The 57,671-nt window shown below is 67.2% G+C and carries 46 protein-coding genes and 1 tRNA gene (2 of these 47 cut by a window edge); 24 read left to right on the plus strand and 23 right to left on the minus strand.

Features of this window, described 5'->3' with window-relative positions:
• Nucleotides 1–620 carry the 5' portion of a M48 family metallopeptidase gene (locus GU920_RS03300; RefSeq protein ID WP_161765534.1) on the minus strand. The gene continues 67 nt to the left of window position 1, outside the view, so 620 of the gene's 687 nt are visible here — the first part of the coding sequence; the start codon lies at nucleotides 618–620; its stop codon lies beyond the left edge, outside the window.
• A gap of 178 nt (nucleotides 621–798) precedes the next feature.
• On the opposite strand from GU920_RS03300, the gene GU920_RS03305 reads away from it, so the two are divergent.
• Nucleotides 799–1,134, plus strand: a complete 336-nt coding sequence (locus GU920_RS03305) for a TIGR02300 family protein (RefSeq protein WP_161765535.1) — start codon at nucleotides 799–801, stop codon at nucleotides 1,132–1,134.
• 115 nt (nucleotides 1,135–1,249) lie between these two features.
• Nucleotides 1,250–1,325 (plus strand) — tRNA-Ala (locus GU920_RS03310).
• A gap of 375 nt (nucleotides 1,326–1,700) precedes the next feature.
• Here GU920_RS03310 and GU920_RS03315 read toward each other — a convergent pair.
• Both GU920_RS03315 and GU920_RS03320 read right to left on the minus strand, forming a co-directional pair.
• A complete protein-coding gene (locus GU920_RS03315) occupies nucleotides 1,701–2,774 on the minus strand; it encodes an outer membrane beta-barrel protein (protein ID WP_161765536.1) in 1,074 nt (357 codons plus the stop codon).
• A 50-nt stretch (nucleotides 2,775–2,824) separates the two neighbouring features.
• Entirely contained in the window at nucleotides 2,825–3,424 is a 600-nt protein-coding gene (locus GU920_RS03320; protein WP_161766504.1) for a polysaccharide biosynthesis/export family protein, read from the minus strand.
• A 493-nt stretch (nucleotides 3,425–3,917) separates the two neighbouring features.
• Here GU920_RS03320 and GU920_RS03325 point away from each other — a divergent pair, with 493 nt between their 5' ends.
• The 5 genes from GU920_RS03325 to GU920_RS03345 are packed head-to-tail and all read left to right on the plus strand — an operon-like array spanning nucleotide 3,918 to nucleotide 18,339.
• The gene (locus tag GU920_RS03325) at nucleotides 3,918–10,238 is read left to right on the plus strand and encodes a type I polyketide synthase (RefSeq protein WP_161765537.1); all 6,321 of its coding nucleotides are present in this window, start codon (nucleotides 3,918–3,920) and stop codon (nucleotides 10,236–10,238) included.
• Nucleotides 10,239–10,253: 15 nt separating this feature from the next.
• A complete protein-coding gene (locus tag GU920_RS03330; protein WP_161765538.1) occupies nucleotides 10,254–14,852 on the plus strand; it encodes a MupA/Atu3671 family FMN-dependent luciferase-like monooxygenase in 4,599 nt (1,532 codons plus the stop codon).
• A 17-nt stretch (nucleotides 14,853–14,869) separates the two neighbouring features.
• On the plus strand, nucleotides 14,870–15,508 hold the full coding sequence (locus tag GU920_RS03335; RefSeq protein ID WP_161765539.1) for a 4'-phosphopantetheinyl transferase family protein: 639 nt from the start codon (nucleotides 14,870–14,872) through the stop codon (nucleotides 15,506–15,508).
• The gene (locus GU920_RS03340; RefSeq protein WP_161765540.1) at nucleotides 15,505–16,464 is read left to right on the plus strand and encodes a hypothetical protein; all 960 of its coding nucleotides are present in this window, start codon (nucleotides 15,505–15,507) and stop codon (nucleotides 16,462–16,464) included. Before GU920_RS03335 ends, GU920_RS03340 begins: the two co-directional genes overlap by 4 nt.
• A gap of 21 nt (nucleotides 16,465–16,485) precedes the next feature.
• Nucleotides 16,486–18,339 (plus strand): ABC transporter ATP-binding protein, encoded by a 1,854-nt coding sequence (locus GU920_RS03345; protein ID WP_161765541.1) that lies wholly within the window; start codon nucleotides 16,486–16,488, stop codon nucleotides 18,337–18,339.
• Nucleotides 18,340–18,366: 27 nt separating this feature from the next.
• Here the strand turns inward: GU920_RS03345 and GU920_RS03350 are convergent, their stop codons facing one another.
• Nucleotides 18,367–19,983 (minus strand): hypothetical protein, encoded by a 1,617-nt coding sequence (locus GU920_RS03350; RefSeq protein WP_161765542.1) that lies wholly within the window; start codon nucleotides 19,981–19,983, stop codon nucleotides 18,367–18,369.
• Nucleotides 19,984–20,256: 273 nt separating this feature from the next.
• Between GU920_RS03350 and GU920_RS03355 the strand changes: the two genes are divergently transcribed.
• Together GU920_RS03355 and GU920_RS03360 are read left to right on the plus strand one after the other, a co-directional pair.
• Nucleotides 20,257–21,240: a glycosyltransferase family 2 protein gene (locus tag GU920_RS03355; RefSeq protein WP_161765543.1), complete on the plus strand. Its 984-nt coding sequence runs from the start codon at nucleotides 20,257–20,259 to the stop codon at nucleotides 21,238–21,240.
• A gap of 8 nt (nucleotides 21,241–21,248) precedes the next feature.
• Nucleotides 21,249–22,202, plus strand: coding sequence for a glycosyltransferase family 2 protein (locus GU920_RS03360; RefSeq protein ID WP_161765544.1), 954 nt, complete (start codon nucleotides 21,249–21,251; stop codon nucleotides 22,200–22,202).
• Between the two features lie 19 nt (nucleotides 22,203–22,221).
• On the opposite strand, the gene GU920_RS03365 is transcribed toward GU920_RS03360, so the two are convergent.
• Nucleotides 22,222–23,022 (minus strand): WecB/TagA/CpsF family glycosyltransferase, encoded by an 801-nt coding sequence (locus tag GU920_RS03365; protein WP_161765545.1) that lies wholly within the window; start codon nucleotides 23,020–23,022, stop codon nucleotides 22,222–22,224.
• Nucleotides 23,023–23,151: 129 nt separating this feature from the next.
• Here GU920_RS03365 and GU920_RS03370 point away from each other — a divergent pair, with 129 nt between their 5' ends.
• Entirely contained in the window at nucleotides 23,152–24,009 is an 858-nt protein-coding gene (locus tag GU920_RS03370) for a glycosyltransferase family 2 protein (protein WP_161766505.1), read from the plus strand.
• Here the strand turns inward: GU920_RS03370 and GU920_RS03375 are convergent.
• A complete protein-coding gene (locus GU920_RS03375; RefSeq protein WP_161765546.1) occupies nucleotides 24,006–24,896 on the minus strand; it encodes a class I SAM-dependent methyltransferase in 891 nt (296 codons plus the stop codon). The genes GU920_RS03370 and GU920_RS03375 overlap by 4 nt on opposite strands.
• Nucleotides 24,897–25,068: 172 nt before the next feature.
• On the opposite strand from GU920_RS03375, the gene GU920_RS03380 reads away from it, so the two are divergent.
• The gene (locus GU920_RS03380) at nucleotides 25,069–25,998 is read left to right on the plus strand and encodes a hypothetical protein (protein ID WP_161765547.1); all 930 of its coding nucleotides are present in this window, start codon (nucleotides 25,069–25,071) and stop codon (nucleotides 25,996–25,998) included.
• A 30-nt stretch (nucleotides 25,999–26,028) separates the two neighbouring features.
• Here GU920_RS03380 and GU920_RS03385 read toward each other — a convergent pair whose 3' ends face one another.
• From GU920_RS03385 to GU920_RS03415, 7 genes are read right to left on the minus strand one after another with little or no spacing between them, the layout of a single operon-like run.
• Entirely contained in the window at nucleotides 26,029–26,946 is a 918-nt protein-coding gene (locus GU920_RS03385) for an NAD-dependent epimerase/dehydratase family protein (RefSeq protein WP_161765548.1), read from the minus strand.
• A 12-nt stretch (nucleotides 26,947–26,958) separates the two neighbouring features.
• Nucleotides 26,959–27,939, minus strand: a complete 981-nt coding sequence (locus GU920_RS03390) for a polysaccharide deacetylase family protein (RefSeq protein ID WP_161765549.1) — start codon at nucleotides 27,937–27,939, stop codon at nucleotides 26,959–26,961.
• A complete protein-coding gene (locus GU920_RS19795; protein ID WP_201743961.1) occupies nucleotides 27,936–29,189 on the minus strand; it encodes a glycosyltransferase in 1,254 nt (417 codons plus the stop codon). Before GU920_RS19795 ends, GU920_RS03390 begins: the two co-directional genes overlap by 4 nt.
• A gap of 1 nt (nucleotide 29,190) precedes the next feature.
• Nucleotides 29,191–30,513: a glycosyltransferase gene (locus GU920_RS03400; protein ID WP_161765550.1), complete on the minus strand. Its 1,323-nt coding sequence runs from the start codon at nucleotides 30,511–30,513 to the stop codon at nucleotides 29,191–29,193.
• Entirely contained in the window at nucleotides 30,500–31,330 is an 831-nt protein-coding gene (locus tag GU920_RS03405; RefSeq protein ID WP_161765551.1) for a CpsD/CapB family tyrosine-protein kinase, read from the minus strand. Before GU920_RS03405 ends, GU920_RS03400 begins: the two co-directional genes overlap by 14 nt.
• A 9-nt stretch (nucleotides 31,331–31,339) precedes the next feature.
• Nucleotides 31,340–32,884, minus strand: a complete 1,545-nt coding sequence (locus GU920_RS03410) for a GumC family protein (protein WP_161765552.1) — start codon at nucleotides 32,882–32,884, stop codon at nucleotides 31,340–31,342.
• 5 nt (nucleotides 32,885–32,889) lie between these two features.
• The gene (locus tag GU920_RS03415; protein WP_235933034.1) at nucleotides 32,890–33,996 is read right to left on the minus strand and encodes an ExeA family protein; all 1,107 of its coding nucleotides are present in this window, start codon (nucleotides 33,994–33,996) and stop codon (nucleotides 32,890–32,892) included.
• A 629-nt stretch (nucleotides 33,997–34,625) separates the two neighbouring features.
• On the opposite strand from GU920_RS03415, the gene GU920_RS03420 reads away from it, so the two are divergent.
• Nucleotides 34,626–34,847 carry a hypothetical protein gene (locus GU920_RS03420; RefSeq protein WP_161765553.1) on the plus strand — a complete coding sequence of 74 codons (222 nt, stop codon included), beginning with the start codon at nucleotides 34,626–34,628 and terminating at the stop codon, nucleotides 34,845–34,847.
• An 18-nt stretch (nucleotides 34,848–34,865) separates the two neighbouring features.
• Here the strand turns inward: GU920_RS03420 and GU920_RS03425 are convergent, their stop codons facing one another.
• Together GU920_RS03425 and GU920_RS03430 are read right to left on the minus strand one after the other, a co-directional pair.
• Nucleotides 34,866–35,558 (minus strand): sugar transferase, encoded by a 693-nt coding sequence (locus GU920_RS03425; RefSeq protein WP_161765554.1) that lies wholly within the window; start codon nucleotides 35,556–35,558, stop codon nucleotides 34,866–34,868.
• A 497-nt stretch (nucleotides 35,559–36,055) separates the two neighbouring features.
• Nucleotides 36,056–36,352, minus strand: a complete 297-nt coding sequence (locus GU920_RS03430) for a hypothetical protein (protein WP_235933036.1) — start codon at nucleotides 36,350–36,352, stop codon at nucleotides 36,056–36,058.
• A gap of 103 nt (nucleotides 36,353–36,455) precedes the next feature.
• Here GU920_RS03430 and GU920_RS03435 point away from each other — a divergent pair, with 103 nt between their 5' ends.
• Nucleotides 36,456–38,459, plus strand: a complete 2,004-nt coding sequence (locus GU920_RS03435) for a hypothetical protein (protein ID WP_161765556.1) — start codon at nucleotides 36,456–36,458, stop codon at nucleotides 38,457–38,459.
• 512 nt (nucleotides 38,460–38,971) lie between these two features.
• Here the strand turns inward: GU920_RS03435 and GU920_RS03440 are convergent.
• The 4 genes from GU920_RS03440 to GU920_RS03455 all read right to left on the minus strand — a co-directional run bounded on the left by GU920_RS03440 (nucleotide 38,972) and on the right by GU920_RS03455 (nucleotide 43,105).
• Nucleotides 38,972–40,489 (minus strand): tripartite tricarboxylate transporter permease, encoded by a 1,518-nt coding sequence (locus GU920_RS03440; RefSeq protein ID WP_161765557.1) that lies wholly within the window; start codon nucleotides 40,487–40,489, stop codon nucleotides 38,972–38,974.
• A 1-nt stretch (nucleotide 40,490) separates the two neighbouring features.
• On the minus strand, nucleotides 40,491–40,979 hold the full coding sequence (locus GU920_RS03445) for a tripartite tricarboxylate transporter TctB family protein (protein WP_161765558.1): 489 nt from the start codon (nucleotides 40,977–40,979) through the stop codon (nucleotides 40,491–40,493).
• A complete protein-coding gene (locus GU920_RS03450; protein WP_161765559.1) occupies nucleotides 40,976–41,920 on the minus strand; it encodes a Bug family tripartite tricarboxylate transporter substrate binding protein in 945 nt (314 codons plus the stop codon). The genes GU920_RS03445 and GU920_RS03450 overlap by 4 nt, the downstream gene beginning before the upstream one ends.
• 117 nt (nucleotides 41,921–42,037) lie before the next feature.
• On the minus strand, nucleotides 42,038–43,105 hold the full coding sequence (locus GU920_RS03455) for an ABC transporter substrate-binding protein (RefSeq protein WP_161765560.1): 1,068 nt from the start codon (nucleotides 43,103–43,105) through the stop codon (nucleotides 42,038–42,040).
• 87 nt (nucleotides 43,106–43,192) lie between these two features.
• Here GU920_RS03455 and GU920_RS03460 point away from each other — a divergent pair, with 87 nt between their 5' ends.
• Nucleotides 43,193–43,867: a response regulator transcription factor gene (locus tag GU920_RS03460; protein WP_161765561.1), complete on the plus strand. Its 675-nt coding sequence runs from the start codon at nucleotides 43,193–43,195 to the stop codon at nucleotides 43,865–43,867.
• Complete coding sequence (locus GU920_RS03465) at nucleotides 43,864–45,255, plus strand: sensor histidine kinase (RefSeq protein ID WP_161765562.1); 1,392 nt, start codon at nucleotides 43,864–43,866, stop codon at nucleotides 45,253–45,255. Before GU920_RS03460 ends, GU920_RS03465 begins: the two co-directional genes overlap by 4 nt.
• Here the strand turns inward: GU920_RS03465 and GU920_RS03470 are convergent, their stop codons facing one another.
• Both GU920_RS03470 and ade read right to left on the minus strand, forming a co-directional pair.
• Nucleotides 45,256–45,915 (minus strand): exopolysaccharide biosynthesis protein, encoded by a 660-nt coding sequence (locus GU920_RS03470; RefSeq protein ID WP_161765563.1) that lies wholly within the window; start codon nucleotides 45,913–45,915, stop codon nucleotides 45,256–45,258.
• A gap of 93 nt (nucleotides 45,916–46,008) precedes the next feature.
• Nucleotides 46,009–47,721 carry an adenine deaminase gene (gene ade / locus GU920_RS03475; protein WP_161765564.1) on the minus strand — a complete coding sequence of 571 codons (1,713 nt, stop codon included), beginning with the start codon at nucleotides 47,719–47,721 and terminating at the stop codon, nucleotides 46,009–46,011.
• 107 nt (nucleotides 47,722–47,828) lie between these two features.
• On the opposite strand from ade, the gene GU920_RS03480 reads away from it, so the two are divergent.
• Nucleotides 47,829–48,749, plus strand: a complete 921-nt coding sequence (locus GU920_RS03480; protein ID WP_161765565.1) for a DMT family transporter — start codon at nucleotides 47,829–47,831, stop codon at nucleotides 48,747–48,749.
• A gap of 22 nt (nucleotides 48,750–48,771) precedes the next feature.
• Here the strand turns inward: GU920_RS03480 and GU920_RS03485 are convergent, their stop codons facing one another.
• Nucleotides 48,772–50,070, minus strand: coding sequence for a nucleotide disphospho-sugar-binding domain-containing protein (locus tag GU920_RS03485; RefSeq protein WP_161765566.1), 1,299 nt, complete (start codon nucleotides 50,068–50,070; stop codon nucleotides 48,772–48,774).
• A complete protein-coding gene (locus tag GU920_RS03490) occupies nucleotides 50,067–51,008 on the minus strand; it encodes a GntR family transcriptional regulator (protein WP_161765567.1) in 942 nt (313 codons plus the stop codon). Before GU920_RS03490 ends, GU920_RS03485 begins: the two co-directional genes overlap by 4 nt.
• Before the next feature lie 198 nt (nucleotides 51,009–51,206).
• On the opposite strand from GU920_RS03490, the gene GU920_RS03495 reads away from it, so the two are divergent.
• The 8 genes from GU920_RS03495 to GU920_RS03530 form a co-directional block, all read left to right on the plus strand.
• Complete coding sequence (locus GU920_RS03495) at nucleotides 51,207–52,271, plus strand: polyamine ABC transporter substrate-binding protein (RefSeq protein WP_328799230.1); 1,065 nt, start codon at nucleotides 51,207–51,209, stop codon at nucleotides 52,269–52,271.
• A 108-nt stretch (nucleotides 52,272–52,379) separates the two neighbouring features.
• Nucleotides 52,380–53,252, plus strand: a complete 873-nt coding sequence (locus GU920_RS03500) for an ABC transporter permease (RefSeq protein WP_235933038.1) — start codon at nucleotides 52,380–52,382, stop codon at nucleotides 53,250–53,252.
• Nucleotides 53,249–54,028, plus strand: a complete 780-nt coding sequence (locus tag GU920_RS03505; RefSeq protein WP_161765568.1) for an ABC transporter permease — start codon at nucleotides 53,249–53,251, stop codon at nucleotides 54,026–54,028. Before GU920_RS03500 ends, GU920_RS03505 begins: the two co-directional genes overlap by 4 nt.
• Nucleotides 54,025–55,074 carry an ABC transporter ATP-binding protein gene (locus GU920_RS03510; RefSeq protein ID WP_161765569.1) on the plus strand — a complete coding sequence of 350 codons (1,050 nt, stop codon included), beginning with the start codon at nucleotides 54,025–54,027 and terminating at the stop codon, nucleotides 55,072–55,074. The genes GU920_RS03505 and GU920_RS03510 overlap by 4 nt, the downstream gene beginning before the upstream one ends.
• Before the next feature lie 29 nt (nucleotides 55,075–55,103).
• On the plus strand, nucleotides 55,104–56,396 hold the full coding sequence (locus GU920_RS03515) for a nucleotide disphospho-sugar-binding domain-containing protein (protein ID WP_161765570.1): 1,293 nt from the start codon (nucleotides 55,104–55,106) through the stop codon (nucleotides 56,394–56,396).
• The gene (locus GU920_RS03520; protein WP_201743962.1) at nucleotides 56,389–56,751 is read left to right on the plus strand and encodes a cupin domain-containing protein; all 363 of its coding nucleotides are present in this window, start codon (nucleotides 56,389–56,391) and stop codon (nucleotides 56,749–56,751) included. Before GU920_RS03515 ends, GU920_RS03520 begins: the two co-directional genes overlap by 8 nt.
• A 38-nt stretch (nucleotides 56,752–56,789) precedes the next feature.
• Entirely contained in the window at nucleotides 56,790–57,137 is a 348-nt protein-coding gene (locus GU920_RS03525) for a cupin domain-containing protein (RefSeq protein ID WP_161765571.1), read from the plus strand.
• A 39-nt stretch (nucleotides 57,138–57,176) separates the two neighbouring features.
• On the plus strand, nucleotides 57,177–57,671 hold the 5' portion of the coding sequence (locus tag GU920_RS03530) for an aldehyde dehydrogenase family protein (protein ID WP_161765572.1). The gene runs 1,014 nt beyond the window's last position; only the first 495 of its 1,509 coding nucleotides appear in the window; it begins with the start codon at nucleotides 57,177–57,179; the stop codon falls past the right edge of the window.

Genomic DNA, 57,671 nt, shown 5'->3' on the forward strand with positions numbered 1-57,671 from the left:
CAGCCGGGATAGAGCCGCTCCACCACCGCCCAGAACCGGTCGGAATGGTTCATCTCCACCATATGCGCCACCTCATGCGCGGCGACGTAATCCAGCACCGCCGGCGGCGCCATCACCAGCCGCCAGGAATACATCAGCGCCCCATCCTGCGCGCAGGACCCCCAGCGCGACCGCGTGTCCCGCAGGCTGACCCGCGCCACCCGACGCCCGATCTGCGCGGCGTAGCGGTCGGATGCGGCCACCAGCCGCTCGCGCGCCAGCGCCTTGAGGAAGGCCCCCGCCCGCACGCCCGGCTGCGCCGGATCGCCCGGGATCAGCAGCGAATCGCCCTCCACCCGCACCGCGCGCCCCGCGCCCGGAACAAGCCGCAACAGCCTTCCCTCCACCGGCACCAGCGACCCGATGCCCACGCCCCTGCGCTGCGGCATCTCGGCCAGCGTCTCGCGAATCCACGCCTCCTGCGCGCGGGCGAAGGCCATCGCCTCGGTCTCGCGCGCGCGGGCAGGAAGCGACAGCGTCACCCGCCCGTCAAGCCGCGACACACGCAGCGAAAAACGCCGCGCCCGCGCCGACCGTTTCAGCACGATCTCGACCGGGGGCGAACCGGGAAGCAGGGGCATCGACCGTCCTCTTGATTTCCAGCGGCAGGATAGCCACTTGCGCAGTAGGGGCAACCGGGCCGACCCGTCCTCGGCAGCCCTCCGCGAAAGGCTTTGACACCCGCCCTGCCTTATGGCAAGCGACCACGACTCGGGATCATCCCGTCCACGGACATCCAGCCTGCATAAGGGGACCGCCATGCCCAAACCTGAATGGGGCACCAAACGCATTTGCCCGACCACCGGCAAACGCTTCTACGATCTGAACCGCACGCCCATCGTTTCGCCCTACACGGGCGAGGTGGTCGATATCGAATCCGCCCGCCGTAAGATGGCCGCCGCCGTGATCAGCCGCGCCGTCCCGGAAAAGGATGACGACGTTCTCGTCGATGATCTGGAAGCGGATGACGAACTGCTGGAAACCGGCGTCGCCGACGATACCGAACTGGACGATGATCTGCTCGAAGACGATGCGGATGACAACGTCTCGCTCGACGATCTGGCCGATGTGGCCGGCGACGAAGAGGAAGTCTGACACCCCTGCGTCAGGCATCTGACAGGCGCGGAGGCGGTTGCGTTTTTCCCCTTGCACCCCCCCGCGCCCTCCACTAGACACCACGCATCGAAGCGGAAACGCTTCGTTCTCCGGTGGGGCCATAGCTCAGATGGGAGAGCGCTTGAATGGCATTCAAGAGGTCGGGGGTTCGATTCCCCCTGGCTCCACCAAATCTCCAGACAGACTGAAAACCGCCCCGCCAAACGCGGGGCGTTTTCATTATGCGCTACGGATCGCAGCGCCTCGATCTAGGTGCCAGCGTTACGTGACAGGGCGGGGCGCCCTTCCCGCAACCACTTCCCCGCTTCTGGGCATGCGCTGCGCCGGGCGGCGGCGCCCCACCCGGATGCGCCTGCCCCACGTCCAGCCCCCCTTTGCAGCGATGCGCCACGGGTCATCCCGCAGCCGCCCTGACGCAGGACAGGCGGTGTCCGGGTCCCAACGGCCCCACGCCCCGCAGCACAAAGAGAAACGCCCCGCAGCCTGCAGGGCGGCGGGGCGTTATGGCCATTTCCGGGGTGATAGGCATCACCGCGCAGCGCGGATCAGAAGCTGCGCCCCAGCGCAAAAAAGACCTGCGGCGATGTCGCGCGTCCACCGCCATCCTCGCGCAGGCGATAGCTCGCGCCCACGTCCAGCGTCGTCCGCTCTGTCAGCGTATAGCTGTAGGTTGCCGCCAGTTCCGTCTCTTCGATCAGCTCCGTCGGCGCATCGCTTTGCGCCCAGGACAGTTCCACCCCGACCGATGACTGCGCATTCACCGTCTGCGCCCAGCCGATATCAATGTTGGTATCCACCGTGCTGCCCGCCACACCGGCCGTGTCGGTTTCGGTATAAGCAAAGCCAAGGTTCAGCGCCCCATCCGCCACCTCGCGGGTCCAATCGGCCTCAAGACCGATCGAATCCTCGATGTCGCCATCCTCGCGGATCAGGAACACGGCGGCAAAGCCGTCGATCATGTCGTATTCCAGACCGGCCCGGAACACCAAGGTGTTTTCCACCGTCCCATCCGCATCGTCCTCGCGCGTGGCGCCAAGGCTGATCACACCGTCCAGAACCTCGTTCAGGCGCAACCGCGTGCCGGCTGCCACCCCGATCGTATCGCTTTCGACCAGCGTGGGATCGGTCGTGTCCTCATATTCCGTCACATCGAAGCGACCTTCGACGAAAACGCTGACGGGCGCGGTGCGCATCCCTTCGTACCGCACCACCACGCCGTAATCGATCTGCGTCCCGTCCGCGTCGGCATCGGCCAGGTCATCGGCCAAGGCGCTCACATCATCCTGCACATAGCGCAGCGCGACCGAAAACAGCGCGTCCGGGATTTCGCGCACATACAGGAAACCAACCTCGGGGCGGGCGAAATCCACCTCCGTGCCTGCGGTATCGGGCGAATTCTCGATCACCAGCGCGCCAGAGGCCGTAAAGGCCAGCCGATCCAGCGCCGTCTCACTGAACAGCCCATAGCTCAGCACTGTCGCCGCCACGCTCGTCGATCCCTCGGCCGGGGTGGCAAGGTCCAGATTGCGCCCGTATTCAAAGCGCTGCTGGATATCGAAGGTCTGGCGAATACCGTTCGACTCCTGCGCAGAGGCAGCGGTCGCCGCGGCGGTTGCCACCGCGGCCAGACATGCACCCCGCCTCAACCCCATCCCGCGCATCCCAGCGATCACTCGAACAGTTTGCGCTGCGGAATAACGATCACGTCGCCGTCATAAACGCGGGTCGTCCCCACATTCGACAGCCCCCGCTCGATCGCGTCATAATCGACACGGTAGATGTTCTCGGTGCCCGACTTGTCCACGCGGCGCAGTTGAACCCGCTTTTCGGCGGCAAAGGGCGACAGCCCGCCAGCCGCGCTCAGGGCCTGCAGCAGCGTCGATCCCGGGGGGATCTGCACCCGGCCCGGCGCGTTGGCCGCACCGATCACGAAGACGTCGATGGTGGGTTCGGGCAGATCAAGGATCGGCGCCAGCGATGCCAGCGACACGAAAACCGTGGGCGGGCTGGCAAAGCCGGGGGCCAGACGCGCCGCCACATCCGTCTGCAACTGCGAAAGCGTGCGCCCTGCCGCCGGGATCGAACCCACCTGCGGGATCGAGATCTGGCCATCCGGCAGCACCAGCGTCGTGCGGTTCAGGGTGCCGTCCTCAAGCACTTCGATCTGCACGCTGTCACCGCGCTTCAACCGATAATCCTGCGCTGCGACATCCGCCGCAAGGAAAGGCAGCGCCATAAGGGCGGCCAGCAGCATTTGAACAAGTTTCATCATTCTTCCCTTCCTTCCGCCGGGCACGATCGAACCGTCGCTTGGCCCAGAGGATACGGATTCTGCCGTGATCATAAAGACGCAATAGCGGCTGGACCGGCACCGCAACAGCATTTTTTTAACTTAATCTAACAGTGCGGCAGTCCTGCAAAGGTCCATCCATCCCGTATGACCATGGCCCGCACCGGCACCGACCTTGGTCGTGCGCCTGCACATCTGTGGCAATGCGCCCGGGGAGCGCGCCCCCGCAAAGGCTTGCCGCCGGGGGGACAGACCGCCTAAACTGTGCCACGGAGGGAAAGATGTGGCGGTGCAACAGTGTGGCTGCGTCTCTTTTTCCTGTCGGAAGGCGGTCATTTTTCCGCCATAGAAGCCCTGCATCCCCCAACCCGGCGTAACGCCTGTCTTGTACCAGTAATCCTTCAGTAACCAGTTCCATCAGGCGATGCCCCGGCAACGGACGGCATTTGTTTTGAGCGATCAGAAGGTTAACATGGATACGGGTGACACCCACATCGCCATCGTCGGAATGGCGGCACATCTGCCCGGGGCGCCCGACCTTGGCAGCTATTGGGAAAACCTGCGTGACGGCCGGTCCGCCGTGCGCCGCCTGACCGAGGAAGAGCTGATCGCCGCAGGGGAAAGCCCGGCGCAGCTCAAGAACCCCGCCTATGTTCCCTTTGCCGCGCCGCTGGACGGGTTCGATCGCTTTGATGCCGAATTCTTCGGCTTCTCGCCCAAAGAGGCGGCGATCCTTGATCCGCAACACCGCCACTTCCTCGAAGTGGCTTGGGAAGCGCTCGAAGATGCCGGCCACCCGCCTGAATCGTTCAGGGGCCGCATCGGCGTGTTTGCAGGCTGCGGGATGGGCAGCTATTTCTACTTCAACCTCTGCTCCAACCGGTCGCTGGTGGACAGCACGGGGATGTTCCTGCTGCGCCATACCGGCAATGACAAGGATTTCCTTTCCACCCGCGTCAGCCACATCTTCGATCTGAAGGGGCCGTCCCTTTCGATCCAGACCGCCTGCTCCACCTCGCTTGTCGCCGTGCACTATGCCGTGCAGGCGCTGCTCAATGGCGAATGTGACATGGCGCTGGCGGGCGGGGTGACGATCGAACTGCCGCAGAATCGCGGGTACATCTACAAAGAGGGTGAGGTGCTCTCGCCCGATGGGGTTTGCCATGCCTTCGATCATCGCGGCCAAGGCACCGTTTTCGGCTCTGGCGCGGGCACGGTCGTGCTGCGGCGTCTGGAAGATGCCATCGCCGACGGCGATCACATCTGGGCGGTGATCCGTGGCAGCGCGGTCAACAATGACGGTGCGGCGAAGGCGGGCTATCTCGCGCCGTCCGTCGAGGGCCAAGCCGCCTGCATCGCCGAGGCGCTTCAGGTGGCAGGCACCCCCGCCGACACGGTCGATTACATCGAATGTCACGGCACCGGCACCTATCTGGGCGATCCCATCGAAGTGGCCGCCCTGACAGAGGCCTTCCGCCGCACCACCGCCGAAACAGGCTTCGCCCGCATCGGCAGCGTGAAAACCAATATCGGCCATCTGGATACCGCCGCAGGCGTGGCCAGCCTCATCAAGGCCACGCTGTCGCTGCACAACCGCCAGATGCCGCCCAGCCTGAACTTCGAAAAGCCGAACCCCGCCATCGACTTTGAGGGCAGCCCCTTCCGCGTCAACGACCGCCTCACCGATTGGCCCCGCCGCAAGGGGCCGCGCCGCGCGGGCATCAACTCGCTTGGCGTGGGCGGCACCAACGCCCATGTGATCCTTGAAGAAGCACCCGAGGTTGCAGCGGCCGAGGCCAGCGATTGGCCCTTCCAACTGCTCTCGCTGTCCGCCCGCAGCCCAGCGGCGCTGAACGAGGCGTCACAGCGCCTTGCCGCCCATCTGCGCGCCCATCCCGAACAGCCGCTGGCCGATGTGGCCTTCACGCTGAAGGAAGGCCGCCGCGCCTTTGAACACCGCCGCGTGCTGGTCGCCGCAAGCCACGAAGAGGCGGCAAAGATGCTCGAGGCCGCCGATCCCCGCCGCGTCTTCACCCAGCGGCGCGTGGGCGATACCCCCGATGTCGTCTTCATGTTCCCCGGCGGCGGCGCGCAATACCCCAACATGGCGCGCGACCTCTATGAAACGGAACCCGTCTTTGCCGAATGGATGGACAAGGGCCTTGCCATCCTCGACCGGCTGACGACCGAGGATATCCGCGCCCTCTGGCTCCCCGAACCGGGGGCCGAGGCGCAGGCGGCGGAAACCCTGCGCCGCCCCTCGCTGCAACTGCCGCTGATCCTGATCGTGGAAATCGCGCTGGCCCGGTTGTGGGAAAGCTGGGGCGTGCGCCCCGCCGCGCTGATTGGCCATTCCATGGGCGAAAACGCCGCCGCCTGCATCGCGGGCGTGATGACGCTGGAAGGCGTGATCGGACTTGTCCACCTGCGTGGGCGTCTGTTCGACACCGTCTCTGCAGGCGGCATGCTGTCCGTGCCCCTGTCCGAGGCCGCGCTTGCCCCCTATCTGGGCGATCTCGACATCGCCTCTGTCAACGCGCCGGAACTGACCGTCGTCTCCGGCTCTGACGCAGGCCTGCAAGCGCTGGCCGAACGCCTGCGCGCCGATGGGGTGGAAACCACCCGCATCGCCATCAACATCGCCGCCCACAGCCGGATGCTGGAACCGATCCTCGCCGATTTCCGTGCCCATCTGGCGGGGATGACCCTGTCACCGCCGCGGATCCCCATCATCTCCAACCGCACCGGCCAGCCGCTAACCGCCGAACAGGCGACCAGCCCGGATTACTGGGTCGCCCATCTGCGCGGCACCGTCCGCTTTGCCGACGGTATCGCCAAGCTGCGCGAAAAGGCCGAACGCGTCTATCTGGAAGTCGGCCCCGGCCGCGCGCTGTCCACCCTCGCCCAGGCCAATGGCGTGATGGGCGGCCAGCCCGTCCCCTCCAGCCTGCGCCACCCCGATGACACCGTCTCAGACGACCGCCATTTCATCGCCACGCTGGGGCGTCTGTGGGCCTGCGGCGCGGCAACCGACTGGTCGCAACTCTGGGGCGATGCCCGCCGCCGCCGCGTGCCGCTGCCCACCTATCCCTTCCAGCGGTCGCGTTATTTCGTCGAACCCTCGCTGCCCAGTGCCGCGCCCGAGGCCGATCTCCTGCCCGCCCGCCACCGCGATCTGGCCGATTTCGGCTATCGCCTTGCCTGGCGCGCGGCGCCTGCCGATTGCCTTGTCGATGTGGAAAGCGAACTGGGCGCGCCCCTGACATGGCTGGTCTTTGCCGATGAAGCCGGCCTCGCCCGCGCCGCCGTCCAGCGCCTGCGCGCAGGCGGCCACCGTGTGATCACCGTCCATGCGGGCGATGCCTTCGCCCGCACGGGCGATGACACCTACACCCTTGCCCCCGAACACGGGCGCGAAGGCTATGACGCGCTCTTCGCCGATCTCGCCCTGCGCGACCTGACCCCTGCCCGCATCGGCCATTTCTGGCTGGTGACCGATGGCGAAACCTTCCGCCCCGGGTCCAGCTTCTTTCACCGCAATCTCGAACAGGGATTCTGGAGCCTGTTCTTCCTCGGCCAAGCCATGGGCGAGGCGGGGATGAAACCCCTGCCGCATCTCACCGTCTTCACCTCCGGCGCGGCGCAGGTGCGGCAAGAGGCGCTGCCCTACCCCGAGAAATCCGCTGTCACCGGCCCCGTCCGCGTGATGCCGCGCGAACTGCCCGGCCTGACCGCCGCGCTTGTGGATGTGGCCCTGACCGACACCCGCCGCGGCATTCCGGCGGATACCGTCAACCTCGTGCTGGAAGAGATGCTCGCCACACCGGCCAACACCGTCGCCGCCCTGCGCGGCGCGCGCCGGTTCGAAACGCGCCTCGCCCCCGCGCCACTGCCCGCGTCCCTCGACATCCCCAAGGGATCGGTCTGGGTCGTCACAGGTGGCCTCGGCGGCATCGGCGTGACCGTGGCCGAACGCCTGATGCGCGACGCAGGCGCCAAGGTCGCGCTCATCGGGCGCAGCCTGCCAGCCCCCGGCAGCGCCCGCGCGGGCGTCCTGAAGCGGCTGGAACGGCTCGGCCCCGTGCTGGCGCTGGCCGCCGATGTCTGCAACCCCGAAGACATGCGCGCCGCGCTCGACCGGGCGCGCGCCGAACTTGGCCCCATCCATGGCCTTGTCCATGCCGCAGGCACCGTGGATGACGCGCCCCTTCTGGGCAAGGATCCCGGCTCTGCCGAAAACGTGCTGTCGCCCAAGGTGCATGGCACCAAACTGCTCGACAGCCTGCTTCCCGATGGCAGCCTTGCGCATATCGTGCTGTTCTCCTCCACCTCCACGGTGATCGCCCCAGCGGGTCAGTCCGATTACGTCGCCGCCAACGAATACCTCAATGCCTTCGCCCGCCACCGCGCGGGCGGCAGGACCAAGGTCACCGCCATCGACTGGGGCATCTGGTCGGGCATCGGCATGGCCGCAGATGCCGCCGCTCGCCGTCAGGGCGACGCCGCCGCCGATGCGCCGCTGCCGGGTCTGCCCATCCTCGACCGCATGGCGCGAACGGATGATGGCGCCCGCTTCTCCACCACGCTTTCCACCGCGCAATGGGTGATGGATGACCACCGCCTGAAGGATGGCACCGCCATCCTGCCCGGCGCCGCCTGGCCCGAAATCGTGGCCGAGGCGCTGTCGGCCTTGGGTCAGCCCGCCACCTTCACCCTCACCGGCCTTACGGTCCTGCGCCCTATCCGGCTGGAAGCCGACGCCCCACGCGATCTGCGCGTGACGCTGATCCGCGAAAAGGGCGGCACCCAGCGGATCGAGGCGCGCATCCGCGAAACCGCAGGCTGGGCGCTGTCCGTCGTGGCCGAGGTGGCGCCCTTCTCCGACAGCCCCGGCACGCTGGACCTGGCCCCCATCGCCGCCCGCTGCCCTGATCGGCAGGCCGCGCGCGATGGCGTGGCGCTGCCCAGCGCGCAGGAGGATCGCGTGGCCTTTGGCCCGCGCTGGCAGGTGCTGCGCCACACCGCGCTCGGCACCGGCGAAGGCTTGGCGACCCTCGCCCTGCCCGCCCATGCGATGCGCGACACCGACACCACCGCCTTGCATCCCGCGCTTTACGACATCGGCACCGGCTGGGGCCTCGCCTTGCTGCCAACCGCGCCCGAAGGGGAAATCTGGGTCCCAGTCACATCCGGCACCGTGCGCGTCCACGCGCCGCTTCCGGCAGAAATCCGGTCATGGGTCCGCATCAAAGGCACGCCCAGCCCCGAGAACGCGGCCTTCGACGTAACCCTGACAGACCCCACCGGCCGCATCCTTGTCGAAGTCGCGGGCATCGCCTTCCGCTCGGTCAGCGCGGCCCTTGTGCTGGCCCGGCCCGCCCCGCCCACCCCGGCAGAGGTGCAGGCCGATGACGCCAACCGCAGCACCTCGCCCGCCGAGGCGCGGATGATGCAAGCCTTGGAAGACGGCATCCGCCCGGCCGAAGGGGCCGAGGCCTTCCTCCGCGCTCTGGCCTCAGACCATCCGCAGGTGCTGGTCTCCTCGCTCGACCTGCCCGCGCTCGTGCGGCAGGCCGATGCCGCCGACCGCCCGGCCGAGGCGGAAGGCCCCGGCTTCGCGCGCCCGGAACTCGAAAGCGCCTATGTCGCCCCGCGCACCGAGGTGGAGCGTATCCTTGCGGGCTTCTGGTCCGAACTCCTCGGCGTGGCCGAGGTGGGGGTGGAGGATGACTTCTTCGCCTTGGGCGGCCATTCGCTGATCGCGGTCCGCCTGTTTGCCATGATCCGCCGCCAGTGGAAGCTCGACTTCCCGATCTCGGTCCTGTTCGAGGCGCCGACCATCGCCCGCTGCGCTGCCCTGATCGCCGAACAGATCGGCCCCGAGGACGCGAAAGCCGCCGACCCGGCGGCCAAGGCCAACCCGGCCGGGCCGAAATACACCCATCTTGTCCCGATGCACGGCGGCGAAGGCGGGGCGCGCACGCCCTTCTTCCTTGTCGCGGGCATGTTCGGCAACGTGCTGAACCTGCGCCATCTGGCCCATCTCGTGGGCAATGACCGGCCCTTCTACGGGCTGCAGGCGCGCGGCCTGTTCGGCGATGCCGCGCCGCATGACCGCATCGAAGACGCCGCCACCAGCTGCATCGAAGAACTGCGCCAGATCCAGCCGCACGGCCCCTATCTTCTGGGCGGCTTCTCGGGCGGCGGCCTGACGGCATGGGACATGGCCCGCCAGTTGCGCGCGGCGGGCGAAGAGGTGGCGCTCGTCGTCCTGCTCGACACGCCGATGCCCGTGCCAACACCGCTGTCGCGCGCCGACCGCGCCATGATCAAGGCGGCCGAATTGCGCAAGGGCGGCGTCCGCTTCCTTGCCGAATGGGCGCGGCGACGGATGGAATGGGAACGCGCCCGCAAGGCCATCGCGGCGGGCGAGCCCGATACTTCGGTCCCCTCCTTCCACAATGCCGCGATCGAGGCCGCCTTCCGCCGGGCCATCGGTGTCTACACGCTGGAAGCCTGGCCCGAAGGCCGCGTGGTCCTCTACCGCCCCCCGCTCGACAAGCGGTGGAAGGTGACGGGCGGCAACTGGGTGAACAGCGAACGCGAATACGTCTACCCCGACAACCAGTGGACGCCCTTCGCCCCGAATATCGACGTGGTCGAAGTGCCGGGGGATCACGATTCGATGGTGCTGGAACCCAACGTCCGGGTGCTTGCCGCCCGGCTCCGCGCCGCATTGGCCGAGGCCGAGGCTGCCCAGCCCGCCGCCCCGCGCAAGCTCGCCGCTGAATGAGACAGGACTAACCCGATGACCATGACCGCCCTCCTGATCGGCAATGAAAGCCTGACCGCCGAATGTGGCAACCTCTGGCTGGACCGCGGCCATCGCATCGCCGCCGTCGTCACGCGCGAGGCCCGCGTCGCGGACTGGGCCGCCGCGCGGGGCCTGCCTGTGCACGCGCCGGGCGCAGGGCTGGCCGATCGCGTGGCCGATCTGTCGGTCGATTGGGTGCTCTCCATCGCCTATCTGTCGCTGGTCCCCGATGCCGTGCTGGCGCGCGCGCGCCATGGCGGGGTGAACTTCCACGATGGCCCGCTGCCCGCCTATGCGGGCCTGAACGCACCCGTCTGGGCGCTGCTCGCGGGCGAGACGCGCCACGCCATCACATGGCACTTGATGACCGCAGGCATCGACGAGGGCGAAGTGCTGGCCACCCGCAGCCTCGACATCGCCGCCGATGACACCGCCTTCACCCTGAACGCCCGCTGCTTTGACGCCGCCATCGACAGCTTCCCCGAGGTGATCACCGCCCTCGCCGCAGGCGGCCATCCGCGCCAGCCGCAACCGGCAGGCCCGCGCCACGTCTATCGCCGTGCCGACCGCCCCGCTGCGGGCGCGCTGCTGGATTTCGCCCAACCCGCCGAAGACGTCGCACGCATGGTGCGCGCGCTGGATCATGGCGGCTATCGCAACCCGCTGTCCGTGCCCAAGATCGACGCCGCCGGTCGCATCCTCGCCGTCGGCATGGCGCAGGCCGAACCCGGCCACGCCGCCCCCGGCACGGTGCTGGAGGCTACGCCCGCCGGTCTTGTGATCGCCTGCGCCACGGGCGCCGTGCGGCTGGCAGGCCTGCGCGCCATGGACGGCACCGCGATCTGCCCTTCCACGCTGGGCGTTGCGCACCTGCCCCTGCTGGCGTCTGACCGGGCCGCGGCCCTGACACAGGCCCTTGCGCCCGTGGCCGAAGGTGAACCCGCGATCCGCGCCCGCCTTCTCGCCCTTGATCCTGTCACGCTGGGCGCCCCCGCAACCGCCACCGCCAACTGGCAATCCCTGCCCCTGCCCGCCGCCCCCCTGCCCCGGCTGGCGCTCGCGCTCCTGCGCGCCACCGGGCGGATGGGCGGCGATGTCGCACTCGCCACCGGCCCCGCTGCCGCGCCCGGTCTCATCCTGCCTTGGGTGCCGCTGCACCTGTCGGCCACGGGCCGCGCGGCAGAGGCCGAAGCCGCCCTCGCCCGCGCGGCGGATACCGCCCGCGCCACCACCGGCATCGCCGCCGATCTGGCCCTGCGCGAACCCGCACTTGGCACCCTCGCCGTTCCCGCCGTCGCCCTGTCGGCGACCGACGCCCCGCTCTATGGCAGCGCGGTCACCCTGTCCTGCGGCCCGGACGGCGCGCGCCTCTGGCACGATGCGGGCCGCCTCCCGCAGGCCGAGGCGCAGGCGCTGGCCGACCGCATCGCCCGTCTGGCCGACGCCCTGACCGCAGCCCCCGATGCCGACCTGTCCACGCTCGACGCCCTGACCGCAGCCGAAAAGGCGCAGCTCGCTGGCGCGCTGGCCGCCACCGCGCGGGATTACGAACGCACGCTCACAATCCCCGGCGCCATGCTGCGCACCGCGCAGTCGCGCCCCGATCACACCGCCGTCATCGCCGGGGGCGCGCGCCTTTCCTATGCCGATCTGGCGAAACGCGCCGCCCGCATCGCCCATGTCCTGCGCAGCATGGGCGTGGCCCGCGGCACGCTGGTGGGCCTGTCCTGCCACCGCGGCGCCGACATGATCGCAGGCGCACTGGGCATCCAGTTGGCAGGCGCCGCCTATGTCCCGATGGACCCGGCCTACCCAGCCGACCGGCTGGCGCTCTATGCCGAAGATTCGGGCGCCCCCGTCATCGTCACCGAATCCGCCGTCGCGCCGTCCCTTCCCGAAGGCCCGGCGCGCCTGATCCTCGATACCGATCCGCGCCTGTCGGTCGCGCCCGATACGCCGCCTGCCGATGGCCCGCAGGCCGAAGACATCGCCTATATGATCTACACCTCCGGCTCCACCGGGCGGCCCAAGGGCGTGATGATCACCCATCGCAACGTGATCAACTTCTTCACCGGCATGGATGATGCCATCGGGGCCGATCCCGGCACATGGCTGGCCGTCACCTCCATGTCCTTCGACATCTCGGTGCTGGAACTGTTTTGGACGCTCGCGCGCGGCTTCACCGTCGTCGTGGCCGACGATTCCGCACGGCTCAGCCCGTCCGGCGGTGCGGTGACTTTCGTCTCCACCCGCCCCATCGAATTCTCGCTCTTCTACTGGGGCAATGACGATGGCGCGGGGCCGAAGAAATACGAACTGCTCCTCGAAGGCGCGAAGTTTGCCGATGCGCATGGCTTTTCCGCCGTCTGGACGCCCGAGCGGCACTTCCACGCCTTTGGCGGCCCCTACCCGAACCCGTCGGTCACCGGCGCGGCGGTGGCCGCCGTCACCCGCAACATCGGCGTGCGCGCGGGCAGCTGCGTGGCCCCCCTGCACCACCCCGCCCGCATCGCGGAAGAATGGGCAATCATCGACAACCTGACGAACGGCCGCGCGGGCCTTGCCATCGCCTCGGGCTGGCAGCCCGACGATTTCGTGCTGCGCCCCGAAAACACGCCGCCCGCCAACCGGCAGGCCATGCTCGACAGCATCGCCACCCTGCGCCGCCTCTGGCGCGGCGAGGCGGTGGAGTTTCCCCGCAAGGACGGCACCCCCTTCGCCGTGACCACCCAACCCCGCCCCGTGTCCAAGGACCTGCCCGTCTGGGTCACCACGGCGGGCAACCCGGAAACCTGGCGCGATGCCGGGCGGCTGGGCGCCAATGTGCTGACGCATCTTCTGGGCCAGTCGCTGGCCGAGGTGGCCGACAAGGTGAAGATCTACCGCGCCGCGCTGGCCGAGGCCGGGCATGACCCCGCCGCCTTCAAGGTGACGCTGATGCTGCACACCTATCTGGCCGCCGATCGCGAAACCGCCCGCGAAACCGCCCGCGGCCCGATGAAGGATTACCTCCGCAGCGCCGCCGCCCTGATCAAGCAATATGCCTGGGCCTTCCCGGCCTTCAAGAAACCCCAAGGCATGGCCAACCCGATGGAGATCGACCTCGGCTCGCTCGATGCCGAGGAGTTGGAAGCCATCCTCGACTTCGCCTTCCAGCGGTATTTCGAAGAGTCGGGCCTCTTCGGCACGATCGAAGATGCCGTGACCCGCGTGGAAGAGGTCAAGGCCATCGACGTGGACGAAATCGCCTGCCTGATCGACTATGGCATCCCCGCCGCCAAGGTGCTGGCGGGCCTCACGCCCCTGGCCGAGGTGCTGCGCCTCGCCAATGGCGGGGTCGAGGCGGACGGCTCGCTCGCCGGGCTGATCCGCGCCCACAAGGTGACCCACCTGCAATGCACCCCGTCCATGGCCCGGATGCTGGCCGAAGATGACGGCGCGCGCGGGGCCTTGCGCGGCCTCAAGCGCCTGATGGTGGGGGGCGAGGCGCTGCCCGGCAAGCTTGCCACCGATCTGTCGGCCCTGATCGGCGGCCCGGTCATGAACATGTACGGCCCCACCGAAACCACCATCTGGTCCTCGGTCGAAGCGACGACCGGCAGCGACGGCACGGTGAATATCGGCCTGCCCATCGCCAATACCGCGCTCTATGTGCTGGACGAAAACCGCTTCCCCGTGCCGGACGGCACCGAAGGCGAATTGTGGATCGGCGGCGAAGGCGTGGCCGTGGGCTATTTCCGGCGCGAGGATCTGACCGCCGACCGCTTCCTCCCCGATCCTTTCGCAGGCAAAGGCCGCATGTACCGCACCGGCGATCTGGTGCGCCGCCGCCCCGATGGCCGGCTCGATTTCCTCGGCCGCGCCGACCATCAGGTAAAGATCCGCGGCCACCGTATCGAACTGGGCGAAATCGAAGCCGCCCTCGATGCCGCCCCCGGGATCCGTCAGGCCGTGGTCATCCCGCGCGAGGATGTGCCGGGCGACGTGCGCCTTGTGGCCTATGTCACCCATGACGGCCCGGTGGATGAGGCGCGCCTGCGCGCCCGCCTTGGCGAAACCCTGCCCGAGGTGATGGTCCCTGCCCATATCGTGGCGCTCGACGCCTTCCCCCTGACGCCCAACCGCAAGGTGGACCGCAAGGCCCTGCCCGCCCCGCAGGCGCAGCGGGCCAGCGTGGCCGCCGCTCCATCCGCCCCCGTCCTCGCCCCGACCGATACGGTCGAGGCCGCGATTGCCGAGGTCTGGGCCAAGGTGCTGGGCATCCCCTCGGTGGGCCGGTCCGACAACTTCTTCAATCTGGGCGGCCATTCGCTGCTGGCCGTGCAGGCGCATCGGGAACTGAAGGCACGCCTGAACACCCCCCGCCTTGCCATCACCGACATCTTCCGCTTCCCCGTGCTGTCGGCACTGGCCGCGCATCTAGGGCAGACGCCGCCCACATCGCCCCAGCCCGTGCAACCGATCGCCGCCAGCCCCTACCCCGCCAGCCCCAACCCCGCCAGCGGGGCAGAGGGCAGCCCGGACACGAGCCGCAACGATGCCATGGCCCGCCGCCGCGCCATGCGCGAAGCCCGCGAAAAGGCGCAGACCTGACCATGCTCGCCCCATCGGTGACCAGCGCAACGGAGGAAGCCCTTGCCGGGCTTTTCCCGCCCGGCACGGCCGTGGCGGCGCTGGTCATTGCCGATAACCGCGCGCCCCCCCACCCGGCCGAGGCCGCCGCCGTCGCCAGCGCCATCCCCCGCCGTCAGGCCGAATTCGCCGCCGGCCGCGCCGCCGCGCGGGCCGCGCTTTCCGCGCTGGGCCATGCCCCGGCGGCCATCCCCGCGGGCCCGCAGCGCCAGCCGCTCTGGCCCCCCGGCATCAGTGGCTCCATCGCCCATGGCGCCGGTGTCGCTGTGGCCGCCGTCCGCCGCGGCTCCCCCCTCGGGATCGACATCGAACCCGATGCCGCGCTTGAACCCGATCTCTGGCCGCTCATCTGCTCGCCTGCCGAAACCGCAGCCCTTCCCGTCGCGCATCGCGGTGCCTATGTGCGGCAGGTGTTTTCCGCGAAAGAGGCCGTGTTCAAGGCCCAGTATCCAGTGACCGGCGCGATGCTGGGCTTTGATGCCGTAACCGTGCGGCTGACCGAGGCGGGCTTCGTGGCCCGCTTCGCCCGCAACACGGGCAGCTTCGCCGCCGGGCATGAGGTTTTGGGCCGTCTGCTGCGGCGGCAGGGTTTGATCCTTACAGGGGTGGCATTATGACAAGAAAAGGACTGATCGCACTGGGCGCCGCCATCGTGGCGCTGGCCGCCGGGGCCGTGGCGTGGCGCATGATGCCCACGCCCGTGCCCACGCTGCCGGGCCTTGACGACGCGCAGATGTCGGCGCTCTTCGCCACCCCCCTGCCCGCGCCCGAAGAACCGATCCGCGTCTTCCACATCGGCCACAGCCTCGTGAACCGCGACATGCCCGCCATGCTGGCCCAGCTTGCCGGCGAAGGCCACGGCTATGAAAGCCAGCTCGGCTGGGGCGCCACGCTGAAATCCCATTGGGGCGACGAACCTGTGAACGGCTTCGAAGCGGAAAACGCCCATCCGCGCTACCGTGATGCCCGCGAAGCCGTGGCCAGCGGCGACTATGACGCCGTCGTCCTGACCGAGATGGTCGAAATCCGCGACGCCCTGCGCTATTTCGACAGCGCCCGCTACCTGCGCCAGTTCACCGAAGCCGCCCTCGCCGCCCGCCCCGATACCCGCGTCTACCTGTACGAGACGTGGCATCCGCTCGACGATCCCGATGGCTGGCTTGATCGGATCGACGCCGATCTCCCCCGCTACTGGGAAGGCGGCATCCTCCGCCCGGCGCTTTACGGCCTGCCCGAAGGCACGCGCATCCATCTCATCCCCGCCGGCCAGGCCCTCGCCGCCTTCGTGCGCGAGGTCGAGGCGCGCGGCGGTGTCGGCAACATCCGCAGCCGCACCGATCTGTTCTCCGACCAGATCCATCTCAACGACATGGGCAACTACTTCGTGGCCCTCGTCCATTACGCCGTGCTCTACGGCTCCAGCCCCGAAGGGCTGCCGCATGACCTGCTGCTGGCAGACGGCAGCCCCGCCACCGCCCCCGATCCCGAAGCCGCCCGACTGATGCAGGATGTCGTCTGGCGCGTGGTCCGCAGCCTGCCCGCCACCGGTGTGGCCCCCGCGGCACCGTCGTGATCCCTTGCCGGGCCACCTTGCGTGGCCCGGCCTCTACCGAATGACCACAGCCCGCTGGGCCCCGAAGGATTGGAGTTTCCCGTGATCGACGTGTTCCGCAAGGTGTTCCTGCTTCTCGATGATCGGGAACGGCGCCGCTTCTGGCTGCTCACCTGCGTGATGATCGTCGTCGCCCTCGTCGAAGTGGTGGGTGTCTCGTCGGTTCTTGTTCTGCTCAACGTGCTGGCCGATCCGGCCAGCGTGGATAACAACCGCGCCCTGTCGATGCTGCGGGATTTCCTCGGTCTTGAGGACCGCTTCTCCTTCACCGTGGCCCTTTCTGCGATCGTGATGCTGGTCGTTGTCGGCGGTATGCTGGTCAAGGCCGCCGGCACCTACGCGATGCTGCGCTTTTCCACCATGCGGGGCTTTGCCATCTCCACCCGGCTCTTGGGCGCCTATCTGCGGCAGCCCTACGGCTGGTTTCTCGATCGCAACAGTTCCGAAATCGGCAAGAATGTCCTGAGCGAGGTCGATGCCACCATCTCCCGTGTGGTCACGCCCATCCTGCGCATCACCGCTAACGTGTTTCTCGTGCTGGCCATCATCGCCTTCCTCATGGTGGTGGATCCGCTGGTCACGCTGCTCGCCGCGACGATGCTTGGCGGCAGCTATGCCACCATCTACTTGCGCCTGCGCAACCGCCTGCGCCGGGCGGGCGAAGACATGATGCAGGCCCTCGCCGGCCGTTACCGCGTCGCACAGGAAGCGACCGGCGGCATAAAGGATGTGAAACTTCTGGGCCTTGAAGACAGCTACACCGATGCCTACCGCACGGTCGCCTACAGTTCGGCGCGCCAGATGGTCAACGTGGCGATCATGTCCGAACTGCCGCGCTTCCTGCTGGAGGCGATCACCTTCGGCGCGCTTCTAAGCCTCGTCCTTGTGCTTCTTGTGCGCAGCGACGGCGACATTGCCAGCATCGTGCCGATGCTGGGCGTCTTCGCCTTTTCCGTGATGCGCCTTCTGCCCTCGCTGCAGCAGATCTATCACGGTCTGGCCTCGATCCGGGGCGGCGCCGCCGTGCTTGACGCCATCGTCGCCGACTATCAGGCCGCCCCGATCACCGCCCCCGCCCGCATGAGCGATGTCAATGCAATGCCGCTCGATAAGGCGCTCGATCTGTCGGACGTGGTCTTCCGCTACGCGCAGGCGGACCGCCCGTCGCTCAACGGGGTGAACCTCACCATCCCGGCCCGCACCACGATCGGCCTTGTCGGCGGAACCGGCGCTGGCAAGACGACGCTCGTTGATGTGATCCTCGGCCTTCTCGCGCCCGCATCGGGCGAGATGCGCGCCGATGGCACGCCCATCACGCCCGAAAACCTGCGGTCATGGCAAAAATCGCTGGGCTATGTTCCCCAGCAGATCTTCCTGACCGATGACACGGTCGCCGCCAATATCGCCTTCGGCGTCCCGAAAGAGGCGATCGACCACGCCGCCCTCGAACGCGCGGCCCGCGCCGCCGCCTTGCATGATTTCGTCACCAACGAACTGCCGCAGGGATACGACACCGTTGTTGGCGAACGCGGGATCCGCCTCTCGGGCGGCCAGCGTCAGCGCATCGGCATCGCCCGCGCGCTTTACCGCGCGCCCTCGCTTCTGATCATGGATGAGGCGACAAGCGCGCTCGACAACATCACCGAACGGGTGGTGATGGAGGCGGTCCAGAACATCCGTGCGGATACGACGATCATCCTGATCGCGCACCGCCTGACCACGGTCAAGGATTGCGACCGCATCTTCCTGATGGAGAAAGGCCGCATCGCGGCATCCGGCACCTATGATGAACTGGTTTCCGGCAACGCCACCTTCCGTGCGATGGCCGTCGGCTAGCGCGGCACGGCAGCGGCAGGGGGCCGCTCAGCCCTTCTTCTGCACCGCTGGCTGGGGCGCCCGGGGTCCCGCAGGGGAGCGGTGCCAAGCCGGGCCACCGCTGCCCCCCGCTTGCACTGGCGCGGCAGCCGACACCGCCGCCTGCGGCGCGGTCGCCGGTCGCGCAGGGGGCCGGTCGGTCAGGATGCCCCAACTGCGGCGCGGCCGTACCAGCGCCGGATCCGCGCCCGCTGTCCCTTCGGGCTGCTCCTGCGGCGCGCGGTACAGATAGTAGCCCGCAATCGCACCACCCAGCAGCCAGGTCACGGGTGTCAGCGTCGCGTTGGGCAAAAGGTCCATCAGGTTCGCCGCCAGCACCAGCGCAAGACCCGCCGTCGCCGGTGTCGCGCTGGCCGCCTTGCGGCCAAAGGCCAAAAGAAGCGTGGGCATCGTCAACAAGCCAAACTGGGCGATGTAGCCCAGCCACCCGAAGGCACCGATCACGATGATCCATGCGCCATCGGTCACGCTCAAGGTCCGTCCCGTCTCGGGGTCAAAGATCTCGTTGCGGCCCCACAAGCCCCACCCCGCGATCGGCTTCAACGCCGCCCGCGCGCTCAGCGCATCTTCGTTGTCCAGCCGGAACTGCAACGACGCCGCGCGCTCCGCGCTCACCCGCTCGGCCATCGCGACGACCTGCTCCGTCGGAACAAGCCCGCTGCTGCGCAAGACCGGGTAGATCAGCACGACCGCCGCGATCACCCCCGCGATCAGAAGCTGCGGCCGCACCCCCAGAAGCAGCGCCGCCGGTGCCAGCAGAAGCGCGATCACGAACGCGCCCAGGCTGTTCGACAGCAAAAGGACGATCAGCAGATAGACACCGGCAAAGAACCACTGCCCTGACCGCGCCCCCTCTGACATGCGCTGCCGCCAGAGGGCCGCCGCCGCGATCACCGCCATGCACAGAATCAGGGCAAGCCACAGCCCATGCTGCAGGAACACCACCGGGCGAAAACCTCCGGGCCGGATGTGCTGCAGGAAATCATGCGGGAAAAAGCCGTAGAACATCACGTTCAACTGCGGGCTCATCCGCACCTCAAACAGCACGGGCAGCGAATAGATCAGCAGCGCAGCCACGATGACCTTCAGCAGCAGGGCATGGCTCTCGGGCGAGGCGAGATAGCGCATGGCCAGAAGAAAGGGCAGCGCAGTCAACACCATGCGCATGATCACCGAAAACGCATCATGCAGCGAAAGACCCGGAAGCATGACCGGCCCATAGAACAGCGGTTCGGAATTGGTCAGCACCGTCACCACCGGCGACAGGATCAGAAGCACGATCAACGGCGCGAAGGGTCCAAACATGGGCGCGCCGTGCCCAGTGTCCCCCCGTCCGCCAAAGCGCCGCGCATCCCGCTTGGCGGCCTTTTCCGCCTCCGTCATCCCCACCCCGCAGGCCAAAAGCAGCGCCGCGGTCAGGGCCGGCACAACATCCTTGTCCACCGCAGGGACCAAAGGCAGGTCAAAGCCTGTCCGCGATGGCAGCAGCAGATAGCCGCCCAGGATCGACCAGCACAGCGCCTCGACCCGCGGCAGATAGCGAAACAGCAGGTAAACGGCCACCGGCCAGCTGAAGAGCACGAGGAAGGCAAGAGCATTCGGCATCGGCGCGCGGCGACCTGTCGGGAGGGGCGTTTACATCAATGAACATTCTGTCATCAAACCCCTGTCCCCGTCCACCCTGTGACGCAGCACCCGCGCGCCCGGCCTGCCGCGTGAAACAGACACGCGGTCCCATAGGGGATTGTCCCTGCCGATGCAGTCGGCATGGGGCAGACCCATCTTAACATTTGCAAACAACCGCCCGGTAAAGGCATGGTCCGGCGGCGATTCCCGCCATTGCGACACGCCCAACGCTCGGGCGAAAGGATACTGCCGATGCCCAGCGACATTGCCGTCGTCATCGTGAACTATGGCACCGCCGACATGGCCATCGCTGCGGTGGACAGCGTTCTGAACCGCACGCCCGACGGATTGGCGGTGGAGGTGCACCTCGTTGACAACGCCTCGCCCAACGGGGATGCCGCGATCCTGCGCCAGACCGCCGCGCGCTGGGGCGATGCCGTCACCCTGCATCTGGAAAGCACCAACCACGGCTTCGGGCGCGGCAACAATGTGGTTCTGCAAAAGCTCGCCCAGCGCGCGGATCGCCCGTCCAAGGTCTATCTCCTCAACCCCGATGCCCGCCTCGCCTCCAATGCGGTGGCCGAACTCGCGGCCTTTCTCGACAGCCATCCCAAGGCGGCTGTTGTCGGCAGCGCCATCCTGCACGAAGGCTCGCTCGCCCCGGCGGCCTGCGCCTTCCGCTTTCCCGGCGCGATCTCGGAATTCGTCACCGCCGTGAACTTCGGCCCGCTCACCCGGATGTTCGCGCGTCACCTCGTGGCCTATCCGGCCGAACTGCCGCTGCAAGAGGTGGATTGGGTCTCTGGCGCGTCGATGATGGCGCGGCTCGATGCGCTGATCGAGGCGAACTTCTTCGATCCCGATTTCTTCCTCTATTATGAAGAGGTCGATCTGATGCACCGCCTGAAGCGGCGCGGCTGGCAGGTCTGGCACCTGCCGCAGGCCAAGGTGGTGCATGTCGCCGGTGCGGCCACCGGCGTGACCCGGCTCACCGACGAACGCCCGCCGCTGCCCGCCTATTGGTACGAAAGCTGGCGGATGTATTTCGAAAAGCAGCACGGTCGCAGCGGCGCCCGCCGCGCCGCGCAGGCACGCCTTGCCGGCACGGCCCTTGGTGACCTCCTCGCCCGGCTGCGGGGCCGCCCGACCCATACACCGCAGAACTTCGCCGCGGATTTCCGCCGTCTGGTCCTTGGCCCGCTCCGGCAGCCGCCGGTCCGGGACGCGCGCGCCTGACCCCGCCGATGCCCGCCCCGCGCGTCGCCGCCATCCTGATCGGCCGCAACGAAGGCCCGCGCCTCGTGGCCGCGCTGGCCGCCCTGCCGCCCGATGTGGCCCCCGTGATCTATGTCGATTCCGGCTCGACCGACGGCTCCGTCGCCGCCGCCCGCGCCGCGGGCGCGCGTGTCGTGGCGCTGGACATGACACGCCCCTTCACCGCCGCCCGCGCCCGCAACGAAGGCTTTGCCGCGCTGGCCCCGGACCGCCCCGACTATGTCCAGTTCATCGACGGCGACTGCACGCTGGTCCCCGGCTGGATCGAAACCGCCACCGCCTTCCTCGACGCCCATCCCGCCGCCGCCGTCGCCTGCGGTCGCCGGCGCGAACGCTTTCCCGAAGCCTCGGTCTGGAACCGCCTCTGCGATGCCGAATGGGATACCCCCGTGGGCCGCGCCACCGCCTGCGGCGGCGATGCCCTGATGCGCACCGCAGCCTTCGCCGCCGCAGGCGGCTACAATCCCGGCCTGATCGCCGGCGAAGAGCCCGAGCTTTGCGTCCGCCTCCGCGCCGCCGGGTGGGAAATCTGGCGGCTGGACGCCGAGATGACGCTGCATGACGCCGCGATGACGCGCTTCCGCCAGTGGTGGAAGCGCACCCGCCGCGCAGGCCATGCCTTCGCCGAAGGCGCCGCGATCCATGGCAGGCCGCCCGAGCGCCACTTCGTGACCGAAACCCGCCGCGCCGTGATCTGGGGCGCAGCCCTGCCGCTGGCGGCACTCGCCGGGGCGGTGATGTCGCCTTGGGCGCTGCTTCTCTTGCTGCTCTACCCCGTGCAGATCCTTCGCCTTGCCCCCCGCATGGGGCTCACCCGCGCCACCTTCCTCACGCTCGGCAAACTGCCCGAGGCGGTGGGCGTGGCCGAATACTGGTTCGGCCGCCTGTCGGGCCGCCGCGCCGGGTTGATCGAGTACAAGTGAGCGGCAGGCCCCGCCGCCCCTAGCCCCGCCCGATCCGCCGCGCCGCAAGGGCAAGGCCCGGCAGCACCAGCGCGCAATCGAAATAACGCTTGGCCAGCCGCCGCGGATTGCTCAGCATCCGCCACAGCCATTCCATCGCGATCCGCCGCACCCAAAGCGGCGCCCGCGTCTGGTGCCCCACGATGAAATCAAGCCCCGCCCCGATCGACAGAAACCCCAGACCGGGATGGCGCGAGATACCGCGCGCGGCCAGCATCTCCTGCTTTGGCGCGCCCAGCGCCAGCAGGCAGAGGCGCGCCCCCGATGCCGCCACCTCATCCAGCAGGGCATCCGCCGCCGCGCTTTCGGGATCAAACCCCATCGGCGGGGCGATGCAGGCCGCCACCCGCAGCCCCTGATGATCCGCCTCCAGCCGCGCCGCGGCGGCGCGCAGCACCGGCTCCGTCGATCCGAACAGCGCGACCGCCACCCCCTTGCGGGCCGCCATCGCCACGACGGGCGTGATCAGTTCCGATCCCGGCACCAGTTCCACATCCCGCCGCCCCGCCAGATGCGACAGCCAGACCACAGGATTGCCATCCGCCACCACATGGGTCTGCGCCGCATAGGCGCGCCGAAACGCCGGGGCGCGCCGCAGCTTCACGATATGGTCAAGGTTCAGCGTCGCCACCGCAAAACCCTGCCCCGCGTCAAGCGCCGCCTCCATCCCCGCCAGCAGCGCCGCCCGCGTCGGCACATCGACCAGCGCCAGAACCCCCGGCCCTGCCAATTCCTCGGGTTTGGGCCGTTCTTGACCGATGCGCGCCACAAAAATCTCCATTTACACCTATTAACAACGCTTGGCGCAGTCCGCCGCGCTTGTCCAGTCGGTGCCGCTTGTGGCCCGCTTCGCCCGATGCCTATGCTGCCGGAACAACCCGGCCCGAACCGTGATGATCCCTGCCCGATGATGAAACAGCCCGACCCAGAGCCTGCCGCCCCCGCGCTCAGCGTGATCATCGCCGCCCGGAACGAGGCCGCCTATATCGACCGCTGCCTTCAGGCCCTGGCCGCGCAAGAGGATGTGGCAGGCGGGGTGCAGGTGGTGGTAGCGGCCAATGCCTGCACCGATGCGACCGTGGCGCTGGCCCGCGCCCATGCCCCGGCCTTTGCTGCGCGCGGCTGGACCCTTGCCGTCCTCGACCTGCCGCAAGGGGGCAAGCTCGGCGCACTCGCGGCGGGCGAAGTGGCCGCCACGGGGCGGGCGCTGGCCTATCTCGATGCCGATGTGATCTGCGACCCGCCCCTTCTGGGGCAACTGGCCCGGGCGCTGGATACGCCCGCCCCGCGCTATGCCACCGGCACCCTTGCGGTGACCCGCGCCCGCTCTGCCATCACCCGCGCCTATGCCCGCATCTGGACGCGCCTGCCCTTCGTGCAGGGCGGGGCCGTCGGCGCGGGCCTCTTTGCCATGAACCGCGCCGGCCGCGCCCGCTGGGGCGACTGGCCCGCCATCATCTCGGACGACACCTTCGCCCGGCTCCACTTCACCCCCGCCGAACGGATCGAGGTGCCCGCCCGCTATCACTGGCCGATGGTCGAGGGGATGGCGAACCTGATCCGCGTGCGGCGGCGGCAGGATGCCGGCGTGCATCAGATCGCCCGCCTCTATCCCGATCTGCCCCGCAACGAATCCAAGGCGCCGCTCACCCGCGCACATCTGCTGCGGCTGGCGCTGACCGATCCGCTCGGGCTTGCCACCTATCTGACGGTCCATGTCGCCGTGCGCCTGCGTCCCGCCTCCGCCGACTGGACGCGCGGCCGCTAGCCCTGCCGCAGCAGCGGCTTGCGCGCGCGGAACAACGCCTCGGGGCCGACAGCGGCAGGGGGCCCCATGACCTCCAGCCCGGCTTGGGCCAGCATCCTTTGCATCACCCCGCGCGACGGATAGACCGGAAACGCGGTCGACCATTTGCTCGCCCGCACGATGATCCTGCGCCCAAGGAACATGTATCCCAGCGTGTTCACGACCGTGACGGTGTAGTTGCGGGCCGCCCCCGGACCCGACCAGAGCTGTCCGATGTGATCCGACACAAAGGCCCGCAGGAAGCCGCCGATCAACACCACCTCGCCCCCCGGTTTCAGCACGCGCGCGATCTCGCGGAACGCGGGGGTGATGTCGAAATACTGATGGGCCGAAACGCATAGCACGGTGTCGAACTGGCCCGTCTCGAACGGCAGCGCCTCCGCCTTGCCGGGCAGCGCCGTGACATTAGCCAAACCCTCGGCCTCGGCGAAGATCGCGCCGATCTGCCGATAGATCCCCACCGGCTCCAACCCGACCACGCGGCGCGCGCGCGACCCGATCGACATCAGGTTCATCCCGCTTCCGCTGCCGATCTCCAGCACATCTTTCCCGAACAGACATTCGGAAACAACCTGCGGCGCCTGCCCGGCAAAGGGAAGGGCGCGGTCCCTTTCGCGCCAGAACACATATTCCCGGCAGGAATCGGCGGCGAACCACCCTGTCTCGGTCAGCCCGCCCGCGCCCGCACCCACCCAACCCAGCCGCTCCAGCCCGTGCCGGATCGCGGGATCCACCGGGGCCTGCGTCTCACCCCGCTGCAAGGCCGCCATGTAGCGGGCCGCGGCGAGCGCATCCTGCGACAGAAAGAACCCGCGCGCCCGGTCCAACTCTGCTTCAGACAGTTCCATCCCACTCCCATCCGCTTTTGTTGCAGGTGCCCGGCCCTGCGACCGCAGTCATACAAAGGTCCGATCTCGATTTTTCATGCAACGGCAGGCTTGACGTGCGCAAGGCGGCTGCAAATGTTTGTTAATATGTGTTGCCGCATCCGTGCCGCATCCTCCACGTGAAAGGAAAGCCATGAAGGCCTCGTTCCGGCTGATAGCGGGTGCATTTCTTGCCGCCGCGCTGATCCTGCCGACCCCCCCGCTCTTTGCCCAGGAACGCATGCCGCCGCGCAAGGCCAGCCCGATGACCGTCATGCAGGTCCACAGCGGCCACAGCCTGACCGATGCCTACAACACGAATCCGTGGCCCGGGCGATTGATCCTTGCCACCGAAAAGATCCGTGGCACGCGTCCCCATGACACGATCTTCAATTCCACGATCCCAGGCTCGCCCCTGCATTGGCGCTGGAACAACAGGAACGAGTATGGCGTTGACGCCCGACACGACATCGGTCGTTTTGAATTGCTCGTCACGACCGAAGGGGTCCCCTTCACGACAGATGACGAAACCTTCCGCAACGATACGCTCGCCTATCTTGATCGCTGGGTCGCCCATGCGTGGAAGGAAGGAAATCAGGGGCGCGGGGCGGAGTTGATGCTCTATTCCACTTGGAACACGTGGAAATACGCCGGCCCCATCCCCGACTATGACCCCGAAGGTGACGTTCCGTTCCGTGAACGTCTCAACCGCGACGGCGCGCGGTGGGAAGAGATGCAGGACAGCGCCAACGCCAACCGCCCCGAAGGCATGCCGCCGATCTACATGATCCCCGGTCACCGCCTGATGATGCGGATCTACGATGATATCGAGGCGGGCAAAGCCCCGCATGGCCTCACCTCCATCGGCGATATCTTCGCCGATGAAATCCATCTGAACGACAAGGGCCAGTATGCCATCACGATGCTGGTCTATGCGGTGATCTATCAGCGCAACCCGCGCGAATTGCCCGACCGTCTGGCCGTGCCCGAAGACACGCTCAGCGCCGCGCAGGCCCGCTACTTCAAGACCATCGCCTGGGAAGTCGCCACCACCTACGATCGCACCGGCGTTCCCCCCGGCTGACCAAGGCGCGGGGGCCGGCCCGCTGGCCCCTCACATCCCGCGCAGGAGCGCGGCCAAACCGTCCTCCAGCGTGACGCCCGCCGTCACCCCTAAAAGGTCGCGCGCACGCGCCGGATCGCCCAGCGACTCGCGGATATCCCCCACCCGGGGCGCGGCATGCTGCACCACCGCCTGCCGCCCATGCAGCGCGGCCAAGGTGTCGATCAGCGCCAGAAGCGTCGTCGTCCGTCCCGTGCAGATGTTGAACACCTGCCCCGCCACCTCCGGCGCCCGCGCCATCGCCGCCAGCAGGAACCGCACCACATCCGCCACAAAGACAAAGTCCCGCGTCTGCAACCCGTCGCCGAACACCGTCACCGGCAACCCCTGCGCCAGGCGGCTGTTGAAGATCGAGATCACGCCCGAATAGGCCGAAGACGGATCCTGCCGCGGGCCATAGATGTTGAAGGGCCGCAACCCCACCGTCGGCAGGCCATGCACGCCCATGGCGATGCGCCCGTGCAATTCCGATCCCAGCTTGTCCACGCCATAGGGCGTCTGCGGGCGCGGCACCCGCGCCTCATCCACCGCACCCGTCCCCGCGTCGCCATAGACCGCGGCGGAAGAGGTATAGACCACCGGCACCCGCCCCGCCCGCGCCGCCGCCTCGAACACCGTGACTGTGCCGGTCTGGTTGGTCAGATGCCCCTCGCGCCAATGTTCGTTGCAATAGGCAACCGACGCGATCCCTGCCAGATGGAACACCCCCGCGCAGCCCGCCATCGCCCGCGCCACGGCATCGGGGTCGGCCACATCGCCCTCGATCACCCGCACCTCGGGCGCAAGGTTGGCCCGCTTGCCGGTGGACAGGTTGTCCAGCACCACCACCGCGTCGCCGCGCGCCAACAGCGCATCGGCCAAATGCGATCCCACGAACCCGCAGCCCCCGGTGATCAGATACGTCGCCATGCCATCCCGCCCTCAGATCCCGATCATTCGCAGCCGCAGCCGCGCCGCATCGTCATGCCGCCCCACGCCCACACGCGGCAGCGCGAACAGATCCGCCCCCCGCCGCCACAGCCCGCCATCCAGCGCCGCCGCCGTCGCAAATCCCAGTCCCGCCGCCGCCGCGCGCAACCCCGTCGAATGGTTCCCGTTCGGCCAGGCGAAATGCGCCACCGCCTGCCCCGTCCACGCCCGCAAAAGATCGCGCGACCGCGCCATGCTGTCCTGCGCCACATCCAGCGCCAGCTGGTCCAGCAGGTTGTGGCAATGGCTATGCGCCCCGATCGTCACCCAAGGGCTCTCGGCCAGCGCGGCCAGTTCCGCGCCCGTCATCGGCCCCAGCGGGGGCCGCCCCGGCGGCAGCGGATGGGCGGCAAGGATCGCATCCGTCAGCACCTCGCGCCGCGCCGGGCTTTCGGCCTTCAGCGCTTCCAGCAATCCACCAAGGCCCGCCCAGCGCGCGGGGCCGGGGGCGGCCGGAATGTCAAAGACACCGAACCCCGCCACCTCCACCCGATGCGCGCCCACACCCAGCGCACCCATCAGCCGGTCAAACCAATAGGGCCGCCCGCTTTCGATCTGCGCCGTCGCCACATAGACCAGAACCGGCACCCGCAGATCATCCAAAAGCGGCAAGAGATGCCGGTGCAGCCCCGCCTCGCCATCATCAAAGGTCAGCACCGCCCGGGGCCGCCCGCCCTGCGCGCGCCCCGGCCCTTCGGCCAGCGCGGCATCCAGCGTGACGATCTCATAGCTTTCCGCCAGCATCGCCACCTGCACCCGGAAATCGGCCACCCGCAGCGCGGTCCAGGCATCGGGGCCGCCCGCATCGGGGCCAAGCGTGTGATAGCACAGCACCGTCACCGGATCGTCGGCCAGCGCCCGCGCCTGCAACGCCGCCCGCACCGGGGCCGCGCCAAGCACACCCCGCGCCGCCCGCTTCAGCAGGGCACTCACGCGCCCGCCTCGCCCCCGAACAGCGCCGCCAGCCGCGCCGCCTCGGTGTCGATGTGATGCCGGGCGCGGGCGCGCGCGATGGCCGCACGCCCCATCTCGTCCAGCCGGGCGTGCGGCGTGTCCAGCGCCTGCCCGAGCGTCCGCGTCAGGCTGTCCACATCGCCCGCAGGCACCAGCCACCCGGTGCGACCCGCCTCCACCAGTTCCGGTATCCCGGCCACAAATGTGGAAATCACCGCCCGCCCCTGCGCCATCGCCTCCATCAACACGACGGGCAGCCCTTCCATCAGGCTTGGCTGCACGATCAGCGTGGCCTCCCCGATCAGGCGGCGCACCTCGTCGCTGCCGATCCAGCCGGTGATCCGCACCCGCCCCTCCAGCCCCAGATCACGGATGCGCCCCTCGATCAGGCCACGCAACTCGCCATCCCCCGCCAGCACCAGCCGCACGTCAGGCCGCTCCAGCCGGGCAAAAGCCTCAAGCAGCGTCACATGCCCCTTTTCCGCGCACAGCCGCCCGATGCACAGCAGCACCGGCGCCTCGGGCAGTTCGGGCGGCTTGTCTGCAAAAAACGCCTCATCCAGCCCGCAATGCACCACCTTCAGCTTGGGCCAATCCACCGCCGGCAGCACCCGCATCAGCTGCGCTCGCGTATAGCTGCTGACCGTCACCACGAATTTCGCCGCCGCCGTCTTGCGCGGAAAGGAAAGGATGCGGGCATTGTCGCTCTCATCCGCGCCATGCACGGTAAAGCTGTAGCTGGGGCCACCCAGCAGCCGCAACAGATGCGCCACATCCGCCGAATTCGTCCCGAAATGGGCATGCAGATGGCTGACCCCTTCGCCTTCCAGCCACAGCCGCAACCGGCAGGCATGGGCGAACCAGATCAGATGATAAGGCCATGGCCGCACCGACCGGCGCGACATCGCAAGCGCCGCCTTCAGCGCCGTCCACGCCGCCTTGGGCCGCTGCGCGACATTCCGCACCACCGCCGCCGCCAAAGGCAGCAGCCCGTCCTTCAGCACATAGCGCGTCCGCGCCTGCTCGGCATGGTCCAGCGGATCCACCACCTCGGCATCCCAGCCGCGGATGGAATAGCGCAGCACCGTCACGCCCTGCCGCTCCAGCGCAAGGATCTCACGCCGGATGAAGGTATGGCTCACCTTGGGATACTGGTTCACCAGATAGGCGACCTTCAGCCCCGCCACCGCCTGCGCGGTCGTCTGGATATCGCGGTCTACGGCTTTCACATCAAACTCCTGTCTGACGGGCGCGCGGCAGATGGGCGCGGATCAGTTCCGACCGATGGTGGAACACGGTCACATCATCGAACTGCGCCCCGTCCTCGGCCGCGCGCGCGACCAGCGCCGCCAGCGCGCCGCGATCCTGCGCCAGACCCGCCACAGCCTGCGCCAGCGCCGCCACATCGTCGCGCGGCACCAGCCGCCCGCCGCCATGGGCGGCGATCAGGTCCCGCGGAAAGGCGCTGTCATAGCCGACAATGGGCGTCCCACTGGTCAGCGCCTCGATCAGGCAGCGCGGGCTTTCCGGCGTCTTGTGGCAGAACATCATCAGATGCGCCGCGCGCACCTCGCCCGCCACCAGCGCCCGGTCCCGCACGAAGCCGGGCAGCTTCACCCGTCCCGCCAGCGGCCCCGCCGCGACGCGGGCCCGCATCGCCTCAAGCTCGGTCCCCTCGCCCAGCCATGTGGCCTCGAAATCCACACCCGCCTGCGCCAGCCGCTCCAGCACCGCGATCCAGTCATGCGGCCCCTTCATCTGATCGGCCCGCCCCATATAGCAAAGGCGCAACGCGCCGGACCGCAGGCCCGCGATCTTCGCCTCCAGCATGTCGGGCGCGATGTGATCGGCCTTGCGGATATGGATGTCGTGAACCACCTGCGGATTGCGCGACCAGGGCGCATAGGTCTCATAGGTCTCGCGCCCGTGGAACAGGCCCAGATCGGCGCGGCGGATCAGATAGCGCTCCAGCCACGCCATCGGACGATGCGTCAAGGCCGCCTGCACCCGCCGCTTCCACGGCCCCGACCGCGCCGCCACGCGGACCACTTCGGATTCCACGCGGTCCGTCCAGACATAGAAGGGCAGCCCGCGCCGATGCGCCAGATAGGCCCCCACGCTGCCCCAATCCCCGAACAGCCCCCCGATCGCAAAGCCCAGGTAATCCGCCCGTCCGATCGCATCACGCAGGCGCGGCAGCACACCCGGCAAGGCGCGCAGAAAGCGGTCCGGGCGATAGGCCTCCGGCACGGTCACGATCTCGATCCGCTCCATCGCCGCGCCCACGGCCGCGGCCATCGGCACCCAGGATGCGGGCGGCTCTCCCGGCGCGACCGGCACGATCACGATCAGCCGTTCGAAATTCTCCGCCCACAGCCGCAGGCCGTTGCAGGCCTGATCCTCCAGCAGCAGAACATCCCCCCGCCGATAGACAGGGACAGAGATATACAGAAGCAGCGTCGCCGGCCGATGATCCACCACCGCCCCTGCCCCATCGCGGGGGCCACCGGCCACCCGCCCCCCCGCCGTGGCGGCGGTCTCAATAGCCGTCATACCCATACCCGTCCTGCGCGTTCAGATAGCGGCACTTGTTCAGCACCACGCCCAGCACCGTGGTCTGATCCGCCAGTTCCTTGCCCGCACGGTCGATCTCATCCACCGTCGTCTGCTCGCTCGCCGCCACCATCAGCGCGCAGTCCACCTGATCCAGGAACGCCATCGTGTCGTCGATCACCAGCATCGGCGGCATGTCGAACAGGATCACATCCGGCTTGTAGCGCTCCTCGATCATGTCCACGGCCGCCGCCGCCTGCGTCGATGACAGAAGCTCCGCCGTATTGGCCACCGCCGAGGCGCTGGTCCCGAAGGCAAGGTTCGGCCCGAACCGCACCAGCCCGCGCTCCGGCGGCTCAGTCCCGGCCAGGACGGCCGCCATCCGCGCGCCGCCCTCCAGCCCCAGCGTCTTCATCATCGCCGGGCGGCGCAGGTCCAACTCGATCACCATCACCCGCAATTCCGACTGCCGCGCCAGGCTGAAGGCCAGGTTGACGCAGGTCGTCGTCTTGCCGCAGGCCCCGCCCGGCGACGTGATGGCCACGCGCGACCACCCCTGTTCCCGCAGATGCCGCATCAGCGTCGTGCGCATCAGGTCATAGGGGTTGGCATGGGCGCCGGGTTGATGGGCCACGATGCGCGCCGCCTCAAAGTGGCGCTCGTCGATCACCGCCACGGGCAAGGCCGACCATGCCGCGATCACGCCGGTATCCTGCGGGGCCGGCGGCTTGGACTGCGGAACCGTCAGGGCGTTCCCCTGCAGGTTTCCCTGCCGTGCGGCACGCCCTTTGGCGATGGCGGTCTGGATACGCTCCATGGCTTTCCCTCAATTCTCGGGCTGGACGGGTTGCGCCTCGCCCGGCGCAGCGGCAGAGGCGACAGGCTCCTCCCGCGATGACAGGTACACGGTGAAGGCATATAGCAGCAGCGGCAGGCAGATCAGCCCGGCCACCCCCATCCCGATGGACCGGAACCGCTGCCGCCGCACCTCTTCCTCGGTCGCGATATAGGGGATCGTGCCAAAGGGCGTGATCCCCAGCGATGACACCAGTTCCACCGGGCGCCGCACGGTGCGGTTCAGCACATCGGTCAGGAACAGCATCAGCATCGTCAACAAAAGCCCGGCCCCGAACCCAGCCGCCACGATCAGCTTGCGGTTCGGCTCCGACGGCTCGACCGGCGGGATCGCCGGATCGACAACAACGATCCGCTGCCCGCGCGCCGTCACCTCGATGCGATCCCCCATCCGCGCGTCGGCAAGGCTCTGCACCGCCTGGTCGTACTGCACCCTGAGATTGACGAAATCGCTCTCCAATTCGCCCAGGACAATCGCATTCTCCGGCGTCTGCTCGATCGACTCCGCGATCCGCGCCAGTTCCTCCTCCAGCATCCGCTTCTGATCGGCCATAAAGGCGATCTGCCCGTCGATATCGGCCACCTGCAATTCAAAGGTGCTCAGCGCCCCGTCACCCGTGCCGGTGCCCAACTGTTCCCGCACCGATTGCTCCAGCGCCTCCACCTGGGTCTGCAACGCGCGCACGCGCGGGTTCTCGGGCGCATAGATCACCAGTGCCGAGGCCAGTTCCTGGCGCAGCGCCTCAAGCCGCTGCTGTTCGGGCGTCAGGTCCGTCCCGGACGGTCCGATCCGCCCGGTCCGTTCATAAAGATCCTGCAACCGCTGACGGCGATCCCGCAGCCCGGCCAGTTCGCGGTTCACCTGCAGCAACTGCTCCTGCTGCGCCGCCTGACGACTGCGCCGGAATTCAAGGCTTTCCGGCAGCGCGTTGCGGTTGGCCTGCTCGAATTCAAGGATCCGCGCATTCTGCGCCGCAATCTCGGAGCTGAGCCGCTTCACCTCCTGCTCAAAGAATTCCAGCGTCCCGCCCGAGGCATCGGTCCGCAGCTCGACATTCTGCCGCAGGATCTGATCCACCAGCGCATTGGTCACCGACGAGGACAGGCCCGGATCCGGCGCGCTGAAAGACACCGTCAACACCCCCGTCCGCTGGTCAATGGAGGGCGTCGCCATCGTGATGCGACTGCGCATGTCCGCCACCCGCGCCCCTTCCGGCAACTCCGGCGCATCGGCATAGATGTCGAACTGCGCGGCCAGATCCAGCATGTTCGTCGTGCTCAGGATGCGCTGCTGGATGCCCAACAGCACCTCGGTCGGCGTCGTGCGCACCGTGGATGCCGCCAGTTCGTCGGGGATTTGCGGGCTTTCCACCAAAAGCCGCGCCTCGGCGCGATAGACCGGCGGCAGGGTATAGGCCATGAACACGCCCGCCATCGTCGTGACCAGAAAGATCAGCACGACAAGCGGCAATCGGCGGACCAGAAGGGTCAGATAGAACCGCGGGTCAAAGTTCATCGGGCTTACTCACTTTTCGCAGGCTCGGGCTCAACGGGGAAGAAGGCCCCGTCATCCAGCACGTCTTGGATTATCTTGGGATCCACCAGCTTGCGCCCGGCGGTAAAGGCATAGACCAGCGCCAGATCGCACAGCCGGTTGACCATGCGCGGGACGCCCCCGGTCTTTTGATGGATCAGGACGATGGCCTCTGCCGTGAACAGGCGCCGCGTGCGCCCTGCCACCGCAAGCCGGTGCTGGATGTAGTCGCGCATCGTCGGCAGGTCCATCGCGGGCAGATGGAACAGCGCCGCCACCCGCTGCGCGAACTGGCGCATGTCGCGCCGGGCCACGATGTCGCGCAACTCGGGCTGTCCCACCAGCACCAGTTGCAACAGGACATCCCGGCCTGTGTTGATGTTGGTGAACATCCGCAACTCTTCCAGCGCGGCCCGGTCAAGGTTCTGTGCCTCGTCGAAGATCAGGATGACCCGCCGCCCCTGCGCATATTCGTCCAGCACATGGGTCTGGAACCGCGAGAAGAGATCGACATAGGTATCTTCCGGCACGGCGGGCAGTTCCAGCGACATCAGCACCCAGCGCAGCAACTCCTCGCGCGTGCCGATGGGGTTGGAAATCAGCCCGACCCGCACCTCCGGCACCAGCGACCGCAGCATGTGCTGCAAAAGCGTCGTCTTGCCGGCCCCCACCTCGCCCGTAATCAGCGTGATCGGGGCATGGGTCATCACGCCATATTCCAGCATCGCATAGGCGCGCTTGTGGGCGGGCGACCAGAACAGGAAATCCGGATCCGGCGTCAGGGAAAAGGGCTGCGCGGTCAGGCCGAAGAACTCGGTATAGATATCAAGGGCCGCCAGCACCGTCCGGCTCTCGCCTGCATTCGGCAGCGCGGGCAAAGCGGGCGCATTGGGCGCAGGCAGCGCAGCCCCCGCCGCCGCGACGCGGGGCTTGCGGCGCGATCCGATCACCGGCATCGGCGGCAGGGCGTCATCCGGGATGCCGCGCGGCGACACCGGCTCGATGCGCAGCGGATCACGCTCCGGCTCCGTGCCGGCGCGCGCGCTACGCCCCCGGCCGACAAATCGGCTCAGGCCGGGAATGACACTCCACATCCGCTCTTTCCTCATGGCAGGTCCCACCCCGGGGCGCCATGCCCGTCTCTGCCCGCAGGCCATGCCAGGTCCAGTGGCAAACCGGATGTCCCGGGCCAGTCCTTCCCTTGCGTCTGGGCAGGGTGGCACGTCACTGGATCCATCCCGTTCCCCTTGCTCCGATGCCAGCCACGCCCGGTGCCGTCCCGCGCCCCTGGCGCAGGACAGGCCCGAACGAATCGACGCTGGCACCGCATTCTCAACATTGGTTAACAGTTCTTCCAGTTATCGTTCATATTTCTGAACAAGTGCGTTGCATTCATAGCGGTGATTGCGGCGCCACGTCGTCAATCCCATGGCTGGCAAAGGACAAATCGGGGCGCTGCCACGTCGGCGGGCGTGCTGCGGCACCCGCGACCCCGGTTCCGACAGGCTGCCGCCCAGTAGCCCCCCGTGGCGCCCTGTCCCGCCCAACCCCCAACGCCCGGCGCGGAGGCGGCGAAGTTTTCAAATGATTGCAACAACCTGCGCGTTTCCGGCTGAATCCCGCCTGTCACGGCCTTTGTTGCGCCCTATTTTTGCCACGAATCGACGCAAAGGTTACTCTACTGAAATAGGCAGTGATGGCGGGCCAAAGGGGGAACCAACACATGATGGCAGGTCTCTTGATCATTTCCATGATCTCGGGCGCCGTGGCCGGTGTTGTCGCCCTTGCGCTGTCGATGCCGTTCTGGGCTGCCTTCCTCGCCTACGCCTTCTGCGGGATGGTCACGCTCGCCGTGATCGCGACGATCGTCAGCCTGCGCGGCAAAGGTGGCGCATCCGCCTATCCGGCCTCGCTCGCGCCCGCTTCGGCCACCGCGCGCCGCTGACGCCGCGCCTGCACGGCCTCAGTGGCCCGTGCAGCGCAGCACCACACCAACGGTCGCGAACATCACCTTCACATCGGTGAACAGCGACAGCTTCTGCTCATATTCGGCGTCGAAATCCGCACGCTGGGCAAAGGTGCTTTCGTTGCGATCCGACACCTGCCACAGCCCCGTCAGACCCGGCCGCAGCGAAAAGTAGGCATTGCCCGGATACAGCGCGCGCTGTTCGGTCATCATCGGGCGCGGCCCCACCAGGCTCATGTCGCCCTTGAGAACGTTCCACAGCTGCGGCAGCTCGTCCAGCGACGACTTGCGCAGCACATGCCCGATCACCGTGATCCGCGGATCGCAGGTCAGCTTCTGATAGGCATCCCACTCCTGACGCGCCGTCTCATTTTCGGCCAGATAGGCCTCCAGATGCGCCTTGGCATCCGGCACCATCGTCCGCAGTTTCCACAGCTTGAACACCCGGCCATCCCGGCCGACCCGTTCCTGCTTGTAGAAGGGCGAATGTCCGTCCCGCGCCACCAACAGCGCCAACATGCCCACCAGCGGCAGCACGAAGGGCAGCACGACAATCACCAGCAGGATGTCCAACACCCGCTTGCCTGCGTTGCGGTACAGACCAAAGCCCCGACGCTTGGTCCAAGCCGCGGAATTGGCCGCCTTTGACCGGTCAAAATCGGTCAGTCCATCGTGAATTCTCGTGCTCATTGTCAGAGCCTCCAGCAGCGGGTCGTTTTGGCGAATGGCAGTGGCGGCCATCCAGCCGTCAGCACCATCTCGGTTCAGGCTCTGGACCCTTGCGCCTGCGGCACAGGTCCAGCGGGAAAGGGCCCTCAGCCAGTACTCACGATCCGTTGCCGCGCCCTGCGGCGCAGAAGATCGACCAGACCAGGCAGCTCGGTCACGCGGTCGAGAAAAATACCCTTGTGCAGCATGTCATTCCTACTTTGCAGTGTCGGACCATTTTTCCGGCCCGTTCATTGCCCCCACTGTTAACCTATCTTAATTTGGGCGTGGGTCTAAACGAAAGTTTATATCTTGCCGCCTTACGGCCATAGTTTCGCCCTGATTGCCCGCCGGTCTCCCAGATAATTCAACGATTTGCGCGTGGATCGTTGCCATTGCGGCAACAGACCCGGATTTTGCACCTGCGAAACTGGACAGAAATCGGGCAGAACTTTGACGCGACTTCCGATGGATTTCACTCATAGGTTGTTTGCATCAATGCGGCAGTAACCAACGGTTAGCGGAACCTTGCTGATTGATTCGCGCAAAAACCCCGCCCATCGCGGCGGAATTCGGCTTGCCAACAACATCTGCCCCTCCCGCAGCCAGATCGGCAACTGCCCGCCGAAGATTGAAAAACTGCAAGCCCAGACGGCAACTCTCCCTATGGTTGAAATTTGTGACGGCCATTTCTCCCTCTGGAAACCACGCTTTTCCCTTTGCCAAAAGGCCGCGGCACAGGCCGGTGCCGCAGTCATCCCCACCATTTTCGGCATGTCAGAAAAGGACAAGAACATCCGCCCATGTCAGATTCGACCTGACGGCGGGAAATCGGCTACAACGTGGTTAACCAAGATTACCATGGCACAGGGTCAATTCATGCCGCCTCGTTTCCGATCCATTCATGTCGTAACGGCGCTGCTGGCCGCCGCCGCCACCGCCTGGCCCGCCCTCGCGCAGGAAGAACCCTCCACCCCTGCCCTCGGCGTGGATGATCCGGTGGTGTCATGGGGCCTCGCAGGCCTGTCCGATTGGGATACCTCGCGGCCCCTGATCGACATCGCGCGGAACATGCGCCCCTTCTGGGGTTTCAGCGGCGATGACTGGTCCACGATCGGCAACGAAGCCCTCGCCGCTGTCGGCGCCTTGGATGAAAACGGCTACCCCACCCGCATCCCGCAGGGGATGCGCGGCCTGCGCACCATCTGGGGCTGGAGCGAAGAGTACGGCGCCGAAGGGCGCGCAGGCCTCTATGTCCTCACCTATCAGGGGCGCGGCACCCTGTCCCTGCATGGGGCGGCGCGGGTCATCACCGCCACGCCGGGCCGCATCGTATTCGAGAATGCAAGCGGCACGGGCTTCTGGCTCGACATTACCGCCATCGACAGCGGCAACCATATCCGCGACATCTCTATCGTGCGCGCCGATCGCCTCGCGCTGGCCGAAGCCGGGGCCATGTTCGATCCCGACTGGCTCGCCCTCATCTCCGATGCGCGGGAACTGCGCTTCCTCGATTGGATGCAGACCAACAACGCCCCCCAGGTCAGCTGGGCAACCCGTCCCCGCCCGTCCGAAACCAGCTGGAACGCCAAGGGCGCGCCGGTCGAGGTGATGGTCCGCCTTGCCAACGAAACCGGCACCGATCCGTGGTTCACCATGCCGCACACCGCCGATGCCGAATACACCCGCGCCTTCGCCACCTATGTGCGCGACAATCTCGATCCCCGGCTCAAGGCGCATGTCGAACTGTCCAACGAACTGTGGAACGGGGCGTTCGATCAGTTCCACTGGATGCGCGATCAGGCCATCGCCGCCTGGGGCGAAGACATCGCCGAAGATTGGGTGGCCATCTTCAGCTATCATACCAAAGTGGCGACCGAACAGGCGCTGATCTGGGAAGAGGTGTTCGGCGACGAAGCCTCCAGCCGAGTGGTGAACATCCTCGGCACGCAGATCGCCTATCTCTGGCTCAGCGAACAACAACTCATCGCCCCGGGCTGGAAGCAGCGCGAACCCGAAACCTATGTCGATCCGACCACCGTATTCGAAGAACTGGCCGTGACAGCCTATTTCGGCGGCAGCTTCATGGGTGAACCCGACGCCCGCGATCAGCTTCTGGCGCGCATCCGGGGTGGTGTCGAAGGCACCTATGCCTGGATGTTCGAACAAAGCACGACGGGCACCGTGCTCAAAGATTCGATCCCGATGCGCATGGCAACGGTGGCGGAACACCGGGCGCAGGCAGAAAGCTTTGGTCTGCGCCTCGTCGCCTACGAAGGCGGGCAGCACATGCATCACAGCTTCGCCGTCGATGGCCTGACCGAGGAAGTGGCCGATGAACTGGGCGCATATGTGCGCGAATTCATCCGCAGCCCCGAAATGGGTGCCCTCTACGGCGAACTGTTCGATGGCTGGAAAGCGGTGGGCCAAGGCCCGTTCATGCAGTTTACCGAAACCTCCGCCCCGTCGCGCTACGGATCCTGGGGCCTCCTCGCTTTCCCCGAAGATGACGTGCCCCGCGCCCGCGTGATCGCCGCGCGACAGGCCGAGGGCGGCTCATGGTGGGGCGAAGGCGGGGGGCCGCAATACCTGCAGGGCCGCACCGCAAACGGGACCGAAGCCGCGGAAACCATGACCGGCACGGCGGAAGAGGATTTCCTCGCAGGACTGGGCGGCGATGACACCTTCCCCGCCAGCATCGGGCGCGACGGCATCAATGGCGGCGAAGGCAAGGACCGCTTCACCCTGTCCGCTGCCGCAGACCGCTACACCATCACCGCCGAAGGGCCGGGCCACCGCGTCACCGGGCAGGGGGTGGATACCTATCTCGTCCATGTCGAAGAGATCGCCTTTGGCGATGGCACCACCCTGCCGCTCGACTGATCAGCACGCCGCGGGCGGGTCCTCTGGACAGCGGCGCGGGAACGCCCCGCCCCCCATCCCGGCGGGCAGGCCCAGGCGCGCGATCCCCTTGCGGTCACTGATGGCACCGTGACCTGCGGCCAGACCGCATATCCATGACGCAGGCCTCCGATAGGCCCTGCCGTCACGGCCAAGCATGACGAGCCGCTATCACTGCCCACCGTAACGATCCACCATCACGGACCGCCATCACGGACCGCCATCTCGACCGACAGTCACGCCCCGCCATCCCAACCGACCGTCCCACCCCGAGGTCGCACCCCAAAAGTCTCGAACAACCGGTCCACCGCGGCGCTCCCGCCGCTTCACACCACGTTAACCTTAACGCGGCGAATAGGCCCGGATCCGCCTGTCCGGTGCATACGCCTGTCTGCACGCGTTGCTGCACCCGATCCTGCACATGCGGCACCGGCCATCCCCCTGAAAACGCGGCGGATTAATCCGCCGCGCGCCGGGGTCGCCCGGATGCCGCCTCAGTCCTCTGCCGTCCCGATCTGCGACAGCGCATCGCCACGCCCCCGCGCCCGCAGGATCATCGGCACCACCAGCGCCGCCAGCGCCAACAGCAGCAGCACCGCCGCCACCGGCGATTGCACCAGCGTGGTCCAGTCTCCCTGCGAAATCGACAGCGCCCGCCGCAACTGCTGCTCTGCCATCGGCCCAAGGATCAGGCCCACCACAACCGGCGCGATAGGGTAATTGAACAGCCGCATCAGATAGCCCATCGTCCCGAACAGGACGAGCATCATCAACTCCACCGGCGACGGGTTCACCCCCAGCGTGCCAAGGGTCGCAAAGACCAGGATCCCGCCATAAAGCCACGGCTGCGGAATCTTCAGAAGCAGGATCCAGAACCGGATCAGCGGTAGATTCAGCACCAAAAGCATGACGTTAGCCACCAGCAGGCTGGCAATCAGCCCCCAGACAAGCTGCGGTGCGGTCGCAAACAGCAGCGGCCCCGGCTGCAAGCCGAACTGCTGGAAACCCGCCAGCATGATCGCCGCCGTCGCCGTCGTCGGCAGGCCCAGCGTCAGCAGCGGCACCAGCGTCCCGGCGGCGGCGGCGTTGTTCGCCGCCTCCGGCCCCGCGACGCCCTCAATCGCGCCTTTCCCGAATTCTTCCGGGTGCTTGGTCATGTTCCGCTCGGTCGCATAAGACAGGAACGATGCGATATCCGCCCCCCCGGCCGGCATCGACCCGATGGGAAATCCGATCGCCGTCCCGCGCAACCACGCCTTCCACGACCGCGCCCAATCCTGCGCCGTCATCCGCACCCGGCCCTTGATGGCAAGGATGCCGCTATCGTTATCCGGCCCCTGCGCCGCCACGAACAGGGCCTCGCCCAGCGCGAACATCGCAACGGCCAGCGTCGTGACCTCGATCCCGTCCAGCAGTTGCGGCACGCCAAAGGCCAGCCGCGTCTGCCCGGTCAACTGGTCGATCCCCACCATCGCCAGAGCCAAGCCTATGAAAAGCGACACCAATCCCCGCAGCGCGCTTTCCCCGAAAGCGGCGGAAACGGTGACAAAGGCCAGCACCATCAGCGCGAAATACTCGCGCGGGCCAAAGATCAGCGCCAGCTTCACGACATGCGGCGCAAGGAAAGCCAGCATCAGCGTGGCCAGCAACCCCGCCACGAAAGACCCGATGGCAGCAGTGGCCAGCGCTGGCCCGCCCCGCCCGGCGCGGGCCATCTTGTTGCCTTCCAGCGCGGTGATCACCGACGCGCTTTCTCCGGGCGTGTTCAACAGGATGGATGTCGTCGATCCGCCATACATCCCGCCATAGTAGATGCCCGCGAACATGATCAGCGACCCGGCCGCATCCAGCCCATAGGTCACGGGCAGCAGAAGCGCCACCGTCAGCGCAGGCCCGATCCCGGGCAGCACACCCACCGCCGTGCCCAGCGTCACGCCGATCAGGGCGTAAAGCAGCATCATCGGCTCGAACGCCGTGGCAAGGCCTTGCAGAAGAAAGGAAAACGTATCCATCTCAGCGCCCGAAGATCAGCATTTCAATCGGCCCCGCCGGCAGGTTCAGCTGCAGCAAGACGTCGAAAACCAGATAGATGAACATCCCCAGCCCGATGCCGGACAGGATCGCCCGCACAAACCGCCGCTCGCCAAAGGCCGCCGCCGCGCAGGTGAACAGAATCGTCGCGCCCAGCACGAAACCGATGGTGTGGATCGTGGCCACCATCACCACCATCCCGCCCAAAAGCCACAGAAGCGGCACGGGTTGCTGCTTGGGTCGCGCAGGCCCCGGCCTGCGCCATCCCTCGATGCCCGTCGCAATCCCCAAAAGGACCAGCGCCCCGCCGATCAGCCGCGGCACATCCCCCGCGCCCACGCCGGAATAGCCTGCCTTGGACGGGATGCGCGATCCGTCCCACAGCATCAGAGCACCGATGGCGATCAGGAAGGCCGCGATGGCAAACGCCGCCCCATCGGGGCGGCGTCCGGTATCACCTTGCGGTGTCATTGAACCAGACCGATGTCCTTGAGGATCGCGGTCGTGGCCTCGATCTCCTTGGCCAGCTGCGCCTCGAAATCGGCCCCGGCGAGGTAGGTGTCAGCCCAGCCCTTGTCGGCCAGCGCCTTCTGCCAACCTTCGGATTTCGCCAGCTTTTCGATATCAGCCGTAACCTGCGCCTTCTGCTCGTCGCTCAGGCCGGGCGCGGCGGCGACCATCCGCCAGTTCTGCACCACCACGTCATAGCCCGCTTCCGTCAGCGTCGGCGCATCCACGCCTTCAAGCCGCGCATCCGACGACACGGCCAGAAGGCGCATCGTGCCCGCCTCAACCTGCGGCAGGAACTCGCCAAGGCCCGAAATGCCCGCCGTCACCTGATTGCCCAGGATCGCCGCCGTCGCCTCGCCACCGCCCGAGAAGGCGACATAGTTGATCTTGGTCGGGTCCACACCCGCCGCCTTGGCCAGAAGGCCCACGGTGATGTGGTCCACACCGCCCGCCGAACCACCGGCCCAGCTCACGGCGCCGGGATCGGCGGCCATCGCATCGACCAGACCCTTGATGTCCTGAATGGGCGACGCGGCAGGCACCACGATCGCCACCGCTTCGCCCGTCAGCCGCGCGATGGGCGTGACATCGGCCAGCGACACGGGCGAGGCATTGGTCAGGATCGCGCCCACCATCACATAGCCGCCCACGATCAGCTGCGACGGATCACCCGATGAGCTGGCCACGAACTGGGCCAGCCCCACGGTGCCGCCCGCGCCGGGGACGTTCGTCACCTGAACGCTGGACGAAATGCCTTCGGCCTGCATCACCTCTTGCATCGTGCGCGCGGTGGAATCCCAACCGCCACCGGGGCTTGCCGGGGCCATGATGCTGTAGTCATTGGCGAAGGCCGGAACGGCCAGCGCAGCGGCGAACATCGCGCCGTACAGGGCGTGTTTCATCTTGATCTCCTCCCAAATCCCGGCATTCGGCCGGGGAAACTGTTCCCGGAAGTCACCTCCTCGTGCTTCCGATGGCGCACTCAAACACAGGAACCTGTCATCAACCTGACATGTCCCCTACTCTGCCCCAAGCGTTTCTTCGGCCCAGCGCTGCAAAAGCCGCCTGCGCTTGGACTGGTCCAGATAGACCAGAAGGCCGGGGCTGACCCCCACAGGCTGCAATTGCGGGCCGAGAATCGCCTGCATCATCCGGGCGCTGTTGGCATCCGCCACCTCCAGCGACACTGCCGGAAGGCGCAGCTTGCGCGCCAGCACCTCCTGCCCTTCCCGGCTCATCAGAAAGCCGAGGAAGGCCTCGCCCAGTTCGGGATTGCGCGCCGCCCGCGGCACCAGCGCGACGCGCGAGACGACCACCGTGTAATCCTTCAGCAGGACCAGGCCGATCTCGGGCCGCTGCCGCGCCTGATCGGCGGCATAGGACCCAAGGATGTTGTAGCCCAGCTTCAGGCGCCCATCGGCCACCCTGTCGATGATGTCCTGACTGGTGGGAAACACCTCCAGCCCCGCCCGCGTCATCGCCCGGATCAGCGCCCAGATATCGCCGAACAGTTCCTCATCCCGCGCCAGAAACAGGTATCCCAGCGCCGACCGCGTGATGTCATAGGTCCCCACCGCACCGCCCGATGCCGCAGGCTGGGCGCGCAGCCAATCCATCAGCGCCAGCCGCGATTGCGGCGGGCCGTCGGGAAAGCTGGGGCGGTGATAGACCAGCACCGCAGGCTCGAAGGTCAGCGCATAGGCCGTGTCCTGCCACTGCGCCCAATCCGGCCAGTCGCGCGCCGCAGGCGGGCGCGCAGCCTGTGCATAGCCGTCATTGGCAAGGCTCATCTGCAGGTCCATGCCCGACGAGAACACGAAATCCGCCGTCACGCCCGGCCCGTCCGTTTCGGCGCGCACGCGGTCGCGGATCTCGCCGGTCAGCAGATCCTCGTAACGCACGGCGACGTCGGGATAGTTTTCCTGAAAGGCCGCGATCATCGGTGCGGCAAGGCTTTCATCCAGCGTGGAGTAGACCGTCAGTTCCTGCCCGGTCCTGCCAGAAGGGGCATCGAACAGGAACACCTCGCCCAGCGCAGGCCACGCCGCGCCGATTAACCCCACAAGAAACAGAACACCCCCCCGCATCCCCGCAGCTTGCCCCAAGGCAGAGCGGTTCACAACGGCGCTGTTCGGCCCTAGTCTGCGGCCCAGTTCCGGGTGACGGGAGGCCCCATGCGCATCATGCTTGTCGAAGATGACCGCCCCCTCGCCGAGGCGCTGACCACGCTGCTGGGCCAGTCTGGCTATGCCGTGGACACGGTGCATGACGGCGCCTCGGCCGAGGTTCTGGGTGCCTCGGAACGCTTCGACCTTGTGATCCTCGACCTCAACCTTCCCGAAAAAGACGGGCTGTCCGTGCTGCGCGCCATGCGCGCCCGGTCCGACGATGCCGCCGTGATGATCCTGACCGCGCGCGGCGCGCCAGAGGAACGGGTGCGCGGCCTGAACCTTGGCGCGGATGACTATCTGACCAAGCCCTTCGACGTGACGGAATTCGAAGCCCGCGTCCGCTCGCTCCTGCGCCGCAAGGCGGGGCTGCGCGCCTCGACGCTGACCGTGGGCGATGTGACCTTCGATCTGATCTCGCGCCGCCTGACCACGCCCGCAGGCGGCATCGACCTGCCCGCGCGCGAACTCGCGCTGCTGGAACTGCTGTTTACACGGGCGGGGCGCGTGGTCAGCAAGGAAACGATCGTGCAATCGCTGACGTCACTCGACGACAGCCTGTCCGACAATGCGATCGAACAGTATGTCTCGCGGCTGCGGCGGCGGCTCAGCCCGCATGGCGTGGTGCTGCGCACGGCGCGGGGCATCGGCTATTACATCGACAAAGCCGCCAGCGCATGACATCCGCCCCCGCCCTTTCGCGCTGGTCGCTGCGCCGCAGACTGCTGGGCGGTCTGCTGCTATCCACGGTCATCCTCGGCCTGATCGCATTGGTCGATACATGGGGCGAGGCCCGCCGCACGGCGCAAAGCGTATCGGATCGGGTGCTGGCCGGTTCGGCCCTCGCCATCGCCGAGCGGGTCAGCGTCGATTTGTCGGGCGACATTCAGGTGGATCTCCCCTATTCCGCGCTGGATATGCTGGCCTCTACCGCCGAGGACCGGGTTTTCTATCGCGTGGATGGGCCGGACGGCTTTCTCTCGGGCTATGAGGATCTGGCCACGCTGCCCGGCGCGCCCGGCGATGACACAGCCTTCGCAGACGGCCGCTATGGCGATACGCGCATCCGCATCGCCACGCATTTCGGGCAGGTCTCGACGGGCGAGGAATCGCTGCGCTTTTCCGTCACCGTGGCCGAATCCACGCGCGCCCGCGATGCCTTGGCGCGGTCGATCCTGATCCGCTCGGCGCTGCGGCTGGCAGGGCTGGCCGCAGGGGCGGCGCTGATCGTCTGGCTGATGGTGACCAATGCGCTGCGCCCCATGGACCGGCTGGCCCGCCGCCTTTCGGCCCGCGCGCCGGATGACCTGAGCCCCCTGCGCGCCGACATCCCTTCGGAAATGGCTGGCCCCATCGACGCGATGAACAGCTTCATGCAGCGGCTGGATGGTGCCGTGCAGGCCCTGCGCAACTTCACCGGCAATGCGGGCCATCAATTGCGCACGCCGCTGGCCACGGTGCGGGCGCAGCTTGCCCTGATCGCCCGTACCACCCCGGATGCGGCGCAGGACAGCATCGCCAAGGCCGAGGCGGCGCTTGTGCGGGCAGAGCGGGTGCTGGCGCAGCTGATGGTGCTGGCCCGGGTGGATGCCGCCGCCGCCCGCCGCGCGCTGCCCGAAACCGATCTGGCCGCCATCGCCCGCACCACCACCGCCGAGGCGATCCCGAATGCCGATCGCTTCGGCCATGATCTTGGCTACGAGGGCGAGGATCGGCTGATCGCACGCGCCGATCCGGTGCTCTGCGCCGAACTTCTTACCAACCTTGTCGACAACGCGATCCGCTATGCCGGCCCGCAGGCGGTGATCACCGTGCGCGCCCTGTCCACCCCCGCCGGTCCCGTGCTCGAGGTGGAAGACAATGGCCCCGGCCTGCCCCCCGATGCGCTACCCCGCCTGCTTGCCCGGCAGGACCTGCGCAAGGATGCGCTGGAGGGGACGCATGGCCTTGGCCTTGCGGTGGTGGGCGAAATCGCCCGCCTCTTCGGCGCCCAGTTGCAGCAGGCACGCGCCGAGGATCCGCCCCGGCACATCATCCGCTGCCGGTTCCCCGATCCCGACGCCGCCTGATCAGAACGCGTTGAACAGGATGAAGGCCGCGGCCTTCACGAGGGCCCAGACCACGCCCGACACGATCACCATCGACAGCACGCCCACCAGCACGCCAAAGATCACCCACAGCCCGTCGCGTTCCAGAACGCCAAGCGCCATCAGGGAAATCGCCAGCGCGGGCAGCATGTTGCCCAACGGGATGGGCAGCGCCAGCACGATGGCCAGCAGAAAGAAGATGCCCCCGATGATGCGCTCGCTCGGCGGGGCGGTCATGAAGAACAGCCGGGGGCGCAAGAGCCGCTCCACCCGCGCCAAAAGCGGCGTGACTCGCCCAACAAAGGCGTTGAAATCGCTGCGCGTCATGGACCGATCCGCGATGATCGCGGGCAGCCATGGCAGCTTGCCCAGCATCATCTGCGCGGTCAGGTACAAAAGCGGCAGCCCCAGCACCGAGGATGTCCCCGGCGGGGTGGGCACGACATTGGGCAGCGCAAACAGCAGGATCAGCGCCGCCACCGCCCGCGCATCCATCGCCCGCATCAGATCGGATACCGAAACCCGCTCCCGCCGTTCATCGGCACCGATCTCGTCCAATATCTGCGAAAACCGCTTCTTCCCTTCGGGCGGCGCGCCTTCGATATTGCGAAACCGCCGCGCGATCTTCCGTCTCCGTGCCATCGGCAGGCAGTCCTTTCCTTCGCTTGCCCCCAACTTCGGTGCTGGCGGGCGCCAGCGCAACCCTGCGCCCGCGCAGATTTCCTGTGGCGCGCCTCAGGGGATGATCTCGAACCGGTCCACATCCACCATGCCGTGATCGGTGATCTTCAGATGCGGGATCACCGGCAGGGCGAGAAAGGCCAGTTGCAGGAACGGCTCTTCCAGCACCACGCCCAATCCCGCCGCCGCGCCGCGCAGGGCGACCAAGGCCTCGCGCACCGTCTCGAAGGGGGCAAGGCTCATCAACCCGGCCACGGGCAAGGGCAATTCCGCCAGCAAGCGTCCGGCCTCCACCACCACAAAGCCCCCCTCGATCTCGCCCAGCCGATTCGCGGCCAGCGCCATATCGGCATAATCCACGCCCACGACAGCGATGTTGTGATGGTCATGACAGACGGTCGAAGCAATCGCCCCGCGCTTGAGGCCGAACCCCTGCACAAAGCCAGTGGCGATGTTGCCATTCACCCCGTGGCGTTCGATCACCGCGATGCGGATCAGGTCGCGCTGCGGATCGGGCCGCTTGTCGCCGTCGGTGGGTGCGATGTCATGGGTCAGATGTTCGGTGATGATCTTTCCCGGCAGGATGCCGATCACCGGCGTCTCAACCCGGTTGCCGCCACAGCGGAAATCCTGCGCCGCCACCCGCCGCGCCTTGACCGACTGGCGCGCCACTGGCGGGATCACCGCCCGCGCCGCAAAGGCCGCCTCCGTCACCTCCACCCCGCCCGCAAAGACCCGGGCCGCGTGGCAGCCCTCCAGACTGTCGATCACCGCGATATCGGCGCGCTTTCCCGGCGCGATCAGCCCGCGATCCTTAAGCCCGAACGCCTCGGCCGCCGAAAGGCTGGCCGCGCGATAGACCGCCAAGGGCGATGCACCCAGCGCGATGGCGGTGCGGATCATATGGTCCAGATGCCCATGCTCGGCGATGTCGAGCGGGTTGCGGTCATCGGTGCACAGGCACAGATAGGGCGAATGGCGTTCCGTCAGCAGGGGCGCCAGCGCGTGCAGGTCCTTGGACACCGATCCCTCGCGGATCAGCACCCGCATCCCCTTGCGCAGCTTCTCCAGCGCCTCGTCTGCGGTGGTGGCCTCATGCTCGGTGCGGATGCCCGCCGCGATGTAGCCGTTCAGATCATTGCCCCGCAGCAGCGGCGCATGGCCGTCGATATGCCGCCCCTGCCATGCCTCGAGCTTGGCCATGCAGGCCCCATCCTGCATCAGGACGCCGGGAAAGTTCATGAATTCCGCAAGCCCGATTCCGCGCGGATGGTCCATCAGCGGGATCAGGTCCGCCGCCTCCAGCCGTGCGCCGGCGGTTTCCATATGGGTGGACGGCACGCAAGAGGAAAGCTGCACCCGGATATCCATCAGCGTGCGGCTGGAGGCTTCCAGAAAATAGGTGATCCCCTCCACCCCGCAGACATTGGCGATCTCATGCGGATCGCAGATCGCCGTGGTCACGCCACGCGGGGTAACGCAGCGGTCAAACTCGAAGGGCGTCACCAGCGAGGATTCGATGTGCAGATGCGTGTCGATGAAGCCCGGCACCAGAATGGCACCGCCCACATCCACCACGCGCCGCCCCTCATAACTGCCGAACACCCCCACGATCGTATCGCCGCAGATGGCCACATCCGTCGGCACCAGATCGCCCGTGACCAGATCGAACACCCGCCCCCCACGCAGCACCAGATCGGCAGGCACCACGCCGCGCCCCTGCGCGATTCGCTCGGACAGCGGGGCCTTGGGGGCAATCTGCGGCATGACGGGCACTCCTTTGCCACCAGAAAAGCCCAAGCATCGGCCGGGGTCCACCCCCCTTGCGGCGGGGAAGAAAGGATGATCCACCGTTGCCAGCACCAGAGGTGACCATGCGCCCGCTCCGCGGCATAGCCCTGAAACTCGGCTCCGTCCTCGTCTTCATCGTCATGGTGTCGATGATCAAGGCCACGGCAGAGCATGTGCCTGCCGGGCAGGCCGTGTTCTTCCGGTCGGCCTTCGCGATCCCGGTGATCGTGGTTTGGCTGATGCTGACACGCGAATTGTCCACCGGCCTGCGCGCCAAAAGCCCGATGGGCCATGTCTGGCGCGGCTTTGCGGGCACTTGTGCCATGGGCCTTGGCTTTGCCGGGCTCGCCTATCTGCCGCTGCCCGAGGTGACGGCCATAGGCTATGCCGCACCCCTGCTGACCGTGATCTTCGCAGCGATGTTTCTGGGGGAAGACGTGCGCCTGTTCCGCCTGTCCTGCGTGGCCCTTGGCATGGCGGGGGTGCTGATCGTGCTTTCGCCCCGCCTGACGGTGCTGGACGGCACCGCCAGCCATGCCGAGGCGTTCGGCGCCATGCTGGTGCTGGGCGGGGCCGTCTTTGCCGCGCTGGCGCAGGTCTTCGTGCGCAAACTGGTGCAGACGGAACGGACACCGGCCATCGTGTTCTACTTCTCGCTCACCGCGACGGTGCTGTCCTTGGCGACGCTGCCTTTTGGCTGGGTCTGGCCCACACCCATGGAAACGTTGCTTTTGATCGGGGCGGGCATCCTGGGCGGATTGGGGCAGATCCTGCTCACCTCCAGCTACCGCGAGGCGGATGCCTCGCTGGTGGCGCCCTTCGATTATGCCTCCATGCTGTTTGCGCTGGCCATCGGCTGGTTCATCTTCGCCGAAGTCCCCAGTCGGACCATGCTGATCGGCGCGGCCCTGATCATCTGCGCGGGCATCCTGATCATCTGGCGCGAACGGCGGCTGGGCAAGGATCGCGCCCAGCAGCGCAAGGTCACGACGCCGCAAGGATGATGCCCCGGCCTGTCGGTCCCGGTCAGCCCGCCGCACGCCGCGGGCTATCGGCCGCCTCGACCACCGACAGGATGCGCTCGGCCGCCACCCGCGCGCCCTGATGGCGCTGCATGGCCTGCGCATTGGTGGCCAGCCGCGCCCGCATCGGCGCGTCGGCCAGAAGGCCGGTGATGGCCTGCGCGAACTCGGCCTCGGTCCAGCGATAACGGTCCAGCGCCCGCCCGACGCCCGCCTCCACTGCGCGGCAGGCATTGTCGTGCCCGTCCCAGCAATAGGGCATCACCAGCGACGGCACCCCGAAATACAGCGCCTCGCAGAACGAGTTGTTGCCGCCGTGATGGATGAAAAGCTGCGCCTGCGCCACGACAGATGGCTGGGGAAACCATGGCGCGACCAGCACATTGTCGGGCACGGCGGTGTATTCATCGCTCCACGATCCGCCATTCACCACAAACCGGCAGGGCAGTTCGGCAAAGACGTCGATCATCCGCCGCATCAGCCCCACATCCATCGCGCCGAGCGACCCGAAACTTGTCAGCACCAGCGGCGCGTCGTTGTGGCTGGCAAATCCGGGCGACTGCCAGGCCGCCTCTTGCCGCATGCAGCCATCCAGAAACACGAACCGCTCCGGATCGAGCGGCCGCATCCGCGCGCGGCGGATGATCTGGGGCGCAAGCATGAGGTTGAGCCAGGGCGAAGGGTCCAGAAACCGCCCAGGCGGCGGGGGGGCGATGCCACAGTCGGCCAGAAAGGCCGACAGGCGGCGATGGGCGGGCGCCGTAACCTCCGCATAGGCCTGTGCGAAATCGTCCCACTGATCGCGCCCCGCCTCACCCAGCCCCGACAGGTAGGGTGGCACCGCCGGATCAGGCAATTCCGTCTCGGCGCAGGAGATGACGCGGATCCACGGCACGCCCGCCGTCGCGATGGCGGGAAACATCACCACATTGTCCAAGACGATCCCATCGGGCCGCAGGCTGGCCAGCAACTGGCGCAGCGGCTGTTCCACCGCCATCGCCGTATCCACGATCGCATCCCATGTCGGGCCCACATAGCTGTGGAGTTGCGCGCGGGGGGTCTGGCGAAAGGCATCGCGGTGGCGGTTGATGAAATCGGTCCAATCCGTCGCCTGCCCCTCACCCGAAATGGCCAACTGGTATTCGGCGAAGCCATATTCGGCAAAGACCCCGCTAAAGCCGGGATGGCAGATGAAGATGGGCCGCGCCCCCATCCGACGCAGTTCCTGCGCGATGCCCACGCAGTTCAGCGCCGCGCCGAAACTGGCCTCGGGGAAAAGGGCGATGGTCTTGCCTGCGGTCATGCCGATCCTGCCTGCCGGGCCACGATCTTGAAGGCGGGCGGCACGCCGCGCCCCGCCAGACGTGGCCTTTGGGATTGTGACTGCTGGATGTGCACGCGCATCAGATCGGCGGCAAGCTGCATCTGACCCCGCTCGATCTGTTCCACGATCTGCAAGTGTTCCAGATTGGACTGCATCAGCCGCCAGGTCGAAACCGGGCCGCAGGGTGCCGCGCGGCGGCGGCGGTGGTGGCCCGCCAGGACCTCGGCCAGAAAGGGGTTGCCGCAGCCCTTGGCGACCAGCATGTGGAAATCGAAATCCGTCCGCTCGAACAGGCGGCGGTTGAAGCTGTCCTCCTCCATCCGCCGCAGGGTCAGCATGGCCTGACGCAGCGACAGGATCGCCGTCGCGTCGCGGCGAAAGCCCGGCATCGTCAGCGCCAGGGGTTCGGTCGCAAGCCGGAACTCATAGCTTGCCGCCGCCGCATCAGCACTGACCGCGAATTGCTTGAGCAGCCATTGCTGCCCCGCGCCCCGTTCCGCAAGCCCCTCTTCGCCAAGCCTTGCCAGCGCATTCTGCACCGAGGCCCGCGCCGCGCCATAGCGGCGCTGCAAGCTGGCCACGGTCTGCGCCTCTTCGATCCGCCCGGCGCCCAGATCGCGCAGGATCGCCGCATGCAGGCTGTCCTCCGCCGCCTCTGGCCCCGGCGGCACCAGCCCCGGCACCAGCGCCGCGTCGATGGCAAGGGACAGGCCACCTTCGGGATCGGGGGCGGCCACCCCCTGCTCCACCAGAACCAGAAGCGCCTTGCGGATCGGCGTGCGCGATACGTTGCACAGCGCGGCCAGCGCCTGTTCCACAAGCCGCTCCCCCGCCTTCATGTCGCGCTCCGTCGCAAGCTGAAGTATTTTTTGCGCCAACTCGACATGCCGAAGATACGCGCGCCCCTTGTCCGACATCGGCAGATCCTTCCCGTTCCCGCCAAGTTTACCCAGAAATCGGCCTGATACCAGCGGATATCGCCCATCTGCAGGAATCTTGCAGGGCAACCGATTCAACAGTTGACGCATTTTTTTCGAAAATAATACAGTTTGCGCACAGACCGCACAAAGCGGCGACCCGGCCAAGAGCCGACCACCAACAGAAGGAGCATCGCCGTGACCCAGAGGATTACCCCTAGCCTGCCACCCCTTGCCCCCGCGCTGGCGGCCATCGCGCTGATCGCGACCGCCCCGGCCACGCTGGCGGCGGATCTCGTCATCTCGAACTGGGATGGCTACATGGCCCCCGACATCGCCGAAACCTTCAAGGCCGCAACCGGGCTGGAGGTGGAAATCGTCAACCACGCCACCAACGAAGAAATCATGGGCAAGCTGATGGCCAGTCAGGGCGCGGGCTATGACGTGGTCTTTGTGTCTTCGCCCTTTGCCGAGATCCTGAACAAGCAGGGCCTGCTTGCCCCCATCGACCATGCGGCGGTGCCCAACATCGCCAATCTCTACCCCGAGGCGGCGGCGTTGGCCTATGACCCCGGTGCCACCTTCGCGGTCCCTTATGCCTGGGGGACGACGGGGCTGTGCTACCGCTCCGATCTGGTGGAAGGCACGCCCGACAGCTGGTCGGCGCTGCTGCAGCCTGCGGATGCGCTGAAGGGCAAGGTCACCATGCTGGCCACCGACCGCTGGCTGATGGCGGCGGGCCTGCTGGCGCAGGGGTCTTCGGTCAATGAAGCCGATCAGGCCAAGATCGACGCCGCCCGCGACCTGCTGATCGAGGCGAAGAAATCCCTCCTCGCCTATGACGACACAACCTTCTATGCCAAGCTCGTCTCGGGCGAGGCGTCGCTGGTGCATGCCTGGGATGGCTGGTGCAATTACGGCATCGCCGAAAACGCCGACATCCGTTTTGCCGTGCCGAAGGAAGGATCCGACCTCTGGGTGGATACGATGGTCGTGATGGCGAATGGCGAGAACCGCGAGAACGCGATGAAGTTTCTGAACTTCATCCTCGATGCCGGCAACCACGCCTGGGCGGCGCAGAACATCCTGTACAAGGTGCCGAACAAAGCCGCGATGGAAAGCCTTGATCCCGCGCTGTTGGAGCAGTTCCCGAATATGGCAATCACCCCGGCAGAGCTGGCGGGGTACGAGCTCATGCGCGATCTGGGCGATGCCCAACCCGCCTTCTCCCGCGCGGTGAGCGAGATCAAGGCCGCGAACTGACACCCATGCCCTAGGACCGGCGGGGGGGACCAAGTCCCCCCCGCACCCCCCCACCCTCCCCCTTACCCACCGCAACCCCTTGCCGCATGCCGCGCGACCGGAGAAGCCTTGCCCGCCTTCCTTCGCAGACCAGACCCCCGCGCCCTGCCAGCCCTGCTCTGGCTCGTGCTGTTCATGGTCGTGCCGTGCCTGCTGCTTTTTGCCTATGCATTCTTTGAACGCGGCACATGGGGCGGGATCGTCTACACCTTCACGCTTGGCAACTTCGCCCGCGTGTTCGACCCCCTCTATGCGGGCGTCTTCCTGACATCCGCCCGCATCGCCGCAACGGCCACAGCGATCGCCCTGCTGATCGCCTACCCGGCGGCCTATGCCATCAGCCGCGCCCCGCGCCGCCGCCAGCCGATCCTTCTGTTCTTCGCCGTCCTGCCGTTCTGGAGCAACTACCTGATCCGCACCTATGCCTGGATCGTGCTTCTGAACCGTGAAGGCCTGATTAATAGCCTGCTCACCAGCGCAGGCTACACGGGCGAGCCCCTGTCGATGCTCTACACCGAAGGCGCGGTGATCGTGGGGCTGGTCTACAACTACCTGCCCTTCGTCATCCTTGCGATCTATTCCAGCCTGTCGCGCCTTGATCCGCAACTGGCCGAGGCGTCGCGCGACCTTGGCGCCGGGCCGGTGCGCACCTTCCTGCGGGTGACATTGCCCATGACGCTGCCGGGCGTGGCGGCCGGGGGCGTGTTCATCTTCGTCCTCTCCATCGGCAACTTCGTCACCCCGGCGCTGCTGGGGGGCGGGCGGTTCCAGATGATCGGCAACCTTGTCTATGACCAGTTCCTGACCGCCAATGACTGGCCCTTCGGCGCGGCGCTGGGGATGATCCTCATCCTTCTGATGCTCCTCCTTCTGACCATTCAGGCCCGGCTGACGGACCGCGCCGCGGGCACCCGCCCGCCCGCGCGCGAGGAGGCGGCATGAAACCGCATCGCTGGGCCGGTCGCACGATCCTGATCCTTGTCTTCGGGTTTCTCTACCTGCCCATCGCGGTGCTGGTTGGCCTTTCCTTCAACGCCTCTGGCCTGCCCACGGTTTGGTCGGGCTTCACATTGCAATGGTACGGCGCGCTGGCCAGCAACAGCGACATTCTGGGCGCGGCCTCCAACACCCTGATCGTGGCTGCCTTTGCCACGCTGATCTCCACCATCCTTGGCACGCTTCTGGCGCTGGGGCTGGAAAACCGCCGCCGCAACGGGACGGTGGTCGAGGCGCTGGTCTTCGCGCCCATGGTGATCCCGGATATCGTGCTGGCGGTGGGGTTGTTGTCCTTTTTCTCGCGCCTCGGGCTGCCCCTTGGCCTGCACACGATCGTGGTCAGCCATGTGATCTTCTGCCTTGCCTTCGTCTGCTCCATCGTCCGCGCCCGGCTGAAGCATTTCGACCATTCCATCGTCGAGGCGTCGCGCGATCTGGGCGCCTCGGGCTGGACGACGTTCTGGCGCGTCACCTGCCCCGTCCTTCTGCCCGCGATCATCGCCGGGGCACTGTTGGCCTTCACCCTGTCCATCGACGAATTCATCATCGCCTTCTTCACGGCGGGCGCAGGGCGATCGTCGATCACGCTGCCCATGCAGATCTATTCGATGATCCGCTTCGGCATCACGCCGGAAATCAACGCCCTCGCCACCCTCGTCATGGGCGTCAGCGCCACCGCCCTGATCCTGTCGCAATGGCTTAACAAGGATACGTTGCGATGACCGCCGCAGCTGACCGCTTCCTCGCCCTCGAAGGGCTGACCAAGGATTTCGGGGCCACCCGCGCCGTGGACGGCATCTCGCTCGATCTGCGGCGGAACGAATTCTTCGCCCTGCTCGGCCCTTCCGGCTGCGGCAAATCCACCCTGCTGCGGATGCTGGCGGGGTTCGAGGCGCCGACCGAAGGCCGCATCCTGCTGGACGGGCAGGACATCACCGCGCTGAAACCCGAACGCCGCCCGCTGAACCTGATGTTCCAATCCTATGCGCTGTTCCCGCACATGACGGTGGCGCGCAACATCGCCTACGGGCTGGAGATGGAGCGTCTTGCCAAGCCAGAGATCGCCGCGCGCGTCGATGAGATCATGGCGGTGACCGACCTCGCCCCCTTCGCCGACCGCAAGCCGGATCAACTGTCGGGCGGCCAGAAGCAGCGCGTGGCCCTAGCCCGCGCCCTGGTGAAACGGCCGCGCGTGCTGCTCCTGGACGAACCCTTGGGCGCGCTGGACCGCAAGCTGCGCGAAAGGATGCAGCTGGAACTGAAACGCCTGCAGCATGAGGTGGGGATCACCTTCGTCATCGTCACCCATGATCAGGAAGAGGCGCTGGTGATGGCCGACCGCATTGCCATCCTGCGCGACGGGCGGCTTCTGCAATGCGGCACGCCGGAAGATGTCTACCAACGGCCCGCCGACCGGTTCGTTGCGAATTTCATCGGCACGATGAACTTCGTCCCCGGCGTGATTGACGCGGGCGCCCGCTTCACCGCCCCTGCGATCGACCTGGCCGCACCGGGCGCCCCGCCCGGGCGTGCCGTCCTCGCCATCCGGCCCGAGGATGTGGCGCTGGCCGAACCGGGCGCGGGCATCCCCGCCACCTTGCGCGACATCGCCTATCACGGCTTGGACCGCGTGCTGCATGTCACCCTGTCCGCCTGCGGCACCCCGCTGCAACTGCGCATCCCTGCCCGTGCCGACCTCACCCCCGCCGTGGGCGGCACGCTGCACATCGCCCTGCCCCCCGACCGCTGCACCTTCTTTCCCGACTGACCCGATCCTGATCCGCAAAAGGAGCCACCATGCCAAAGACCATCGCCTTCTTCCCCGAAGCGGCCTTCGGCCCCGCGCTGAACTCTGTCGGCATCGCGCAGGCGGTGCAGGCCTTGGGCCACAAGGCCGTGTTCCTGTCCGATCCGGGGTTTCTGTCTGTCTACGAAGGCTATGGGTTCGAAGCCCATCCCGTGAACCTGTCCGAACCCATGCCGCCCGAACAGATGGCCAAGTTCTGGGAGGATTTCATCAACGGCCACATCCCGAACTTCCGCAAATCGCCCTATGACCAGATCGACAATTACGTTCTGGATTGCTGGACCGCGATCGTGGAAAGCGCGCGCTGGGCGCAAAAGGACCTGCCCGCCGTGCTCGACCGGATCAAGCCCGACATGATCTGCGTGGACAATGTGATCCTGTTCCCGGCAATCAAGCAATTCGGCAAACCCTGGGTGCGGATCATCTCCTGTTCCGAGAACGAGATCGAGGATGAGGCAATCCCTCCCCACCTGTCGGGCTGCAAGGCCGCGGATCACGCCTGCCACGCCGCCTATCGCGCGCGCTTCAACGCCGTGATCAAGCCGCTGCATGACCAGTTCAACGCCTTCCTCGCCGAAAATGGCGAAGCCGCCTATCCGCTGGGCCAGTTCTTCGAGGCGTCGCCCTTCATGAACCTGCTCCTCTACCCGGAACCGGTGAAATTCACCCGCAGCGAGCCGCTGAACCCCGCGCAGTTCCAGTATCTGGAGGGCTGCGTCCGCAAGGAAAAACCCTATGAGATGCCCGCCTTCGCCGCCCATGGTGACAAGCCGCTGATCTATGTCTCCTTCGGCAGCCTTGGCGCGGGCGATACGGACCTGCTCAAGCGCATCATCGCCGCCATCGGCAAGATGCCCTATCGCGCGCTGGTGAACGTGGGCGATTACTTGGGCGAATACAGCGACCTGCCGCCCAACGTGGTGATCGACAGCTGGTTCCCCCAGCCTTCGGTCATCCCTATGGTGGATGCTGTCATCCATCACGGCGGCAACAACAGCTTTACCGAGTGCCTCTATTTCGGAAAGCCTGCGATCATCATGCCCTATGTCTGGGACGGGCATGACAACGCCACCCGCGTCGATGAAACCGGCCACGGCTTCCACCTGCACCGCTATGACTGGACCGATGCCGACCTTGCCGCGAAACTGCAGGCCTGCCTGACCGACCCCGCCATGAAGGCGCGGCTGGCCGCCACCTCGGCCCATATGCAATCGCGCAACGGCCAGCAGAAGGCCGCCGCCATCCTTGATCAGATCGTCACAACCGGGGCCTTCCATGCCTGACAGCCTGAAATCATCCGCCCCGCATATCCATGGGGCCACCACATTCTCCGATCTTGCCGATTGGGGTGCACAGCCCGATTGCCTTGAAGGCCAATCCCATTCCACCGGGCGGCTTCTGTTCAAGGGGCCGGGGAACCAGCCCGAATGCGGCATCTGGGTCTGCACCCCGGGCCGCTGGCGCCTGTCCATCCCGCGCGACGAATTCTGCCATTTCGTCGCCGGGCGGGCCACTTACCGCTCTGACACGGGCGAGGTGATCGAGATCACGCCCGGCACCGCCGTCCTGTTCCCCGCTGGCTGGACCGGCGAATGCACCGTGCATGACACGATGCGCAACATCTATCTGCTGGCCTGACCGACCCGGTCACCAGCCCCAACACGGAAAGAAGAACCATGACCGCCACACCGCTGATGCGCAAACCGCTGGAACAGACGGAACTGAAGGATTGGGGCGTGATCCCCACCATGATCGAAGGCGAAAGCCGCACCTCCGGCCTTGTCATCCACAAGGGGCCGGACGGACAATCCGAATGTGGCCTGTGGGTCTGCACGCCGGGCAAATGGGAATGTCACGTCACGCGTGACGAATTCTGCCACTTCCTTCAGGGCCGCTGCACCTATGTCCACGAAAGCGGCGAGGTGATCGAGATCACGCCCGACACCGCCGCCTTCTTCCCGCAGGACTGGAAGGGGGTCTGCACCGTGCATGAGACGATCAAGAAGGTCTACATGATCCGCTGACGCCCCACCTTCCGTCACAATACCAAGGACCGCCGGACGATGCCCTTCGACCTGAACCAGCCCTGTCACTTCCTGCAGGGCGGCTACATGCCCCTGTCCGGGCCACCCCGCCCGGTGATCGACCCCGCCACGCTGGCCACCGTCGGCCAGATCGCCGACAGCACGGGGGCCGAGATCGACCAGGCGCTCGCCGCCGCGACGGCGGCGCAGCGCCACTGGGCGCGGCTTGATGCCAAGACCCGCGCCACGGCGCTGCACCGCGTGGCCGCCCGGATCGAGGCGACCGACATGCGCTTTTGTGCCGAAACCATGTCGCGCGAGATGGGCAAACCCTACCCCGAAGCCATCGGCGAGGTCGCCAACTGCGCGGGCGCCTTCCGCTATTTTGCCGAGATGGCCCGTGATGACGGGGGCAAGGTCGCAGGCACCACACAGGCGGGGTCCTTCCAGTTCGCGCGGTATGAACCCTTGGGACTGTCCGTCCACATCATGCCGTTCAACTTCCCCATCCTTCTGATGTGCTGGACGGTGGCC

The organism is Paragemmobacter ruber (assembly GCF_009908315.1).
GTDB classification, from domain to species: domain Bacteria; phylum Pseudomonadota; class Alphaproteobacteria; order Rhodobacterales; family Rhodobacteraceae; genus Paragemmobacter; species Paragemmobacter ruber.

Bases quoted from the DNA above. Each gene is read 5' to 3' on its own strand.
- GU920_RS03490 (WP_161765567.1), bottom strand. From the start codon at position 51,008: ATGTCGGACAAGGGGCGCGCGTATCTTCGGCATGTCGAGTTGGCGCAA.
- GU920_RS03350 (WP_161765542.1), bottom strand. From the start codon at position 19,983: ATGCCGAATGCTCTTGCCTTCCTCGTGCTCTTCAGCTGGCCGGTGGCC.
- GU920_RS03430 (WP_235933036.1), bottom strand. From the start codon at position 36,352: ATGCCGAAAATGGTGGGGATGACTGCGGCACCGGCCTGTGCCGCGGCC.
- GU920_RS03400 (WP_161765550.1), bottom strand. From the start codon at position 30,513: ATGACGGCTATTGAGACCGCCGCCACGGCGGGGGGGCGGGTGGCCGGT.
- GU920_RS03450 (WP_161765559.1), bottom strand. From the start codon at position 41,920: ATGAAACACGCCCTGTACGGCGCGATGTTCGCCGCTGCGCTGGCCGTT.
- GU920_RS03425 (WP_161765554.1), bottom strand. From the start codon at position 35,558: ATGAGCACGAGAATTCACGATGGACTGACCGATTTTGACCGGTCAAAG.
- GU920_RS03330 (WP_161765538.1), top strand. From the start codon at position 10,254: ATGACCATGACCGCCCTCCTGATCGGCAATGAAAGCCTGACCGCCGAA.
- GU920_RS03480 (WP_161765565.1), top strand. From the start codon at position 47,829: ATGCGCCCGCTCCGCGGCATAGCCCTGAAACTCGGCTCCGTCCTCGTC.
- GU920_RS03325 (WP_161765537.1), top strand. From the start codon at position 3,918: ATGGATACGGGTGACACCCACATCGCCATCGTCGGAATGGCGGCACAT.
- GU920_RS03440 (WP_161765557.1), bottom strand. From the start codon at position 40,489: ATGGATACGTTTTCCTTTCTTCTGCAAGGCCTTGCCACGGCGTTCGAG.
- GU920_RS03505 (WP_161765568.1), top strand. From the start codon at position 53,249: ATGAAACCGCATCGCTGGGCCGGTCGCACGATCCTGATCCTTGTCTTC.
- GU920_RS03305 (WP_161765535.1), top strand. From the start codon at position 799: ATGCCCAAACCTGAATGGGGCACCAAACGCATTTGCCCGACCACCGGC.
- GU920_RS03370 (WP_161766505.1), top strand. From the start codon at position 23,152: ATGAAACAGCCCGACCCAGAGCCTGCCGCCCCCGCGCTCAGCGTGATC.
- GU920_RS03360 (WP_161765544.1), top strand. From the start codon at position 21,249: ATGCCCGCCCCGCGCGTCGCCGCCATCCTGATCGGCCGCAACGAAGGC.
- GU920_RS03415 (WP_235933034.1), bottom strand. From the start codon at position 33,996: ATGTGGAGTGTCATTCCCGGCCTGAGCCGATTTGTCGGCCGGGGGCGT.
- GU920_RS03485 (WP_161765566.1), bottom strand. From the start codon at position 50,070: ATGACCGCAGGCAAGACCATCGCCCTTTTCCCCGAGGCCAGTTTCGGC.
- GU920_RS03460 (WP_161765561.1), top strand. From the start codon at position 43,193: ATGCGCATCATGCTTGTCGAAGATGACCGCCCCCTCGCCGAGGCGCTG.
- GU920_RS03365 (WP_161765545.1), bottom strand. From the start codon at position 23,022: ATGGAGATTTTTGTGGCGCGCATCGGTCAAGAACGGCCCAAACCCGAG.
- GU920_RS03520 (WP_201743962.1), top strand. From the start codon at position 56,389: ATGCCTGACAGCCTGAAATCATCCGCCCCGCATATCCATGGGGCCACC.
- GU920_RS03385 (WP_161765548.1), bottom strand. From the start codon at position 26,946: ATGGCGACGTATCTGATCACCGGGGGCTGCGGGTTCGTGGGATCGCAT.
- GU920_RS03465 (WP_161765562.1), top strand. From the start codon at position 43,864: ATGACATCCGCCCCCGCCCTTTCGCGCTGGTCGCTGCGCCGCAGACTG.
- GU920_RS03405 (WP_161765551.1), bottom strand. From the start codon at position 31,330: ATGGAGCGTATCCAGACCGCCATCGCCAAAGGGCGTGCCGCACGGCAG.
- GU920_RS03355 (WP_161765543.1), top strand. From the start codon at position 20,257: ATGCCCAGCGACATTGCCGTCGTCATCGTGAACTATGGCACCGCCGAC.
- GU920_RS03375 (WP_161765546.1), bottom strand. From the start codon at position 24,896: ATGGAACTGTCTGAAGCAGAGTTGGACCGGGCGCGCGGGTTCTTTCTG.
- GU920_RS03470 (WP_161765563.1), bottom strand. From the start codon at position 45,915: ATGGCACGGAGACGGAAGATCGCGCGGCGGTTTCGCAATATCGAAGGC.
- GU920_RS03515 (WP_161765570.1), top strand. From the start codon at position 55,104: ATGCCAAAGACCATCGCCTTCTTCCCCGAAGCGGCCTTCGGCCCCGCG.
- GU920_RS03525 (WP_161765571.1), top strand. From the start codon at position 56,790: ATGACCGCCACACCGCTGATGCGCAAACCGCTGGAACAGACGGAACTG.
- GU920_RS03455 (WP_161765560.1), bottom strand. From the start codon at position 43,105: ATGCGGGGGGGTGTTCTGTTTCTTGTGGGGTTAATCGGCGCGGCGTGG.
- GU920_RS03410 (WP_161765552.1), bottom strand. From the start codon at position 32,884: ATGAACTTTGACCCGCGGTTCTATCTGACCCTTCTGGTCCGCCGATTG.
- GU920_RS03340 (WP_161765540.1), top strand. From the start codon at position 15,505: ATGACAAGAAAAGGACTGATCGCACTGGGCGCCGCCATCGTGGCGCTG.
- GU920_RS03445 (WP_161765558.1), bottom strand. From the start codon at position 40,979: ATGACACCGCAAGGTGATACCGGACGCCGCCCCGATGGGGCGGCGTTT.
- GU920_RS03420 (WP_161765553.1), top strand. From the start codon at position 34,626: ATGATGGCAGGTCTCTTGATCATTTCCATGATCTCGGGCGCCGTGGCC.
- GU920_RS03510 (WP_161765569.1), top strand. From the start codon at position 54,025: ATGACCGCCGCAGCTGACCGCTTCCTCGCCCTCGAAGGGCTGACCAAG.
- GU920_RS03380 (WP_161765547.1), top strand. From the start codon at position 25,069: ATGAAGGCCTCGTTCCGGCTGATAGCGGGTGCATTTCTTGCCGCCGCG.
- GU920_RS03435 (WP_161765556.1), top strand. From the start codon at position 36,456: ATGCCGCCTCGTTTCCGATCCATTCATGTCGTAACGGCGCTGCTGGCC.
- ade (WP_161765564.1), bottom strand. From the start codon at position 47,721: ATGCCGCAGATTGCCCCCAAGGCCCCGCTGTCCGAGCGAATCGCGCAG.
- GU920_RS03320 (WP_161766504.1), bottom strand. From the start codon at position 3,424: ATGAAACTTGTTCAAATGCTGCTGGCCGCCCTTATGGCGCTGCCTTTC.